Raw genomic sequence first — 55259 nt, forward strand, 5'->3', positions numbered from 1 at the left:
GAGCCGGTGCGCTCGGTGGTCTCGGACGATCTGTCCGCGGTCGTCGGCTCGGTGCCGCTGGAGGTGTTCGGCGAGCAGCCGTTACGGCGGAATCTGGAGGATCTCGACTGGCTGGAGGGGACGGCCAGGGCGCACGACGCCGTCGTGGCGGCCTTGGTGCGCCGCGGTCCGACCGTCCCGCTCCGGCTCGCCACCGTCTTCCGCGACGACGACCGGGTGCGCGACCTGCTCGATGAGCGGCGGACGGACTTCGCCGCGGCCCTGGCGCTGGTGAGCGGCCGTACCGAGTGGGGCGTGAAAGCCTACGGCGACCGCGCCGCACTCACCGCCGCCGTGGCCGAGGCTCGCGCCGCGAGCGACAACGCGACAGGCGCGGGCGCGGCCTACCTCGCCCGGCGGCGCGCGCAACTGTCCGCACAGGAAACCGTGGAACGCGACGCGGCCGAGCGCGCCGAGGAGATCCACACCCGCCTGGTGCACCACGCCGCGGCTGGACGGCGTCAGACGCTTACCGACCCGGCTCTGAGTGGGCGCCGGGACTGGATGGTGCTCAACGGCACCTACCTCGTGGACGACGACCGCACCGACGACTTCACCGCGACGGTCACCGCGCTCGGCGCCGAATTCCCCGGTATCCGGCTCGAACTCACCGGCCCGTGGCCGCCGTATTCGTTCGCGGGCGTGGAACGAGAGCCGGCATGAGCCGGGTCGCCCAGCACGTCGACGACGAGCGCCGCGTCGCGCTGGTCGACCTGCTGGACCGGGTGCTGGCCGGAGGCGTGGTGATCACCGGCGACATCAAACTCGCCATCGCGGACGTCGACCTGGTGCAGATCTCGTTGCGAGCGCTCATCTCCTCCATCAGCACCCTTTCCGCGCCACTCGGGCCCGCGGCGAACCGCGCACTGGAGACGCCCGGCGATGACTGAATTCGGCGGCATACCACCCCGCATCGACACCGACCCCGAATCCGTCGAGCGCGGGTTGGTCTCCCTCGTCCTCACCCTGGTCGAACTCCTCCGGCAACTGATGGAGCGCCAAGCACTCCGCCGCGTCGACGCGGGCGACCTCACCGACACCCAGATCGAACGCATCGGCACCACCCTGATGCTCCTCGAACAACGCATGGAAGAACTACGCGACCACTTCGGCCTGACCCCCGAAGACCTCAACATCGACCTCGGCCCCCTGGGCACCCTCCTCCCCCGCGACCCGTCTTGACGTTTCGAGATCAACGGCACGGGGCCGCGAAATTCGCCGAGCAAGCTCTCCACCACACCAGTACCAGGTTCCACCTCGGGTATCAGTGCTTTCAACCCGGCGGACGATGATCTTCCCGTGCGGCGGCGAGCAGAGTTGGTGGTGTGCAGATGGGGAAAGCCTTCAGAAGTAAGGGTGTCCCCCGCACACTCTGATTGGGGAAGCAATATGACTAGCAACAAAATTCGCGCAGCCATAGCAACGGCAGCGCTCGCACCGGTCATCGCCCTCGGCTCAGGCATAGCTACCGCGGCTCCGGCCGAATCTCCTGTGCCCGCCCAGGTGGCGGACACCTCCCAGCCAGCCCCCGTGCAGGTCGAACCTGTCGCACTAGCGGCGCCGTTCACATTGGGACTCAGCCTGCTCGCATTGCCGTTCTGCGCGTTCGCCATCTTCCCACCTGCTGTATTCGGCTGCGTAGTAGCCGTCTGATCGCGAATCTCGACAGCCCTCGGGCCGAACTTCAAGATCAACGGCACATGGTGGAGAGCTGTTCTCGGCGAATACCGCAGCCATGTGCCGTTGATCTTGTACCTGCGTGCCGAGGCGGTGGGCGCTCGGTGTGGGAGACGGCCCGGGCATCCACGGCATCCGGCCCGGCGGCAGCCTGGCGTATGCCTCGGGTCGAGGGGGTCGTCAGAGTGCGGCAGGATTGCGCTCATCATGACGGACAACGATGATTCCTTCCCGGCCGGCCGGCGGTGGCACATCGCGCGGCTCGCGCTGTTCGCCGCGTTCCTGTTCGGGATGTTCTATCTCGTCGCCGTCACCCGGGTGATCGATGTCGAGGCTGTGCGCGGCATGGTCGCGGCTACGGGGCCGGCTGCGCCTTTGGTCTATGTGGTGGTGTCGGCGGGCCTCGGAGCCGTTTTCGTTCCCGGTCCCCTGCTGGCCGCCGGGAGCGGTCTGCTGTTCGGGCCGCTGGTCGGGACGTTCGTGACGCTGGGCTCCGCCGTGGGTACGGCGATGATCAGCAGTTTTCTCGGGCGCCGGGCGGGCCGCGAGAGCGCACGCGGGTTGCTCGGCGCGCAGCGCGCCGAGCGTATCGACGCACAGATCGAGCGGCGCGGCTTGTGGGCCGTCGTCGGGCAGCGCTTCCTGCCCGGCGTCTCGGATGCGCTCGCGTCGTATGTGTTCGGAGCATTCGGTGTTCCTTTGTGGCAGATGGCCGTCGGCGCGTTCATCGGCTCGGCGCCGCGCGCGTTCGTCTACACCGCGCTCGGCGCCTCCATCGGCGATCTGTCCGGCCCCTTGGCCTACACCGCGATCGCGGTGTGGTGCGCCACCGCCGTCATCGGAGCCTTCGCCGCGCATCGCGGATATCGGAGCTGGCGCGGCCGCGGCGCACGTCTCGAGCGGGAAGCGGTGCCGGATCGCGCCGCGGAGCCGGGCAGCTGAAACCGATCGTCAGGTCGGCCGTGACCGTCCCCTCGGCGGTAGGCGGCCCCGTCGAGGAGCCTCGGGAACGCCTCGAGTGCCGCAACCCCGCCGTGAGGACGCTCGTCGGCACCGGCCTGGCGTGGGCTTTCCGAGAGGTATTTACTGAGAGGAACGGCCGACTTCCCAGCGGCCGGCCGACGGCCTCCGAGGTGTGTATGCCGGTATGGCGACTACGCGAGTTCCGTGACGATGATCTGGATCAGGCGATCCAGATCTGGGAGCAGAGCCGTGTGCCTACCGCGGACGAGCCGGTCTTCGCGCTGGCGGAGGTGACGGCGGCCGCGCGAGCGGGGCAGTCGGCGGTGGTGGCCGAGGTCGGTGACGAGATGGTCGGGATGGCGGTTGCCCAGATCCAGGGCGAGCGCGCCTGGGTCCTGCTGGTGGCGCTGGCGTCGCGGTGGCGGGGGCGCGGGATCGGCAGCGCACTGCTCGCCGAACTGGAGCGGCGGCTGCGCTCGAACGGCGTGCGGCGGATCTGCACGCTGGTCCCCGAGGGGGCCACCGGGTCCGTGGCGTTCGAGAATTCCGGGTACTCGCGCCGGGCGGGTCTCGTCTACTACGAGCTGCTGGAACCGCTGGCTCCCGCGCAGTCCACTCTGCTGAGCGAATTGGGCGGGCGACTGCTACCACGGGGACTGTGGCAGTCGATGGCCGGGATGGACCGAGAGAAGCAGATCATCGAACGCCGGGTCGTGTTACCGCTGTCGAATCCCGATGTGGCCGAGCGTTATCGGGTTCTTCCACCCAAGAGCGTCATCCTGTTCGGGCCACCGGGGACCGGCAAGACCAGCTTCGCGAAAGCGGTCGCTTCCCGGCTCTGCTGGCCGTTCGTCGAATTGTTCCCCTCCCGGTTGGCCGCGGCGACGAGCGGAGGGCTCGCGGCCTCGCTGCGCGAGGTATTCGCCGACCTGGCCGAACTCGACGAGCTGCTGCTGTTCATCGATGAGGTGGAGGAGATCGCGGGCACGCGTTCGGGTACGGCGACCAGCCCGGCGCACGGAGTCACCAACGAGCTGCTCAAGCTGATACCGACGTTCCGGGAAAACTACACTCGCCTGCTGATCTGCGCGACGAACTCGGTCCGCTCGTTGGACCCGGCATTCCTGCGACCCGGTCGATTCGACTACGTGATCCCGGTCGGCCCGCCGGACGAACCCGCACGCAACGCGATCTGGCAACGTTATCTCGGCCCCGCCACCGAAACCGTCGATCTCGACCGTTTGACCCGCGCCACAGCGCAATTCACCCCCGCCGACATCGAATACGCGGCCCGCGCGGGCGCGCAGTCCGCGTTCGAACGCGCAATGCGCGACGACTCGAGCGAACCCGCGACCACCGAGGACTACCTGACCGCGGTCGCCAACACCCGCCCGACCCTGACACCCGAAATCCTGACCGCGTTCGAGCGGGACCAGCAGGACTACACCCGGCTGTGAGAAAGCCTGCACCCCAAGTGGACAGCGCCTGAGCCGGTGGACAGGAGCGGCGCATTACCACGGGACACGAGGGTCGGAGATCCTACGCGCAGGGTGGGGCGGGCGCGTCGACGAACAGCGGCTGGCCGGTGGGTGGGGCGTAGACCACGTCGAGGACGAGCGGTTCGGTGCCGAGGTTCAGGCCCACGTGGACGTTCCATTCGCCTGCCGGCTCGTAGATGAACTCGCCGGTGCGGTAGACCGGAGCGTCACAGTCGGGGCCGGGGTGGGTGAGCGTGCCCGATCGGACGAAGCCGAAGACGGGGCCGACATGGTAATGCCAGCCGGTGGACCCGCCGGGGCCGATCGTGATCTCGCGTACGACCAGATCGGTGCCCGCGACGAACGGAAGGAGTCCGGCGGGAATCTGGGCCTGGCCGAGGGTGACGGCGGTGATGTCGCTACCGGGCGTCGCGTCGGCGTGCGCCGCACTCACCAGCGCGCCGGCGACGACGACCGGCACTACGGCGACGCGGAGAAAGAGCGTCATCCTCGCAGCTTAGCCACGGGAGTGTGGCACCGGAACCGGGTTCGCCGGCTCGGGCGCTCACCGCGTTGCGCTGCCCTCTCGTCGCGCTGTCGCGGATCGCGTCCTGTCCGACGCCGCAGTCGTGGTGAGTTTCCGTGAACAGAGCACTGGATTACCGTACGTACGTGGCCCGGACAGACGAAGAGGATGCGGCGGCGAAGATCATCGACGCCGTGGTGTCGATGCTCGAGTCGGACGGCTACGACGCGGTCCAACTGCGGGCGGTGGCCCGGAAGGCGCACGTGTCCCTCGCCACGGTCTACAAGCGGTATCCCACCCGCGACGACTTGATGGTCGCGGCGGTCGAGCGCTGGATGGCGACCAATACCTATGCCACCCCCGCCCCGCCGATCGAAGGCGAGACCCTGGGCAACGGCCTGATGCGGTTGCTGCGGTACGTGTTCGAACCGTGGGAACGCAATCCTCGGATGCTCGAGGCCTACTATCGCGCGCGATCCGGCCCTGGCGGCCGACGACTCGACGCCCAAGGCTTCGACGCCGTGCTGCCCGCCGCGGGGGCCTTGTTCACCGACGTCGATCCCGACTACATTGCGGACATCGCGCTCGTGCTGACCAACATGATCTACGCGCTGATCGGCCGCTTCGCGACCGCCGATCTCGACATCGCCGAAATCCTGCCCGCTCTCGAGCGAACCGTCCACAGGCTGACCGGGAACAACGAACCGCTGGCAGCCCCCGCCGGGCAAGCGCGGCCGGGTGGCACGAGCTTTCCATGGAGCGCTGCCCTCGTCTCCCCGTTCTCCCCCCGTTCCGTCACAGACCCCACACCATCGACCACAACGGATCACCCACCGCAGTAGATCAGCCCGGCCACGGAACCGCCCGGTGGTCATCCGACCCGCCGCCTCGATGAACGCCGGACAAACTCTGGTCGCAGGCGAGACGCGTTCGGACGACGCGCATTCCGGGCAAATACCCCATTCGCGGCGGTGAGTCCGGTGTATTCCCGCCTGCGGTGCGGTGTCGAGTTGCTCCGGCGCACCCGCCCGGTACAGCATCGGCGGTATGCCGTCCACACCGCTGAATCCAGCAGGCGACGTTCCCGACACCGGAATCCCCAGCCATCTCGCTGCCGACATGACCATCACCGAGCAGCACGAGTGGCATCGTGCCCACCTGCGCCGCCATCCGGTCTCGCGACGCAACATCCTGCGCGGAGCCGCGGCGGCCGCCGCCGTGGCCGCGATCGGCACGTCGCCGTTCGGCAGGCGCGCCTATGCCGAAGAGGCTCAGCTCGCGGTGGGTGGACGGCGCGTCGCCTTCGGTCCGGACGCGGCCAGTCAATTGCGTTTCGCGGCGCAGCTGTCGCGGCGTCCGGCGGGCGCCACGGTGTACCTCGACCACGGGCCGACGCCGGCGTTGGGTGCGACGGTCGAAGCCGAAGTGCGCAACCTGCTCACCCAATTGCCCACGGCCGACGGCGGCGTGCTCGCGGCCGAACAGTTCTACGTCCACGCCCCGGTGGACGGCCTGCCCGGCCGGGTGCCGCACTTCTATCGCTGGCGGACCTCCGACGGATTCGTCGGCGACATCCGTGCCGCCGCACCCGCGATGCCCACCGGCCGGCCCGCGGTCCTTCCGTTCCGCTTCACCATGATGGGCGACCAGGGCACCGACGCGACCCCGGCGCTGCCGGAAGGCGTCGCTCCCGGCGACTACGACGACAAGTACTACAAGGCCGACAATGATCCGGCCGCGCCGCACGCGAGCAACGTGCTGCGCCAGATCGCCGCCTCCCGGCCCGATTTCCACATCCTGGCAGGCGACATCGCCTACGCCGACCCGTCCGGCGCGGGCAAGCCGGGACAGTTCGTCGCGCACGGAGCACGGCCTACGGGCGGGTTCGACAAGTACAACCCGTACGTCTGGGACGTCTACTTCAACGCCATCGAGCCCAGCGCCGCGCAGACGCCGTGGATGTTCGCCACCGGCAACCACGATATGGAGGCGACCTACGGCGACCACGGCTACGGCGGGCATCTGGCGCGGCTGGACTTCCCCGGAAACGGTCCGGCCGGCTGTCCGGCGGCGTACTCGTTCACCTATGGCGACGTCGCGGTGCTCTCCCTGGACGCGAACGACGTCTCCTACGAGATCCGCGCCAACACCGGCTACTCGGGTGGAGCGCAGACGAGCTGGGTGGAACGCACCTTGGCCGCCTACCGCGCCGACCCCGACATCGACTTCATCGTCTGCTTCTTCCACCACTGCGCGTATTCGACCACCGAAGCGCATGCCAGCGACGGCGGTGTGCGGGACGCATGGGTGGGGCTGTTCGACCGCTACCAGGTGGATCTGGTGTTGCAAGGCCACAATCACGTCTACGAGCGCACCGACCCGATCCGTGGCGGACAGGCGACCAAGGTCGCGGGCGACAACTCGATCGTCTACCCGGAGACCGACGGAACCGTCTACTACACCGTGGGCGGTGGCGGACGCCCGCGCTACGAGTTCCAGCCTGGATCGCGGGAAAGCTTCCGCGGCAACGAGCTACCCGACACCGCGGTACCGAACAGCTATGTATGGACGCCGGGTGGAGGCCGACAGGACGAAGCCGCGCCGTGGTCACGGGTCCGCTTCCGGAACTACTCGTTCCTGCGCGTCGACGTCCGGCCGGGCGTCTTCGCCAGCGAGATGGACGTGGTCGCGGTCGACGAGTACGGCCGCGAATTCGACCGCGTGCTCTTCCGGCGGCAAGTGCGGCCCTGAGCCGGGCTACTTCTTCTTCTTGGGTGGGAGGGTCCGGGCGTAGGCGACGCCGCGCTCGACCCATTCCCGCAGGACCTCGTCGTCGTCGACCGCGGTGACCCGCAGCCAGCCGACCATCTCGCGCCCGCCCATGACCATGGGCTGCGCGGCGTCACCGAGCAGCCGCTCCCCCTCGTCGGGACCGACCCGCACCAGCAGACCGCCCTGGCCGCTCGCGGCCACCGCCATATTGCCGCCGATCAGGAAGGCCAGGCCGCCGAACATCTTCTGCTCGGTGAGCTCCGGGCCGGGCGCGATCAGTTCCCGGATCCGCTCGGCCAGCTCCTCGTCGTATGCCATGGCGGCATTGTCCACCTCGGGTACGACAGATCGGCGATTCCGTCGTCCCGACCGGCGACGTGTCCTTCTCCCGCTCGTCCGCGAGCACAAGGCGGCCGAGAACTGCGCACGCCCGGCCGCGCGATCGACCGGGCCGTACCGAAAAATCCTGCAACACAGCCGGATTGACTCCGCTCGTAGGTAGGCCTCTAGGTACGTACGTACACTCCCGAGCCTCCTGGATGTCATTGGACGTTCAGGCGGATGTTTCCGTACCTGACTGTAATACAGGGCATGAGACGGGGGACCGCATCGTCGATGCCTCTCGTGCGCAACCAGTTTCAGAGCTCGCAGTCGACTGCGCCCCCGAGACGGGAATAAGGACTCCTCCGTGCACATCTGCCCCCCGGTGGTGCGATCACGCACTGTCCGTCATCGTTCGTCCAGGCGGAATTCGATCCGAGTCCCCGGCACGTTCCCGATCCTCGGCGGTGTGCCGAACTGGTGGTCGCGCTTCGGGGCGAGCGCTTGGCGGAGGCGGGTGATCTGGCTCGCGCTGACCCTCTTCGCGCTCGTCGTATTTCCCGGCTGCGTCGGCGCGCTGGCTGTCGCACAGGACGCGGCGGGATCCACGCAGGGGAGTTCGGCGATCGACGGGCTCAGCTGGATGAATATTCGCGACTCATCGGGAGTTCCGCTGTCCGACTACCGGTTCGCGACGGGCGACGAAAGCCTGTTCAAGCCCCGCGCCACCATCCTGTGGGCCGTGCTGGGCTTCGAATTCATCGGCTACATAGCCATTGTGACGACGGCAATCTGGTTGATCGGTTACGCGTTGAGCTTCCGCTGGCTGGACATGTTCAGTGCGGCGTTGCGCGGCGTGGCCGATGCTCTGACGGCGCAGATCGCGACCCCGATCATGCTGATCACCGCGGCGAGCCTGGGCGCGTTCTTCGTCGCGTATTTCATCGCACGCGGGTACCACGCGAAAGCCACCATGCAAGTGGTGACGATGGTGGGGGTGGCGTTGCTGGGACCGCTGTTCCTGGCCGAGCCGCTGGCGGATGTGCTGTCCTCGCACGGGTTGCTTGCCCAGGGCCGCGATCTGGGCATCTCGGTGGCGGCGGGCTTGAACGGGGACGCCAACCCGAATCCGAACCAGTTGGTGTCGACGATGCAGAGCGACCTGGCCGACAACTTCGCCCGGCAGCCGCTACAGGTGTGGAATTTCGGGCACACGGTCGACCAGCGGCCCTCCTGCCGCTCTGCATGGTCGGCGGGGGTGGCGGCCGGCGACGACGCCCGGGTGATCAGCGGCTTGAAGGCATGCGGGGACACCGCCGCGCACGCCAAGGCCGAGAATCCGTCCATGGGGCAGGTCGCCACCGGGCTCATGCTGCTGATCTGCGGCGGCATTCTGCTGGCCTTCGCGATGTACCTCGGACTCAAGGTCATCAAGGCCGCGCTGGACGCGATCTATCACGGAATCATGTCGATATTCGGTTTCGCCGCAGGCGGATTCGTGTACGGCCCGACGCAGACGTTCCTGGTCCGCAATGTCGTGGACAGCTTCGTCGCGGCGGCGCGAATGACGGCGTACACCATCTTTCTCGGGGTCTACATACTGTTCATGGGCAACCTGTTCGCGCAGGCTCGCGGCCAGGTGATGGCGGTGATCGTCATCGCGGGCACCGTCGAAATCGTCGCGATATTCCAGCTCAAACGCCTCAGCGGTGGCCTGAGCCGCGGCAACGACTGGATCGCCAACCGGTTCGGTCTGGCGATCCAGGGCGCTGAGAGCAAGTCGTCGAGCAGCGGCGGCACCGCCCTCGGCATGGGTGGCGGCAGCAGCGGCGCGAAGGCCGCACCCGGGATGGGGCTCGTGAACACACTCACCACGCTCAATGCCATCAACGCCTCGCCGGTGACGGCATGGCTCGCCGGGGGAAGGGTGAATCCGTTGAACCCGCTGGCGAACACACGACGCAGCATCGAACGCTCCACCAGGAGGATCCTGACCAGCCGCGAAGAGGGATACATCGAGCATCAGCTGGCCCGGACGAACTGGCGAGGTGTCGCGGTCGCCGCGGCCACGGAGGTCGGGGGCATGCACACCCAACTGGGCGTCTCTCGTGCCCTGAAAGTGCTGCGCGACAACAAGGTTCCCGATTCGCGTATTCATGCCGTGCTGCTCTCCTCCGGCGCCACCAACGAGCGGGTCACCCATGCGCTGACGGCATACTCCGTCCAGGAGTCGACGGCGTCCCAGAATCCGTACAGCTTCGCCCCGTTGCAGAAGGCGATCGCGGCGGCATGGGCGGTCGACAACCACGTCGGCCACGAGGCGCACGACGCCTTCGCCGCTCAGGCGGTCATCTCGGCGGACAGCTTCGTCCGGCACAGCAACGCACCGGCCCCCGGCGCCACCATCGATCATGCGTTCGTGCGGCGGGTCGAGCAGAACTGGCATTCGGACCGGGCACTGCGCGCGGCGATCACCCCGGACGAGTGGGACGGCGCCGGCCGCGACACCCGGTGGGCGATCGGCCACCGGGTCGCGACCATGCACCAGGACGCGGCCCGGACGTACTACCAGAATCCGACCGATATCAACCGCGAAGCCCTGATGCGATCGGCCAGGCGCGTCGCCAACCTCGATCACCTCGATCCCGATGGTGGACTCGACCCCTGGAACCCGTAGCGGAGGTCGGCCGCCCACGCCGGTCACCCGTGGTCAGGCCGCGCGCAATACCTCCGCGAACACCTCGTCCGGATCGGACGCTTTCAGGCCGAACGCGTCGCGGATGGCGGAGTCGTCGACCGTGAAGGGCGCGTGCGACATGTGGTAGGTCTCGAACAACTCCGACCAGAACGGATCGGTGACCGCCAGCAGCGTCAGCTCGCGATCGCTCATGACCGCCAATCGCGGCTCGGGCGCCCCGGCCGCGGCGGCGAACCGTCCGGCCAGCTCGCGCACGGTCGCGGTGATGGTGGGCGCGTGCCAGGCCCGGCCCCAGGCGCGTTCGTCGCGCGCGACCGTAACCGCCGCCGCGGCCGCGTCACCGATCGCGGTGTAGGCATGCGGCAGGTCGAGCGCCTGCGGCAGCAGCGCCAACCGCCCGTTCCGGATACTCGGCTGGGCGAGCAACGAGAACAGCGAGACCGCGCCGGGGCCCAGGAATTGCCCGGCCCGCACCTCGACGGCACGCACCCGGCCTGCGCTGTGGGCCTGTTCGGCCTCCTGCCACATCCGGGCGCGTACGAGTCCTTTCGGTCCCGTGGCCGCCAGCGGCGACTGCTCGGTGAGCGGACCGTCAGCGGGGCCGTAGCCGTACAGGTTGCCCAGCATCACGTACGTCGCGCCGACCTGCTCCGCCGCGGCACGGATGGACCCGAACAGCGGCGGAATGGTCTCCGGCCAGGTGTGATACGCGGGCATGGCCATGTTGAACACGGTGTCGGCGCGTTCGGCGAGCCGCGCCAGCGCGGCGGAATCGACCGCGTCCAGCGCGACGCGCTCGATATTCGGGTGCTCGGGGCCCGCACCGCTGCGGCTGACCATGCGCACCCGGTCGCCCGAGTCGGCCAGTAGCGCCGCGGTGGCCGAAGCGGTGGCGCCCCGGCCGACGATGACATGCGAAGGCATGCGACTTCCCTTCTGCGACAGGATTGTTCACGCGACCTGCGCGCACCTTGCGTGCCGTTGCCGATCGCGTGCTACTCAGCCTGCCGCCGCGCGAGCGGGTAGGCTACTGGCCGGATTGCCAACTATCCCAAGGATCGAGCCATGCTGACTGTCGCCGTCGTCGCGGTTCCTCCGGTGAAGGCTTTCGACCTGGCCATGCCGGAAACAGTGCTGGGCGCGGCGATGGTGGACGGCGAGCCCGGCTACCGCATCGTGGTGTGCACCGCCGCGCCGGGCGTGCTGCCCGCCGGGCTGGGCGGATTCGACGTGGTGGTCTCCCGGGGGCTGGAGGCGATCGAGGAAGCGGATATCGTCGTCGTGCCGAGCACCGGCAGTCGCTCCGACGCCGACGCCGCCACGCTGACCGCCCTGCGTCACGCGGTGGACGCGGGCAAACGCGTCACGTCGATCTGCAGCGGCGCCTTCGTCCTGGCACAGGCGGGCCTGCTGTCCGGCCGCACCGCCACTACGCACTGGGCCCTGGCCGACGAATTGGCCGGGAACCACCCGGACGTATCGGTCCGCAGCGACGCGCTGTTCATCGAGGACGGCCCGATCACCACTGCCGCGGGCGCGGCGGCCGGAATCGACCTGTGCCTGCACCTGATCCGAGCCGATTACGGCGCGACGGTGGCGAACGCCGCCGCCCGCGTCGCCGTCGTCACCCCGGTGCGCCCCGGCGGGCAAGCTCAGTTCGTGGACGCCCCCCTGCCCGCGGAGCACGGCGTGACCCTCGCGGATACACGCGCTTGGGCACTGCGCAGGCTCGACTCGCCGCTGTCCCTGGACGACCTGGCCGCGCACGCGCGCACCAGCGTTCGCACGCTGACTCGCCGCTTCCACGAGGAAACCGGCCTCACCCCCCAGAAATGGCTGCTGCACCAGCGCCTGCACCGCGCCAGGGAGCTGCTGGAATCCACCACGCTGCCGATGGATCAGGTGGCCAGGTACAGCGGCATCGGCTCGGCGGAGTCATTGCGCCAGCACATGATCCGCCACGTCGGGGTGTCACCGAGCAGCTATCGCGCGTCCTTCACGCGCTCGCCCGACCGAATCGCCTCGACCGTCGTTCCGGATCGTTGAGCCGTCCGGGAGTCCCGCGGCACGGTGCGCGATCAGTAGGCGGACCGGACAGGCGATGCCTCGGATCGACCATGCGCCGGCTCCTTCGCGACGCACCCGAACTCACTGTGCGACTCGCCACCATGACGACGAGCATGCGTATGTCTACCGGGCTTCAGCGGTAATAGTTGTACATGGCGGCAATTCTCGTCACCGGCGGAACCGGTGCCCTGGGCAAGCTAGTGGTCGGCCGGTTGCGCGAAGCGGGCCACGAGGTGCGCGTTCTTTCCCGTCGCGCGGGCGCGGGCACGCACGTCGGAGATCTGCGCAGCGGTGCGGGCGTGGCGGAGGCGGTGGCGGCGACCGATGCGATCGTGCACGCGGCCTCGGATTTCCGGCGCGGAGGCGGACCGGACGTCGCGCAGACCGAGAACCTGCTTCGGGCCGCAGGCGGCGTCCGGCACCTGCTCTACGTGTCGATCGTCGGCATCGACCACATCCCGTTCCGGTACTACCGCAACAAGCTGGCCTGCGAGCGAGCCGTCATCGACAGCGGTGTGCCGCACACGATTCTGCGGGCGACGCAGTTCCACGAGTTGATCGCGGCGGGGTTGCAGACCGTCGAGGGGTGGCCGGTGGCGCCGCTGCCGTCCGATTTTCGTTTCCAACCCGTCGCCGCCGCGGATGTGGCGCGGAGGATCGCCGAGTTGGTCGAGGGTGAGCCGCTCGGTCGCGCTCCCGATTTCGGCGGCCCGGAGGTGCTGACAATGGCGCAGTTGGCCGAGGTGTGGCGGGCCGCCCGGCAGCGTCCGCGCCGCATCGTCCGGCTGCCGGTGCCCGGACGGGTCGGGCGCGCTTTCCGGGCCGGGTTGAACACGTGCCCCGACCACCCCGATGGCGAGCAGACCTGGGCGGAGTTCGTCGCTTCGGGCCCGACGAACGCCTACGCCACCGGGAAGCGGCATCGCTGATCGCACCTGATTTGGCCGCGTACCGCTCAGCGCGCCCGCGCCCGGACCATTTCCTCCGCGGCGACCCGGTAGCGCTGGGCGATCAACCGGACCACCGCCGGATGCACACCGATGGGCTCGGCGACGCCGTCGGCGCCCGCCTCGTGCAGCCGCTGTTGGAACAAGCCGTGCGCCAGCAGGTACGAGGCGACGAAAACGCGGCCCGCGCCCGCCGCGCGCTGTTCGGCGACCACGTCCGGCACGCGCGGCGCACCGGTCGCGACGTAGCCGATGCGGACCGCAGCGCCGAGGTGTTCGGCCAGCAGTGCGGCCGCGCGGCGGACATCTTGACGGGCACGGGCGTCCGAGGAGCCCGCGGCGGCGAAGACCACCGCGTCGCCCGGGGTCCAGCCCGCCGCGCGCAGACGCATCGCCATGATGCGCGCCAGCGCGGGATCCGGCCCCATGGCGGGGGTGACCGCCACCGCCGGATGCGCGCTCTCGGCCACCTCACGCGGCACGTCCTGGTACACGTGGTAACCCGAGGCCAGGAAGGCCGGAACCACCACGGCCGGTACGGATTCGCCGGTCGGCGTCACCAGATCGCGCAGTACTTCGGACGGCGAAGGGCCGAGCACGTCGACGAAAGCGGTCCGCACCCAAGGGTTTTCCCCGGTCTCGGTGCCGGGCCCCGAAATCCCGGCACCGAGTTCCTTCGTCACGGCCTCGGCGAGCGCGGCGATCATCTGCACGCCCTTGGTGCTGCGGGTGCCGTGGGCCACCAGCACCAGGGCGGGGGCGGTCACCAGCTCCCCGCAGTCTGGATGTGCCGAGGTGCCCGGGTCGGAATTCCGACGCCGGGCACCTGAGGTCCTCCTGTCGCGGTGGGCCGTGGGTTGTTGTCGGTACATTCCGCCGGGTCCAGCGCGAGCCGGTACCCGCGTTTGACCACGGTCTGGATCGCCTTCGGCGTGCCGAGCCCGGCGCGCAGCCGGGCGATGGCGGTTTCCACCGCATGCGTGTCGTCCCCACCGCCGGGCAGCGCGGCGAGCAGGTCCTCACGGGAGACGACCCGGCCGGGCTGACGGGCCAGCGAGCGCATCAGGGCCATCGGCGCGGGCGCCAGCTGACGCACCTGATCGTCGACCACCACGCACGCGCCGCGCACGCTGATGATGTGGCCAGCGGCGTGGATGCGGTTGGCACGCCGCGGCAGTTCCTCGGCGACGTGGCGGGCCAGCGCGCCGAGCCGGGCCCGGCCCGGCATCGAGGTGGGCACCCCGAGCTCCTCCAGCGGCGCCGCCGTGATCGGGCCGACGCAGGCGGGCAGCACCCGGCCGCGCAGCGCGTACAGCAGCCCTTCCAGCAGCCCGGTTTCCTTGGCGCGCATCAACATCGACGCCACGGCCGGGGCGCTGGTGAACGTGACGCAATCCATGCCGGAGGTGACGATCGCCTCGATGAGGTGATCCATCGGCCCCTGGTCGTCCGGCGGCACCCAGCGGTACACCGGCACCGGCACGACATCCGCGCCCGCACAACGCAGGACCTCGCAGAAGTCGGGTACCGGCTCCCACTCCGTGGTGGCGCCGTGCAGCTGCACGGCGATCCGGACGCCTTCGACGCCCTCGGCGAGCAGGTGATCGAGCACTTCGGCGGAGGACTCGGAGGCGGGTGACCATTCCTCGCGCAGTTCCGCGGCGCGGATGGCGCCCTTGGCCTTCGGGCCGCGCGCGAGCATCCGGGTGGTGCCCAGCGTCTCGCGCAGGTCCTCGGCGAGGCCCCAGCCTTCGGCCGCCTCCATCCACCCGCGGAAGCCGATGCCCGTGGTGGCGACGGTGATCTGCGGCGGATCGGCGACCAGCTGACGGGTCACTCGCTCCAGCTCGTTGTCGTCGGCCAGCGGGATGATCCGGATGGCCGGTGCCGAGACGATGGTCGCGCCCCGTCGTTCCAGCAGCGTGGCGAACTCCACCGCCCGCCGGGCCGCCGTGATGCCCACCGTGAATCCGGCCAGGCTTGCGCCCGCGTCAACTGTTGTCATTGGCGTTCATCCATCCGAGGACGCGAGCGCGGCGGACACCGGCTCGTTGGAAATCGAAACGATGCCGTCGTCCACGCGCACCGCGTACACCGGCAGCATCGCCGATTCGTCGTCCAGGCAACGCCCGTCGACCAGAGAGAAGGCCTGCTTCAGCAGCGGCGAGGCCACGACGGGCACCCCGCCGCGATCGCCGACGATCCCGCGCGACATGACTGCCGCCCGGCCGATCGGGTCGATATTGCCGACGGCATACAGCATGCCGTTCTCCAGCAGGAACAGGGCGGCCTGCCGGCCACCTTTCAGCAACACCGCAACGCCGCGGCCGGGAATCAGGTAGTCGAGACGGCAGGCCTGTGTCCACCCGGTGGTGGTAGCTGTGGCAATGCCGGGGGTATCGATCACGGTCATCGGTGTCATCCTCCAAACGCCTTACTCATTGGTACCGACGTTCTGTTTCCAAGCGGTTAAGGGGTCATTTCCCCTGCGTGGCGACCGGAACTTCCGGCAGTCCGAGCAGCACGGGAACCTTCCGCTCCCCGGATTCGTCGAAGGAAATCGTCGGATCGGCTTCCTCCGGGGCGTTGACGAACGACACGAAGCGAGACAGCTTCTCTTCGTCGTCCAGCACCGCGGCCCATTCGTCGCGGTAGCCGGCGACATGCTGAGCCATCGCCGCCTCCAGATCCTCGGCGATACCGAGGCTGTCCTCGCAGATCACCTGCTTGAGGTAATCCATGCCGCCTTCCAGCGCCTCCTGCCACGGCGCGGTGCGCTGCAAACGGTCAGCGGTGCGGATGTAGAACATCAGGTACCGGTCGATGTACTTGATCAGCGTCTCGTCGTCGAGTTCACCGGCCAGCAGCACCGCGTGCTTCGGGGTGAGACCGCCGTTGCCGCCGACGTAGAGGTTCCAGCCGTTCTCGGTGGCGATCACGCCGACGTCCTTGCCGCGCGCCTCGGCGCATTCGCGGGCGCAGCCGGAGACCGCCAGCTTCAGCTTGTGCGGCGAACGCAGGCCGCGGTAGCGCTTCTCCAGCAGCACGGCCATGCCGACCGAGTCCTGCTGACCGTAGCGGCACCAGGTCGAGCCGACGCAGCTCTTCACGGTGCGCAGCGACTTGCCGTAGGCGTGGCCGGATTCCATGCCCGCGTCGACCAGCCGCTTCCAGATCAGCGGCAACTGCTCGACGCGCGCGCCGAACAGGTCGATGCGCTGGCCGCCGGTGACCTTGACGTACAGGCCGAATTCCTTGGCCACCTCACCGATGGTGATCAACTGCTCGGCGGTGACCTCGCCGCCGGGCATCCGCGGCACCACCGAGTAGGTGCCGTTCTTCTGCAGGTTGGCCAGGAAGTGGTCGTTGGTGTCCTGCAGCGCGGCCTGCTCGCCGTCGAGGATGTGCTCGCTCGAGGTGGAGGCCAGGATGGACGCCACGGTCGGCTTGCAGATGTCGCAACCCGCGCCCTTGCCGTACTTGGCGAGCAGGCCGGAGAAGGTGCGGATGCCGGTGACCTGCACGATCTGGAACAGTTCGGCGCGCGACTGCTCGAAGTGCTCGCACAGCGCCTTGGACATCTCCACGCCGGACTGCTCGAGCAGCTTCTTCAGCATGGGAACGCAGCCGCCGCAGGAGGTGCCCGCGCTGGTGCAGCTCTTGATCGCCGGGACGTCGCAGGCGCCGTCGGCGATCGCCCCGCAGATCGCGCCCTTCGACACGTTGTTGCACGAGCAGATCTGGGCGTCGTCGGGCAGCGAGTCGGCGCCCAGCTCGGCGCCCGCGGGCGAGATCAGCGCGGCCGGTTCGGCGGGCAGCGGACGGCCGACCAGCGGGCGCAGCGCCGAGTAGGCGGTGGCGTCGCCGACCAGGATGCCGCCGAGCAGGGTCTTCGCGTCGTCGGAGACCACGAGCTTGGCGTAGGTGCCCTTGGCCGCGTCGTGCAGCACGACCGAGAGCGCGCCCTCGGTGACGCCGTGCGCGTCGCCGAAGCTGGCCACGTCGACACCCAGCAGCTTGAGCTTGGTCGACATGTCCGCGCCCGGGAACTCGCCCGCGCCGCCCAGGAGGCGGTCGGCGACGATCTCGGCGGTGCTGTAGCCCGGCGCCACCAGGCCGTAGCACACGCCCTCGACGGCGGCGCATTCGCCGATGGCCCAGATGTTCGGGTCGGAGGTCTGCAGGCCGAGATCGGTGATGATGCCGCCGCGGGGGCCGACCTCGATTCCCGCGTCGCGGGCGATCTGGTCGCGGGGGCGGACACCGGCGGAGAACACCACAAGCCCGGCTTCGATCACCGTCTCGTCGGACAGGGTGACCTTCAGTCCGTTGTCGGCCGCCTCGATCGAGGAGGTGCCCACACCGGTGTGCACCTCCAGGCCGAGGTCGGTGACCAGCCGCTCCAGGATGGCGCCGCCGCCCTCGTCGACCTGGGCGGGCATCAGCCGGGTGTTGTACTCCACCACGTGCGGAGTGAGTCCGAGCAAGCGCAGCGCGTTCGCGGCCTCCAAGCCGAGCAGGCCGCCGCCGACCACCACGCCCACCGCGCCGGGTCCGGCGGCTTCGGCGGCCGCGCGGATGCCGTCGAGGTCCTCGAGGGTGCGATAGACGAAGCACTCGGGCATGTCGTGGCCGGGCACCGGCGGCACGAACGGGTAGGAGCCGGTGGCCAGCACGAGCGCGTCGTAGGCGAGGATGTCGCCCGACGACGTGGTCACCTTGCGCGCGGCCTTGTCGATCGACTCGGCGCGCTGGCCCAGCCGCAGCTCGACCAGTTCGTCACCGGCGTACTCGTTGCCGGGCAGCGCGAGCGCGCTCGGGTCCCAGCTGCCGACGTAGGACGAGAGGCCGACGCGGTCGTAGGCGGGCAGTTGCTCCTCGCTGAGCACGATCACCTGCCAGCGGCCTTCGGTGTCGCGCGAGCGCAGCGCCTCGACGAACCGGTGCCCGACCATGCCATGGCCGACGACCACCGCGGTCTTGCGAGCGACTGTGGGGTTCATCTGTTGGTCCTCCTGGACTGGATCGAGGGTCAGGCGCGGGCCGACGAGCCGGCGGACTTGGACGGAGCGCTCCCGTTCACGGAGCGGCCTGATTCGGCTTCGAGCACGAACGTCTCGGCTTCGGCCACGACATCGGATTCGGTGACCGACCGGGCGCTGGGACGGCGCAGGAAGACCGTCCAGACCACCAGGGCGCAGACCACGTAGAAGGCCATGAACACCCAGAACGCGGTGGTCGCCGAGTTGGTCGAGGCGTAGGAGGAGCGCAGCACCAGGTTGATGCCCACGCCGCCGAGCGCGCCGATGGCGCCGACGAAACCGATCAGCGCGCCGGAGGTGTTCTGCGACCACGCGGACGGCTGGGCCGCGGTGGCGTCCATGCTCCTGGACTTCGCCTCGAACACCGACGGGATGATCTTGGTGACCGATCCGTTGCCGATGCCGGAGAGCACGAACAAGGCGATGAAGCCCGCGACGAGGGCGGTCATCACCGCACCGCTCGCCACGCCGTTGTTGCTGTCGGCCATCGTGCTGGCCACGGTGACCAGCAGGGCCGCGGCCATCATCGCGCCGAAGACGTAGAGGGTGACCCGGCTACCGCCGATGCGGTCGGCCCACTTGCCGCCGTAGGGGCGGGCCAGCGAGCCCAGCAGCGGGCCGAGGAACGCGATCTGCGCGGCGTGCAGCGTGGCCTGCGCGGCGGTGTCGCCGCCCGCCCGGAAGCTGATCTGCAGGATCTGGCCGAAGGCGAAGCTGTAGCCGATGAACGAGCCGAACGTGCCGATGTAGAGGAACGCGATCGCCCAGGACTGCGGCACCTTCAGCGCCGTGATCATGTAGGACAGATCGGCCTTCTGATTGGGCAGGTTGTCCATGAACAACGCCGCGCCCACGCCGGCGACCGCGATCAGCACCAGGTAGACCGCGCAGATCAGCGAGGCGTAACCGTTGCCGAGGGTCGCGATGACCAGCAGGCCGAGCAGCTGGATCACCGGAACGCCGATGTTGCCGCCGCCCGCGTTCAGGCCCAGCGCCCAGCCCTTGAGCCGCTGCGGGTAGAAGGCGTTGATGTTGGTCATCGAGGAGGCGAAGTTGCCACCGCCGAATCCGGCGAACGCCGCGACCACGAGGAACGTGGTGTACGAGGTGCCGGGCTGGTTGATGAAGTACAGCGTGAGCAGCGTCGGGAGCAGCAGCATCACCGCGCTGAAGACCGTCCAGTTACGCCCGCCGAACCGCGCGGTCGCGACGGTGTACGGGATGCGCAGGAACGCGCCGATCAGCGTCGGCATCGCGACCAGGAAGAACTTGCCCGCCGGGTCGATGCCGAACTTGTCGGTCGGCATGAACAGCACCATCACCGACCAGATCGACCAGACGGAGAAGCCGACGTGCTCGGCGAAGACCGACCAGATCAGGTTGCGGCGGGCGATGTCCTTGCCGCCCGCTTCCCAAGCGGCGACATCCTCGGCATCCCAGTGCTCGATGTGCGGCCTGCGGATCTTCGTCTGTCCCAGCGCTCCCAAGCGGTTACGCGTCAGCGTGCTCAACGGGGCCTCCCAAAGTCGGTTGGCCCCACGGTAGGAAATGGGTATTGCCGAAATGCTGCGCGAAATGACCGTCAAATCAACGGTTGCTCACGATTACCGGTTCGCCGGGGTGAGTTCCGAGCGATTGTTTCAGGCATGTGACGCAATGGTTTCCGTGCGTCACGAAAAGGCCGATTCGGAATTCGGCGGCCGGTGAGATGTGATGCGCGCTACGTTTTCACAAATCGGATGCGCACATCCTGACTCGGTTCGCACAGCGGCGCAACCGGAACTGTGAGATTGCAGGCCGACAGCCGCGCGACTCAGTTCCAGGTGTCTTCGAGCACGCGCGGCTTGCACGCCTGCCAAGCGCCCGCCAGCAGCACCAGCACTGCCGCGCCGAGCATCGCGAACGGAACGAACCAGCCACCCGTCGCCGTGCGCAGCACACCGAACAGCAGCGGACCCACACAGGCCACCGCGTACCCGACGCCCTGGGTGAAGCCGGACAGCGCGGCCGACCCGGCAGGCGTGCGGGTGCGCAAGTTGATCAGCGTCAGCGCCATCGGGAAGGTGCTCGGACCGAGACCGAGCACGACGACCCACAGGATCGGCGCGGCCATCGGCGCGATGAGCAGACCGGCGAACGCGACGAAGAACAGCACCGCGCAGGCCACCACCACCGGGAACGGGTTGCGGAACCGGGCGACCACGGTCGGCGCGGTGAGCGCGGCGACGAGGCCGACGACGGCGAACAGCCCGACCATCGCGCCGCCATAGCCCGCACTCGCGCCCGCCTCGCGCAAGATCTTCGGCAACCAGGTGAACATCGCGTAGGTGGTGAGCGAGGTCATGCCGAACATGCCCGCCATGCCCCAGGCGATCGGCGAGCGCCACACGCGGCCGGTGCCGGGCGCCTGCTCGGCCACCGCCGTCCGGTCCGCACCGCCGTGCCCGCGCCGGCCGCGCAGCACCGCCAGCCACGGCACCGCCGCGGCGAAGCCCAGCAGCCCCCACACCCCGAGCGAGACGCGCCAGCCGTGCGCCTCCGCCACCGGGACCGCGGCGAGCGCGGGCACGACCGTGCCGAGTTGCACCATCACGATGTACAGCGAACTGATCACCGCGAGGCGATCCGGGAAGTACCGCTTCACCAGCGGCGGGATCACCACATTGCCGATGCCCATGCCCGCGAGTGCGAGCGCGGAGAAGACCAGCAGTTCGGCGGTGCCCGACATCAGCACCCGGATGAGCATGCCGCTGCCCGCCATCAGCATGGCGATCAGTGCGGTGCGCTCCAGCCCGACCCGGACCGCCAAGACCGGCGTGAGCAGTCCGGACAGCGCGAACATGGCCGTGGGGATCATGCCGAAGACGCCGACAACCGCGGCGCCGTAACCGATTTCGGCGCCGATCTGCTCGGCCAGTGGGCTGTACGCGGTGACCGCGACGCGCAGGGTGAGCGCCGACATCACGATGGCGGTGAGAACCAGCAGGCGGCCCTCGGTCAGCGCACGTCGACGGCGCTCGACCAGGACGGATTCCTGACGAGCCGCGATTTCCGGGAGGGTGGCAGTCACCGAGAAATCATAGGATGATCGGATGATGAGCAGCAACGATTTGTGATGGGCGGTACTCTGTCGGGGTGCAACCCGTCCGGCGCACCAGCCTCATCGCCCAGGTAACCGAGCAGCTGCGTGCCGAAATCCGTTCCGGCCGTTGGTCTATCGGCTCCCGCATCCCGACCGAGCCGGAACTCACCGAACTCACCGGCACCGGCCGCAATACGGTGCGCGAGGCCGTCCAGGCGCTCGTGCACGCCGGCATGCTGGAACGACGCCAAGGTTCCGGGACCTATGTCATCGCGGCATCCGACCTCGGCGGAACCCTGGGCAAATACTTCGCCGACGCCGAGGAACGCGACGTCCTGGAGCTGCGTCTCGCGCTGGACGGCACGGCCGCCGCACTGGCGGCGCGCCGCCGCGACGACACCGACATCGCGAATCTGCTGCGCCTGCTGGCCGAACGCGACGAGAAATGGGATGAGGACCCGGTCGCCGCGATCGAGGCGGACGTCCAGTTGCACCGCGCGATCGTCGTCGCGAGCCACAACGCGGTGTACCTCGAGTTCTACGACTCGCTGCTGCCCATCATCGAACAGGTCATCCGCGCGCGGACATCGAAGTCCGACGACTCCTACACCGAGGAGCACGCGGCCTTGGTGCACGCGGTGATCGACGGCGATCCCGAACGGGCCGCCTCGGCCACCCGCTGCTTCCTCAACTCTCTCATCGCGGAGTACCCGGACGCGCGATGAACGACGCCAGGTAACCAAGCGGTCACCATGCGAAGCCGCGCGGTGTGAGTCGGATTTGCCGGGAACGTCACCGAAGAGCACGGGGACGCAACAAGCGGCTCATACCTTTGTCTCGACCGTAGCTAGGCACTCGACAGCCGCCGGCGGCACTACGCCGCGATGAGGGCCGGTCGAGCCGAATCGAGAGGAAGCCGATGACCGCCGTAGCAGCCACCGGCCAGCAGTCGCCGACAGCGACTTTCGAACACCAGAAACGGGGACGCTGGCTCGACCATTGGGATCCGGACAACCCGAAGTTCTGGGCATCCGGGGGCGCGAAAACCGCGCGCAAGAATTTGATCTTCTCCGTGTTCGCCGAGAATCTCGGCTTCAGCGTCTGGGTCATCTGGGGCACCGTGGTGACCAGCATGGGCGCCGCGGGCTTCGACTTCCTCGCCGGCCTCGGCAAGGGCAACCCCACCGCGGTGAGCAACGCGCTGCTGCTCACCTCGACCCCCACCCTGGTCGGCGCCGCCCTGCGCATTCCGTACACCTTCGCCATCCCCCGGTTCGGCGGCCGGGCGTTCACCGTGTTCAGCGCGGCGATGCTGCTGATTCCGACGCTGGGCCTGGCCTATTTCGTCAACCAGCCGGGCACGCCGATGTGGGTGTTCCTGGTGCTGGCCGCGCTCGCCGGCGTCGGCGGCGGCAACTTCTCCTCCTCGATGGCCAACATCAACTTCTTCTTCCCCGAGGGCAAGAAGGGCGCGGCGCTGGGCATCAACGCGGCGGGCGGCAACCTGGGCGTCGCCCAGACCCAGCTGGTGCTGCCGTTGCTGATCACCCTCGGCACACACATCATGGCCAAGGACGCGGCCGGCTACCGCTTCGGCATCACGCTGTCGGTGCTGGTCTGGGTGCCCTTCATCCTGATCGCCGCGTTCGGCGCACTGCGCTACATGGACAGCATCAGCACCGCCAAGTCGGACGGAAAGTCCTACCGGCGCGCGCTGACCAACCGGCACACCTGGGTGATGGCAGTCCTCTACATCGGCACCTTCGGCTCGTTCATCGGTTTCTCCTTCGCCTTCCCGACGCTGATCAAGGCCAACTTCCCGGACCTGGCCAAGATCGGCTGGATCACCACGCTCGGTAACCTCGCGTTCCTCGGCGCGCTGGTCGGGTCGTTCAGCAGGCCGTTCGGCGGGTGGGTGTCGGACAAGGTCGGCGGCGCGAAGATCACCCTGTACGTCTTCGGCGGCATGGCGATCGCGGTCGGGCTGATCATGGCCGGGCTGGAGCTGAAGAGCTTCCCGCTGTACCTGGCCGCGTTCCTGCTGCTGTTCGTGCTGACCGGCATCGGCAACGGCTCGACCTACCGGATGATCCCGACCATCTTCAGCGCGGAGTCCAAGAAGTACGCCGCCGAGCACGGCCTCGATCCGGCCGAATCGGCCGCCTCGGCCAAACGCCAAGCGGGCGCGGCGATCGGCGTCATCGGCGCGGTCGGCGCCTCCGGCGGCTGGCTGTTGCAGCAGGCGCTGCGTCTGTCCAACACGCACCTGCACAGCATGGCTCCCGCGTTCTGGGCCTACGCCGCGACCTTCCTGGTGATGGCCGCCGTCACCTGGTGGTTCTATCTGCGGTCCTCGTTCGCCATCCAGCGCGTTCCCTCGCTGGCGTACGCGAACGTCTGACCGCCACAGCGTGTCCCGCGGTCCGGACCCCGCGGGACACGGGCGCCGTCACCGCCGTTCCCCTCCGGCGGTGCCGCCCACCGCACAACCGAACGTCCGCCCTCACCCGGGTGAAAATCCGGATCCGGCAACGGGTCCCGGCCTGCACCGGGACGACGGGCGGGCGTTCGGTTGCGTCCAGCGGGACACCGAGCGGGGTCAGTACGGCAGGTGGACGCCGTCGCGCACTTCCGTGACGGTCCGGGCCATCATCTGTTGCAAGGTCGCGGCGATGCGGTCGGCGGTGGTGGGTTTGATCGTCACCACGTCGGTGCCGAAGGTGACGTAACGGCCGTCGTCCTCCACGTCGTTGAGCTGAAAATCCTTGCGGCCATGGGTATGCCGATTGTCGACGCTGCCCATCGCGTAGACCCCGACGTGACCGATCAATGTCATCGCACGAGTGAAGAACCGCTCGAATTCCTCCCGCGGCGTCGGTCGCCAGGCGTCCCGAACCGGCGGCCGCGGCCGCTCCAACTCCTCCGCCGAAGCCTGCAATTGCTTACCTCGCCCCGGGGCGCAGGCCGGGAACACATCGACAACAGCCCGCGCCACCTCACCGGCGGGCAGCAACGTCAACACCACATCACCGCCGTGCTCGGGCTCCGGTCCCGGCTCCTGCACCGCGACCGCGCCGTGCTGGTAGTGCACCCCCGCATGCGCCCGCAGCTTGCGGTCCCGGCGGGCGCCGGCGAACCCGGCTACTTCGACCCGCGCCTCCGGCGCCAGCAGCACTTCGACCGCGCGCAGCAGATCGTCATCGATGCGCGGGCCCACCGCCTGAGCGGCCGCCTGCCGCAACCGCAAACTCTCCGAACGGAACTCGGTGGTGTACTGGTGCTGCAAGGGATAGGGCAGCACGTCCCGGCCGGTGGACTCCCACAGGGTCCGGAATTCGAGAGCGGTGAACCGCCAGCTCTGCACTTCGGGCATGCGCGAGATCCTTATCGCGAGGTGTCACCGATGACCGGCGGCACCGTCCTGGGCGGGTCGTCGAGCCCGATGAGCTCATCGCCGTGTTCCTGAGTGATCAGGTAGTCCGGAATGCCCTTGTTCGTCTCGTCATCGGATTTGCCGCCGCGCGCACCGGGGGCCATGCCGCCCGGCATGCCGCTCATACCGGCGCGACCAGTCGAGGTACCCGTCCGCGCGGCAGCGGCCGCGGACGCATTGGGAGTGTTCGATGCGGCTCGCGGAGGCACCGAGACGCCCGGCGCACCAGGATTGTTGGGACTTCCGGGACTGCCTGGCGTGCCGAGATGCGGAGTTCCGGGAGTGCCCGGAGTGTTCGGCACTGTGCTCGGCGTGGGCGTTGTCGAGGAGGGCGTGGTCGAAGCCGGTGTGGTCGAAGCCGGCGTGGTCGAGTCCTGCGTAGTGGACGACGGGTCGGTACTGGTCGACTCCGGTGTTTCCGAGGAGGTATCCGAGGGCTGAGTGCTCGACGGGCTGGTCGGATCGTCAGTGCTGTTCGTATCAGCAGGATTCGAACTGGGCGACGAAGATGTACCCGACGGGTTCCCACTGCTCGTCCCCTGCGGAATTGTTCCGTTGTCGACGCCGCTCGGATTCGAGGCAGGATTCGGACGGGGAATCACGGGAACGTTCGTATCGGACTCCATGACCACCGGGGCATAGACGGTGCGCAGCACCCGCAACGCCTCCGTCTTCGCGTTGTACTCGGCGACGTCGTCGTTGCGCCATCCGCGCCCGGCCACCCAGGCGAGGGCGTTGTCTACTCCGCTGCGATGTTCCGGCGCATGCGGCACCAATTGCTTGGTGGGTTCCAACCCCGTCGACAATTCGGCCAACTTGCTACTGGTCAGCCGGGCGGCGTTGGAGACCTGAGCACCCTGGGCGGCGTAGTCGCCGACCGCAGTCGCCGCCGCGTTGCGCGCCTCGCCCCGCCACACACCGTCGTCGGTGGCTCGCGCCATCGCCTGCGTAAAGGTAGTCAACGAGGTCTGGTGCCGCTCGGCGATGGTGTTCCACGCCGTCACAAGGTCGCTGACCGCCTTCAGATCGATTTGATCGACCTTTTGACGCAGTGTGGCGACATCGTGCCTCTCGAACTCATCCGCGTCGAGCACTTCCCTCGGCCGGAACTCGCCCTGGAAACCGACCTCGGCAGCCCGGCTGCGCACGCCGTCACGCTGCTGGTTGTACCTGTCCTGCACCGCCGCCGGATCGACGTCGGGCTGCAACTCCTCACCCGAAATCCAGTTGGTGACATTGCGCAGCACAGTCGAACCCAGCTGCCCATAGTCGGGAAATCCCAAGCCGACAAAAGGATTACCCATCAGCGCACCTGCTCAGTGGTACCCGCGATCTGCGTCGCGTTCTCGACGTCCTGCCCGGTGATGCGCTTGAAGGAGATCGCCATGACCTCACGCATGTTCTTCACGGTCTCGATGTGTTCGAGGATGACTTTGTCAATCGAATTGCCTTCACCGGTAGCCTGTTTCAGGAACTTTTTAACCAGATCGCCGGCCATTTCGAAGTCGCCGAAGCCACCGACATTTTGGGCATCTTGCGTAACGATCGCAAGGTCTTGGAGATCTTTCATACGCTGGTCACACGCTTTTGCGCACGCGTATGCGACTTCGTGATTATCGAGGTAGAGTTCCCCCGATCGGGCTTGTCCAGCAAGGCTACTCCATAGTCCTGCGTTTTCCTCGCTCATCCATCCCCTCCCAGATCACTTCGGCAGAACGGGTACGATCGACTCGCCGACTCGATATAGGGTCGTGCAGGGGTCCTCGAGATTGTCCAAACCAGCCAAATTGGATACCCGCAATTGAACGACACCTTGAGACGCCGAGAACAGGACGTCGCACAGCAGACCCTTCGAAGCCCCTTCAACTTTGAACTGCCGCCCTTCCCGGCCAGCAACCGTGACATCCCGAAAATCGACGTTTCCGGGCTTCTTTTCGAACTCGGCCACGGTCCGTCCCGTCGAGAACACGGTCATCGAGTAGCGGCTGCCCTTCCAGCGGCAGATTTCCCAGCCAGATTGGTCGACTCCCGCCACGCCCGCCTCCTCGGTCGCCGGATCGACCCCCGCTGCCCGCAATGCCTCATCGGGAATGCCTGTGCACGGGTCGAACAGAGCCTGTGCCGCAGTAGTGCTGGAACCCGTCGTGGGCGATCCGCTCGTGGTGTCCCCACACCCCACGATTCCGGTCGCCAACGCACCGACGAGCAGCGCCAACATGATTCGACGACTCATCCCCACCCTCTCGAACCCCGACGATTCAGGTTCGCCAACAGTAGCAGACGACCAACTGGTGAGCCCTGCCCGCGCTGGTCCACAGGTGGCCTGAGCGTGCCGGGCAGGACGCGGCCGACAGCCAGCCGAACGGTGCGCGCGAGGCCTCACTGCGTTGAGGTTCAGAGGGTTGGGGGCCGCATCCAACTAGCACCGGTTCAGGCATGACGCGTGGCGATTTCATCGGGCGTATCGATGCCGGCAATATGGTCGCGCCGGAACGGGGCGTGTCATAGCGCGCTGCACCTGACCGAGCAGCCCGAAATCTCGGCGGTCACCGGAATCACGACCTACATAGACTGAGCAGGTTCAACGTGATTCGCTCGCGCCTTCCTCGTCGTCTCGTGGCCCGCCGAATGGCCGTGGCGGTTTAACGCATTGTTCGAACAGAGCGGCGAGGCAGAAGATGAACATCAAATAGAACGGGGTTACCCATATCTCCCAGTTCTCGACCTTGCCCATCAATCCCGTCACCACTGCAACCGCTCCCGTTACCGCCACCGCCGCGTACGCGATGACAAAGGCACCGCGGACCGCCGCCCGCAGTCGGCCCTCAGGCGGCTGCCGTCGACTGACCGCAATCGCGAACAGCTGCACCGTCAGCGCGAACACTATCGCGCCGCGCTGCGCCGGCCCGACGCCCACCATATCGCCCACGACGGTGCACATGAGCGCCCATCCGATCACGGTGGGCGGAGTGGCCGCAACGATGAGGCCGAACAACCGGACCCCTTGTTCCCACATCGCCACCCGCCTACGTCTGGCCTCGTTCAGCTCAGCCGCCACTTGGATTCGCCATCCCCCTCTACTGATGCGTCAGCGAATGTCGACGCCTGCGAGTCCGGCCATCCCCCAGGGAAGGTGCTGTTGTCGGAGAGCGCAGAGTTCAGTTCGCTGAATGCTTTTGCCTGCAGTCCGATAAAGCTGGTAACCGCCGCGACCGCAGCCCATAGCTGTGCCGCGGACAAACCCGATGTTGCAGCGATATCAGCAATGCTGATCGGCGCGCCGACGCCGCTCGCCAATTCCCCGATCGCCCTGGCCAGGCCGAGCAGGAAACTTCCACAGATAACCAGAATCCCACTATAGAAGGCAAGGCCTCCGACGGCACATTCCATCATCGCACTTCTGGCCTTGTCGGAGACGTCTCCCATCTTTCCGGCAGCAGCGCTCTGTGACGTATTCGTCTTGAGGTACGAAAGCTGTGCCGCACCTTTCCAACTCCGGTTGGCTTGGAGGTTGTTGGGGTCGATCTCGCCCTGGATACTCGTCACAGCATTGCGTACGGTCGCCCACTCGTTGCTGCGCAAGTACATTTCATACGGCGCTCGAATTCCTTGTATAATCTCGTAAATCTTTTCCCAGATCCATCTGCACACCTCGACGATCTTGTCTGCGCATACTTTGACCGCCCGTTGGACTGGCGGAATCAGACGGGCATAAGGAAGATCGAGTGCCGCGCTTTCGGCATGCGGAACATCGACCTTGATCGAACTATCGATCGTTTTCAAAAATCTTTCAAGCTCGCGTACCACCGAGTCGTACGATGCGACATCAAAAGTCATTGTTAACCCTGTCCATCACCAGAGGTTGTCGATTCTATGCTTGCCTGCGGCATCCTCGGCCTCGTACGTGTCAGCGCAGAAGCGGAGGGTGTCGGCTATCTCGGTGAAACGCTGAGATGCCTCGGCTGATCGGTCGGACATTTTGGTCACGAGTTCGTCGTTGGCATTGACGACGAGCTGAAACAATCCGGCCTGAAGACGATTGAAAGTCAGCGCGTCTATCTTTCCCCTCAGATCCGACATCGTGGCCGAGCCCCGATTCCAGACGCCCGCGTCAGCGCGCAGTGAGTCGACGGCCACCCGGAATTGTTCTGCACTCACCTTTTCCCCCTCGGCGATTGGTTCTGCATCGAGGTAAGGGCCTGGATGGCATCGTTCATCAGCATGCTGAATGTGTCTGTCGAACTGTCCGTTCCGGTGGCGAGCAGGGAGTGCGCTTCATCGTAGGCTTGTTTGACAGCCCAGGCGATCGTGCCGCCTCCGGCGTCCATCCCCCACGGGATACGGACGACGCAGTCGACGATACCGCTCCGGCTCAGGGTGACCGATGTATAGAGGTCATCTTCCGTTTCGGCCGTTCCAACGAATTCCTCGGGAGCTGTGTCGATTTGGCTGCTTACGGCTTGGAGAGTCTCCTCTACCAACTGCGGAGTGTCGACTGTGGGGTATCGTGATGGTTCCGGTGGATCGAATCTCGTCGGCACGACCTCGTTCATGTCGAGTGCTTCGAGTCGATCGATCGTTCCGTTGTCGACCGCGATGGTCATCGCTGACTCGAAACGTTGCTGCTCGGCATCTTTGACCGCGTTGAGCACAGCTCGGCCGATCTCACCTCGGTCGACGTGCCGCGACCAATTGTCGGAAATGACAAGGTCGACCAGTTCGCCTGTCTCGGTGAGGGTGGCCTCGGCCGCTCCCGTGCTGTCACGACCGGTGGTTTGGCCCGGTGCAGCGGCGAGAACCTCCTGCATCAAACCGGCAATTGCCTTGGTGTAGGCGTGGAACCGAGCTATTTCATCAAGTAGTTCGTCGTTCATAATAATCCCGGTGACTCGAGTTAGATTTCGGATTCAAGGGATACTCCACCGCTGACCGCGGCTGCTCATCAGCCCACCTGATCGGTGGTACTCGCGATCTGGGTCGCGTTCTCGATGTCCTGCCCGGTGATGCGCTTGAAGGAGATCGCCATGACCTCGCGCATGTTCTTCACGGTCTCGATGTGTTCGAGGATGATCTGATCGATCGAATTCGGATCGCCAGTGGCCTGCCTGAGGAACTTGCCAACGAGCCGGTCCGCCATGGCAAAATCACCGAAGCCGGAGACATTTTGGGCGTCAAAGGTTGAGCGAGCGATCTGCTGCAGATCCAAAAGGCGCTGATCACAGGCCTTCGCACAGTCGTATGCAGCTTTCTCGTCATCTAGGTATAGTTCGCCCGCGCGCGCCTGGCCTGCAAGGCGGCTCCACAAATCCGCGTCGTTCTCACCCATGTAATCCCTCCCTGGTCAAGACGTAACCTCCCCCTGGTCACCGCGGAAATGCAGGGACAATTGACGTGCCAACCCGGTATAGAACCGTGCACGGGTCTTCGAGACCGTCCACGCCAGCCCGGTTCAGGATCCTAAGTTGCACGACTCCCTGCGAGGCAGGAAACAGTACGTCGCAACCAAGGTTCTTCGATGCGCCCGCGACTCGGAACTGTCGACCTTGACGGCCCGCAACCGTGACATCTTGGAACTCGATATTTCCGGGTTTGCGCTCGAACTCCGCCACACTACGACCCGTCGAAAACACTGTGATGAAGTACTGGGGCCCATCCCAACCGCAGATTTCCCAGCCGGACTGAGGTACACCGGCGATACCGGCTTCCTCGGTTTTCGGTTCAACACCTGCCGCCCGCAACACTTCATCGGGAATCCCCGTGCACGGGTTGAACAGAGTCTGTGCCGCGGTGGTGCTGGAACCCGTTGTGGGCGATCCGTTCGTGGTGTCCCCACATCCGACGGCTCCGGTCGCCAATGCACCGACGAGCAGCGTCAACATGATTCGGTGACTCATCCCCACCCTCTCGACCCTGTGACGACGACTCAGGTGCGCCAACACTAGCAGAAGAGGTGGGGGTATCCGTCTGGAGACGGCCGGGTCGCTGTTCGGTGGTAGGTGGGGCTTATGCGTTGTGCTGTGGAAGGTTTGGGGGCGCGGCTAGGGTGGCAGTGCGGTAACGAACTGAACGAGGGCTAGGACATACGACTGAGTTCGTCGGATGATCGAAGGAGCTGTAATCATGAAGTTCGGCAAGATCGCGGCCGGTGCGGCGCTCGTCGCCGCCGCAGTCTCTGTTGCTCCCGCCGTTGCCTCGGCTGGTGATCCCGAGTTTCCGCGCAACGGCGTTATCCCGGCTGGGACCTATCACATCGGACGTGGCCCCTCCAATATCGTTGGGTCGCCTATCGAGAACTGCGACCTGCAAGTCTTTCCGGATGGCCGGTCGGTGGTGCTGGTCTGTGGGACCTCGAGCCGGGGCGGGCATCAGACACCGGTCGGCCCGGACGAGACCTACGTGATGTTCGACTACGTGCCCTTCGGGCTCGACCTGCGTGACATCGACCCCCGCCAGGGGCTCTGGACCGGAACGGTGAACATCGCCGGAACCCCGATCATCGCCCCGTACCCGCTGGCATCAGTCTGGCTCAGCCGTCGGTGAGCTAGACGTCCCGTGAGGCGCGGTCCGCGTGAATTCCGTGGTGCCGAGGCGGCTCAACCCGGCCTCGGCCGTGAAGTCCGGAGTCCGGGCCGTCTGTCGGCTACCGCGATTTCACAGATCAGAATGTAGGTCGAAGCCGCCATCCATGACGCACGCGGTGAAGGCGTCCCATTGGCCCGGCGTGAAGATCAACGCCGGGCCGGTCGGGTTCTTCGAATCGCGGACGCCGACCCGATCTGCATCGAGCCACGCAACTTCCACACAAGATTCGCCGTCGCCACTGTGCCGCGACTTGAACCAGTGGACGCCGAACTTCTCTGCGGTCACTGCTGGTACCTCCACGCTAGGTTCCTCAGCAGATCTCGTGATGCTTGTTCTCCGAGTGCGCCCCGCCGCAGGTCTTCGTGGAAGCCTCGATACCGCTGTACATCAGCGGGTTCCTCGAAAATCATTGTTCCTATCGCTCCTTCGGTATAAACAACAGATGGCTCGTCACGCGGGAAGTCGAGGATGATGTAGGGCGGTATCGCCAAACCGGCTGGGAACCCCGCACTGAACGGAACGACGCGAATCGACACGTTGTCGCGCGTCCCTATGTCGGCCAGATGGCGAAGCTGGCAGGACATGTCGCGGTCAGATCCGACAACAGTGCGCAACACCGTCTCGTGCAGCAAAAATTCGGCGGGCAACGGCTTGTGTCGGCGCGTCAGGATCGTCTGCCTTCTCATCCGGAGTGCGACACGCTGCTCCACTTCCTCAGGCGTGTTGGGCGGGGGAGCCGCAGTGACTACTCCCGCGTAGTCCGCAGTTTGCAGCAGCCCTGGTACTACCAGTGACTGGTAGACGTGGAACCCGGTAGCCACGCCCTCCAATTGCAGATATGTGTTGAACCCGGGTCGTACCAGATCCCGGAAGTCCTCCCACCAGGGCTTCATACGCGTCTGCTCGGCGAGCGATTTCAGATATTCGGTCCGTTCTTCCGGTAGCCCGTAGTACTGACAGATGAACTCGATATCCCGAACCTTCACCTTCTCGTTCTGCCCCAGCTCCAGCCGCCCCAACGAGGATCGACTGATCTCCAGGACTTCGGCTACCTGCTCGAGGGTGTAGCCGTTGGCCTGGCGCGCGTCGCGCAGTGCGCGGCCCAGCTGGCGACGCGGCAGCGTCGTCCGGCTGATGTCCGACTTGGTACCCACCATTCCGCTGTGTCCTCCCCTGCTTTCCCACGGTGTGACCTGCTTTTTCCCACGGCGAGAATCGACATGCGCCCAACTCGGGAGACGTTCAGAGCAGACGCACCGGTTGCTCGGCTCCGGCCGTTTCGAGCCTCCCCTCGTGGGCACGCTCCGCAGCATATGCACATGGCCGAGGAACACGGAACAGAACTCGAGTTAGTAACGAAATGTGCAGCAGCGAAACGCAATACGCGCGGGAGCGTCCCGGCGAGTAGCGACACCCGGTCGAGCAGTCACGGGTGTTGCGGAACGACGGATGCTCTGCTCGTCCTGCCCTGCCGTCACGCCGACGTGCGACTTGCCCACGAGCAGATGCAAGTTCACCTGACCTGCCGAATCGAGCGGTGCGCGTGGAAGGCGGCGGCATACCGCACGCTGGTGTCCACGGGACGGCTGACGCCGCAGGCGGTGACCCACCGTGAACGCGCCGCCGCGCGTGGCATGCGGTTCCCGTCATATGACGAGCCCGATATCGCCCACCACGATCTCGATGTGCCCACGCTTCAGAAAGTACTGGAGGGACTTTCGGCGCTGACGGGGTCAACGGAACCGCTGCGGGGGTGAAGCGCTTGCATCGAACCACGATCGGAGCCGTACAGGCCGGCTGGCGGGTAGTGGGCAGTCGCATCGAAATCGTCTTCTTACGCGACGCCGCCGATCCCACACCCGCCTACCGGCTGCGCAACAACGGCGATATTGTGCCGATTCCTCTGGGACAGAACGGTTTCGTGGCGTTCGACGAGCGCGCCCTTCCGGATCTGGCGCAGGTTCGCGAATGGTTCCCACGCCACTTCCGGCTATGGGACGCGGTGCGCGCCCAGTTCTGGGAGGTGCTGCTGCCCGCGGGCGGGGCACGTACCACGGATCTCTCCGCCCCGCCTCGATCGCCGCACGAGTGAATTCACCTGACCGCATCCACGGCGTGTCCAGGGCGACAACCGAAGAGAGAAATGTCCAAGCGACCCAATCGACCGCGGCACGAGTCGCGGAAGCCGACCGACTCCACCATCCGATACCCACCGCGTGCGACGATCGACGCGATACTCACGGCGATGATGGCCGAACGCCGCGCAGACGCCGCCGATTCCGGCACCATTCACTTCTGGGGATTCGCCCGCACCGAAAACTCCGCCGCGCAGGACGCGGCCCACACCCCGATAGTTCTCGATCCTCACGCCGAACGCTCCCCCGTCCTGGATTCGGCCGAATGGCTGATCCGGAGATTCGCTGGACGTATGTGGGGGTTCGGGCTCGCCTACCTGACGGTGGGCGAGATGTTCACCGGAGCCGAGGGCGTCCCCCGGGACGCGATACAGGCCGCGGCAGCGGGCCGCATGAGCGAACGCGCGACAGCCGACCCAATGTGCGCGGCAACGATCTTCGACGCCCGAGGACGCGCCTACACGTCCCTGACCTACATCCACCTGCCCGAACTCGGAGCGACGCCCACTTGGGTGAAGGACACCCGCCGATCGATCGACACCTGGATCACGCTCTTCGACCAGCGCGCCGTCGCAGCGCACGTGTGGGCGGCGGCGATAACGCTCGATCCGCACGCGAACCGCGCCGCCATAGCTCGGCTACGGTCGCACTGAAGCCTCCGGTCCCGGATGATCCGATGCCGCGGGGAACCGTCAGACCCTCGCGGTGTCGTTGGACGGCGGCCTGACCACACCGACAAGCGATCCCGCGTTTCTGTCATAGGTGTTGGATTGCAACCGATCACTGGAATTGCCTTCGATGGTGGTGATCCGGCCGGTGCTGGGATCCACGGACTTCACGATTCCCACATGGTCGGGAGTTCCGTCACCTTCCCAATCGAAGATGATCATGTCCCCTTCCCTGGCACTCGCGATATTCCCCGCCAACCCCATGTGCTTGGCGTCGTTCCAGATGGAGGGCACGTAGTTCGGGTTCGTCCAGTCCACGTTGTAACCGGCCTGCTCCCACGTCCAGGTGGAGAAAGCCGCGCACCACGCGTCATTGATGTTGTAGGGGGCCTTGTACCACTTGCCATCCGGGCCGCGGAACATCGGGACATTGTTGCCGCCCCTTTCGGTGACACCGAGCGCCAGTTGTTCCTGCGCCTTCGCGAGGATGTCGTCCCGGGTCCCGGTACCGCGGGTCCAAGTGGCATTGCTCGCGGTCGGCGCCCACGGAGCCAGAGACCCGGCATCGGGCGCATTGCCATAGGGGTTGCGCGGCAGATCCGGCATCATCTCGTAGATATTGCCCGCGTCTCTTCGCATGCCGCTGTCCGCGTCCTCGATCGTGCTGTGCACACGGTCCACGGCCTCCAAGATCAGTTGCAACAACCGGTTCTCTTCGGCGGGGGTGAGGTGCAGGTTGCCATCGGGCAGACGGGTCAGCTGGTGCTCCCCAGGTTCGCGACTCAGCTCGGCTTCGAGCCCGGCCACGATCCCTTTGACATCCTGGAACGCCTTGTTCGAGGTGTCGAAGCTCGCGATGGCGCGTTCGTTCACACCGCTGTTCTGTGCTCGCAGTTGCGACGCCTTGTCCAGGATCGCACCGCGCTTGTCGTCGTATTTGTCGGTCAGCACCGACGATCCCGGATCGAGTGTCTGGGCGCCGTCCTTGGTGAGCTCCCGGCCGTCCGCGCTCAGCAGTTTCTGTTCTGCCAGCCAAGCGATCATGTCCGGCTGTCCGCCGTCCCAACCGGAGGCGAACAGCACCACCGCATTCTGCATGTACGCGTTCGCGGCGTCCACGACAGCATTGAGACCTCCGCTGGCATACTTCGGATGCGGAAGATCTTCTAGATCTATATCCGCGAGGGTCGTCATGCCTGCCCTCCACCCGGCGCGGTCCACACGGCCGACATCCGCGGGACAACAAACAACATTCCGTAACCTCTCTCGGCGAGAGTCTGCTGGCGCATGCGGCACACATGCACTACCGCGAGTATCGGGCATTCCCGACATTGGCAACTCGGGTCACTCCTCCGCGGTCGAGCGAGCGGACTCACTCCGACGCGTTGCCCGCGCAGCGCGCAAGGCCGCCGGTGGCAGCGCCTGCCGCGTCGGGCTCCGCGAAAACCTGTACCGCGCAGACTCAGAGGGTCAGGCGCACCATGTCCGCCGTGCGGGCCAGGCCGGGGAACGCCTGAGGGGTGGACCGCGGGTGCAGCGCGTGCACAGCGAGCCGGAACATGACCGCGCGCAACAACATCTGCGGCCACTCCGGGAGGTCGGCCCAGCGTTCGATCAACCCGTCGTCCGCGCCGCCCCAGGCCAGCGCGTCCACCACGATCACGCCCGCCGCCCAGGGCGCAGGCCGCCAGTACGGGGTGATGTCGGTGAGACCGGGGATCTGCCCACCCGCGAACAAGACGGTGCCGAACAGGTCGCCGTGCACCAGCTGCGGCGGCGTCTGCACGGGTTTGCGGAGGGTGGCCAGTTGACCGATCAGTTCCAGGCTGCGCCGCCCGTCCGGGGAGGTCGACAGGGCCGCGCCACCCGCGCGCAGGCTGCGCAACGGCACCGGCTCCCACGCGGCGCGATCGGCGGCGACGAACACATCGATGTCCACCCACGGCACCACCGGTGGCTGCGCGAGGAAACGCGGCCGCTCCAGATTCGCCGTCGCCTGGTGCAGGCGCAGCGAAACGGAGACCACCTCGTCGTGCCGCGGTTCGGGAGCGCCGTCCAAGTAAGTGTCCGCACGCCAGCCGGACACCACGTAGCGGCCGTCGGTCGCCCGCACCGGACGGGCCAGGCGCAGGCCGTCCACCTTCAACGTCTCCCGGGTCTTCGCCGACCACGCGGCGCGCGCGTGGTCGGCGACCGGACTGAGCACCACGTCACCGAAGCGCCAGCCGCCTTCCCAGTCGCCGAGCGAAACCGGGGTCACTTCGCGCAGACCGAACGTGGCACGCACGTGCTCGGGAGGTTCCACAGAAGTCACGGCCGTACGGTACGTCGTGTCTGATTCGGCGCGCCTCCGGCGCGCCGTGTTCGCGGCGGTGTCGGTTCGGCCGCGCCCGCGTCTCTCAGTACACCGGCAGCGACTTGTCCACCTGGTTGGCCCAGGCGATCACGCCGCCTTGCAGGTGGGTGGCGTCGGAGAAGCCCGCGCGTTTGAGCGCGGCCAGGGCCTCGGCCGAACGCACGCCGGTCTTGCAGTGCAGCACGATCGGGCGGTTCTGCGGCAGCTCGGCCAGTGCCTCGCCGGACAGGATGCGATCCTTCGGGATCAACCTGGCGCCCTCGATGTGCACGATGTCCCACTCGACCGGCTCGCGCACGTCGATCAGCTCGATCTGCTTGCCCGACGCCAGCAGCTCCTCGAGCTCGCGCGCGGTGATGGTGGACCCGGCCGCGGCCGCCTGGCCCTCGTCGGACACCACGCCGCAGAACGCCTCGTAGTCGATCAGCTCGGTGATCGGCTGACGCTCCGGATCGCGGCGCAGCTTGATGGTGCGGTAGTTCATGTCCAGTGCGTCGTACACCATCAGCCGGCCCAGCAGCGGCTCGCCGATGCCGGTGATCAGCTTGATCGCCTCGGTGACCATCACCGAACCGATGGACGCGCACAGTACGCCGAGCACGCCGCCCTCGGCGCAGGACGGGACCATGCCGGGCGGCGGGGCCTCCGGGTACAGGTCGCGGTAGTTGATGCCGCGCCCGTCCGGGGCGTCCTCCCAGAACACCGAGACCTGGCCCTCGAAGCGGTAGATCGAGCCCCAGACGTACGGCTTGCCCGCGAGCACCGCGGCGTCGTTGACCAGGTAGCGGGTGGCGAAGTTGTCGGTGCCGTCGACGATCAGGTCGTACTCGCGAAACAGCTCGACCGCGTTCTCCGGTTCCAACCGGATCTTGTGCAGCCGGACATCGATGCCGGAGTTGATATCCAGGATCGAGTCGCGCGCGCTGTCGGCCTTCGGGCGGCCGATGTCGGATTCCCCGTGGATGATCTGACGCTGCAGGTTGGAGGCGTCGACCTCGTCGAACTCGACGATGCCGAGCGTGCCGACGCCCGCGGCGGCCAGGTACAGCAGGGCGGGCGAGCCGAGGCCACCGGCCCCGATCACCAGCACCTTGGCGTTCTTCAGACGTTTCTGTCCGTCCACGCCGAGATCGGGGATGATCAGGTGTCGGCTGTAGCGGGCTACCTCATCCCTGGTCAGCTCCGCGGCCGGCTCGACAAGTGGCGGCAGGGACTTGGGTGATGACACGTCCAGGACTCCTCGAATCGCTTGGCCGATCGCTGCGGCGGTGTGGCGCGCCCTTCTCGGGCTGCTCACTTCTGCAACACCGACGACCGGGCCGTTCTTCCCTGCCATCGTTCCGTATCACGGACGCACCGGGACAACCGCCCTGTCGACACCCCTACCCGCGCGGGTAGGGCCAGGGGTTGAACCGGCAGTGCTTGCCGTCCATCGGGACCACGCCGTGCGGATCGAGGGCGGCGATGTCGTTGTTCTCGGTGCCGAAGGTCTGCTGCATCATCACCGGCGCCAGCCCGCCCTCGGTCTCGCACGCCTGATGCTGGTGGTAGCCGATTGCGTGGCCGACCTCGTGATTGATCAGATACTGCCGGTAGGACCCGATGTCGCCTTCGAAGGCGAGCGCGCCGCGCACCCAGCGGACCTCGGAGAGCACCACGCGGCGGCTGGCGGCGTTGTAGCAGGACGTGTCGATCGGGATGTCGAAGCCGCATTCCTTGCGGCTGGAGCCGCGTGAGGTGAGCGAGATGCGGAAGTCCGCGTCGCCCTGGTCGACCCTGCGGAACGCGAACCTGGGGTCGTGCACCCAGCTCTTCGGATTGGCGAGGGTGGAGTCGATCATCTTGGCGACGGCCTCGTCACCGCCGAGGCCGGAGGTGTCCAAGCCGTTCTCGATCTCCACGGTGTAGCGGAAGACCGTGCCGGTCCCAGTGCCGACCTGGGCGGTGGTGCCGGGCACTACGTGCCAGGCGCCACCGCCGGTCTCGGCGAAAGCGCCGCCTTCGGGCAGTGCCCCGGCGGGGAGATCGGTGGGAAAGTGCCCGTCACCGGGCGGAGCGCCGATGACGCCCGCGGTGGCGGTGGCGGAACTGAGTCGCCCGAGCCCCGGGTCCGGGCCCACGACGCTGCTGGGGTCGGTCGCGCGGATCGCGTCGACGACGACCAAGACGGTGATGACGACCAGTACGGGCAGGGCGTATGCCCGCCAGCCGTAGGTCGAGACGAATCTGCCGAGCGCGCTCTGCTTCTTGGCGTCCCGCTCGGGGCGCCCCCTGGCTCTGCCCTCGGCCGGCGCGGTGGGATCCCAGCGAGCGCGTAGCGGTTGATGCGACCGGTCGGCCTTGTGCGAATAGAGACCGAGCGGGTCGTAGACCTCCACACCGTCCCGCTCGGGCTTCTGATCCGAAACGGCCGGTGGCGCAGTATCTTCGGACGCTTCGACCCGCTCGCGCTTACTCGTCCCGCGACCGGGTGACCCGCCGCCTGCCCCGGACCGCTTGGCTGCGCCGGTCCGAGCCGCACCATCGGATCGCGCCTCTGGCCAGGTTCTCGCCATGTGGTCCGACCCTACGGAACCGGGCGCGCCGGAGCCAGCCGGGCTGCGCGCACCACGCCGCCCGCCGGGTGGTCTGTCCGGGCGGTCGGTCACGTGCATCAGAGTCTCACAGCGGCGGATCCCCACTCACGGGCACACCGGACGGCGCCGTCGGTGCGACAATGCTCTGCGGGTGGCATCAGTTGCCCGGCCCCGATCCGCGGGCGGGCAACAACCGGGTATCGTTCATGGGATAACCCGGTGCACACCCCTTTTGCCGGGGAATCGACTGGGAGAGCCGAAATGACTGACCTCGTGGACCGGATGACGTCCCGTAGATCGTCGTCCGAGGCCATGGCACCCGCCAAACGCGGTACCCGGCTTCCGCGCGACGAGCGACGTCAACAGCTACTCGCGGCGGCAAGCGAAGTCTTCGTGCAGCGGGGCTACCACGCCGCGGGCATGGACGAGATCTCGCAATGCGCGGGTGTGAGCAAACCTGTGCTGTATCAGCACTTCAGCAGCAAGCTGGAGCTGTATCTCGCGGTGCTGCAGAACTACGTCGACATTCTCGTGTCCAGCGTCCGTCAGGCGCTGCGCTCCACCACCAGCAACAAGCAGCGCGTGCGCGCGGCGGTGCAGGCGTACTTCGATTTCGTCGACCACGAGATGCAGGGTTTCCGCCTCGTCTTCGAGTCCGACCTGACCAGCGAGCCGCAGGTGCAGCGCCGGGTCGAGCAGGCCACCGAGGCGTGCGTGGACGCGGTGTTCGACCTGGTGGCGCACGACTCGGGCTTGGACCCCTACCGAGCCCGCATCCTGGCAGTCGGCCTGGTCGGCGCGAGCCAGTTCACCGCGCGGTACTGGCTGGAGGCCGATCGGCCGATCCCGAAGGAGGAGGCGGTCGACACCACCGTCTCGCTCGCCTGGGGCGGCCTGAAGCACGTCCCGCTGCACCCGATCGACTGAACGGGTACGACGACGAACGAGCCCCTGTCCCCGAGCGATCGGGGGCAGGGGCTCGCCGCGTATGTGGCCGGGGCCGGGATCAGACGGCGGCGAAACCGACGCGACCGCCGGTGGTCGAGCCGATCTCGACGTAGGCGACCTTCGCCGCCTGGATCAGGAACTTGCGGCCCTTCTCGTCGGAGAGCGACAAGACCCCACCGTCACCGCCGAACGCACCGGACACCAGCGCCTCGACCTCTTCCTGGGTCTGCGCGCTGTTGATCACCAGCTCGCGCGGGCTATCCGAAATACCGATCTTGACCTCCACGGCCAACCTCCGAACCTGAGAGTCCTGTGCTGTCGAGTCCAGGCTAGTGGGGGCCGCCGGTGGCGGTCACTTGGGCTCGATGAGCTGGATCTCCAGTTCGATCTTCACGGTGTCGCTGAGCATGCCGGGGAGGGAGCCGCCGACGCCGAAGTCGGTGCGCTTGATGGTGCCGGTGGCGGAGAAGCCCGCGTGCCGGTCGCCGGTCGGGCCGAAGTCCTGCACGCCGCCCCACTCGACCGCCAGGGTGACCGGCTTGGTGATCGTGCCGAGGGTGGCTTCGCCTTCGACCTCGAAGGTCTCCGCGACGAGCACCGGGCTGGTGGCGCGGAAGGTGAGCGTCGGGCGATTGGCGACGTCGAGGAAGTCGGCGGTGCGGATGTGCGCGTCGCGGTCCGCGTTGCCGGTGTCGAACGAGTCGAGGTAGATCGTGGCGCCGATGGTGGCCGCGCCCGCTTCGTCGACGACGAATTCGGTCTCGAAACGGTTGAACCCGCCACGCACCTTGGAGATGCCGAGATGGCGAATGGAGAAGGCGACCGAGGAGTGCGCGGCGTCCAGCGCCCACGATCCGGATTTCAGCGTGGTGGATTCCGAAGTAGAAGTCATGCCTCCGACAATGACCGGACCACGGTCCGTTAGCCAGACCGCCGTTATCCTGGACCTGACAGGGCGCGGATAACCGTCCCCGGACCGGGCACGATGGGACGTATGGCTCGTAACGGATTCGCCGAATTCCTCATCGCGCGGCGCGCCGAGCTGCGGCCGTCGGATGTCGGCATGCCCGAGGGCGGACGCCGCAGGACGCCCGGTCTGCGCCGGGAAGAAGTCGCCGTCCGCGCGGGAGTGAGCGCCGACTACCTGGCCCGGCTGGAGCAGGGGCGCGACACCAACCCGTCGGTCGCGGTGATCGACGCCTTGGCCGACGCGCTGCTGCTGCGCGGCGACGACCGCCGCTACTTCAGCATGCTCGCACTCGCCTCCGGCAACGAATCCCGCTGCCCAGGTAAGGAATCCGCCGAGGAGCGCCTCGCCCCGACGATCGAGACGATCCTGCACGCCCTGCACCCGACGCCGGCGTTCGTGGTCGGTCGCAGGCTCAACGTGCTGGGCTGGAACAAGGCGTGGGCCGATTTCGTCGCTCCGCTGGGGCTGCTGGACGGGCCCGATCAGCCGAATCTCGCCTGGTACACGTTCATGCATCCCGCCGCGCGGCGCGTCCTGCTCAACTGGGAGCAGGCCGCCGACGCCTTCACCGCCGCGCTCGGCTGCGCCAAAATGCACTGGCCGGGCGACGACACGCTGCTGGAGACGATCGAGGCGCTGCGCGAACTCCCGGATTTCGCGCAGCGCTGGAAACCGCATCGAATGGACGCCGCGGGCTCCGGGACGCTGCGCCTGGACCATCCCGTGCACGGCATGGTCGAAGTACCGTTCGAGACCCTGGAGGCCGACCGCGATCAGAGCGTGGTCGTCTGGCTGGTCGACCGGGCGAGCACCCATGCGCCCGGATTGCGGCTGGTGGCCAACCGCGCGGCGAACGAGTAGCCGCGCTCGGACTCAGATGCCGAGTACCGCCATCCGCTCGGCGTGACTGTCCTGCATCCGCTCGAACAGCGCCGCGATGCCGTTGAGGTCGCCGGTGGCGGTGAGCACCAGATCGGTGAGTTCGTCGCGCTGCGCCATGACGTACTGGGCCTGCGTGAGCGCCTCCCCGAGCAACCGCCTGCCCCACAGGGTGAGCCGGTCACGTTCCGAGCGGCTCTCGGTGACCGCCCGGCGCACCTCCTCGACGACGAACTCCGAGTGGCGGGTCTCGGCGAGCACGTCGCGGACCACCGCGGCGACGTCGGGGGTCAGCGCACCCGCGATCTCGGTGTAGAAGTCGGCGGCGATGCCGTCACCGACGTAGAACTTCACCATCGACTCCAGCCACGTGGAAGGGTCGGTGGAGGTGTGGTAGTCGTCCAACGCGCGCACGAACGGCGCCATGGCGTCGAACACATCGGAGCCGCGGGCGGCGAGCGCGGACTCGAGCGTCTTGAAATGCTCCATCTCCGCCGCGGCCATCTTCGCGACCGCCACCTTGCCCCGCAAGTTCGGTGACAGCTTGGCCTCCTCGGCCAGCCGATAGAACGCGGAGATCTCGCCGTAGGCGAGTACCGCGAACAGATCGGTCACGCCGGGATGGCTCGCGGGGATGGAGAGGCTCGCTGGGTCGGTCGACGAAACACCTAACGCGGCAGGTGACTGTGCTCCCATGCGGCCCAGCGTAATACTCACCGCGGTTCACGCGGTTTCGGCCAGGAACTTCTCGAGATAACTCCATGTCGTGTCACGCGCGGTCGGGGCGGCCAGGATGCCCAGGTGGCTGCCCGGCGCGGATTCATAGCGGACCGTCGCCGCTCCGGTGAGCACGCGGGCACCCGCCTCGACGGCGGGAGCCGGGGTGATCACGTCCGACGGCCCGCCGATCAGTAGGACCGGCGCGGTCACCTTCGCCAACTCGATCCGGCGCCCGCCCAGCGCAACGACACCGCGACCGATGTCGTTGTGCAGAATGAACCGCCCCCACAGCTGACCGTAGAAACGCCCCGGATAGCCGGGCATCTCGGCCATGAACCGATCGATCGTCTCCATCTTCGCCAGCGCCTCGGTGCGCGCGATATTGCTCGCGACGAACCGCGGCCGGGTCAGTTCGCGATCCCAGGCGGTGACCTTGTAGCCGATTCGAGTCAGTGTCGCAGGAACGCCACCGGCTGCCCGGATGACGGTGGACGTGGCCCGGCCGCCGGTGAGTTTCGCGACGGCGCGCAGCTGCGGAACGCCGGTCATCCGGTCGTAGTCCAGCGGCGAGCCGACGGCCGTGATCGACCGGATGGGCAGCTCGGGGTGCGCTGCCGCGGTCAGCAGGGAAAGCGTGCCGCCGAGGGACCAGCCGACCAGATCGACCGGCTGTCCGTCACGATCGGCACTGGTGCGCAGCACCGCCTCGGGCAGGATGTCGTCGATCCAGTCCTCGAAGCCCATGCGGCGGTCGGCGAAGGTGATCTCGCCGTAGTCGATGACGTACGGGCTGCGGCCGATCTCCAGCAGGAAACGCGCCAGGCTCTGGTCGGGCCGCAGGTCGAAACAGGTGGCGGGCGCGGCGAGCGGCGGGACCAGCAGGACGGCCGAATCCGCCTCCACCAGATCGCCGTCCGCTCGTTCGAATCGCCGCAGTTGCCGGTGCGGCTGGTCCCACAGAACCGTCGCGGGAGTCGGGTCCGGCGCCTCGATGCCGGAGCCGAAGGTCAGTGCCCACGCGTTGCGTGCGGCGATGGTGACAGTGTCGGCAAGGCTCACAGCAAAAAGAGTCTCATATGCCGGTACCGTCGGTAACAGGCAACTCCCCGACCTCGCTACCTGGGCCCCATGCCGACCGGATTGAGCGGCGGCACCACCGCCTCCTGCACGCCGCGCACCAGCGGCGCGAGCGACGTGGTCAACTCGGTGATCGCGTCGGCCGACAGCACCGCGAGCGCTCCGGTCCACGCGGCTTCATCGGTCTGCGCCTCCACCGCGGCCAGCAGGTGCGCGCCGCTACTGGTGAGCGTCGGCGTGACCGGCTCTCCCTTGACCACACCCCGGGCGCGCAACTCGTCGAAGGCGTCCGCCCACTCCACTTCCGACACCCCGCGCGCGGGCCGCATCACCGATTCCGGCGCCTTGCCCGCGGCCACCTGCGCGACGAGCGCCTGACGTCCGCTCAGGCCGTGGGTGATCAAGGCCGCGACATGACCGTCGCCCCGATGCTCGCGCAGCGACGTGGTCAACTGCCAGAGCGCGGCCACCGGATCGGCGGGCAGCGGCAGGGCCGCGTTGGCCGCGAACAGCGCCCGCCCGGTCCGATCGGCCGCACGCTGGACCGGCGCGAGCAACTCGACCGCGCGGGCGCACACCGCGTCACCCGCGCCGACGCCGCGCAGCAGTCCGGTGGCCAGGTCGAGCCGGGCGGCCAGGCAGCGTTGCGGCGTCGCCCGCTCCCACGCCTCCGGCAGCGCCCGGTGCACCATGTCGGGGTGAAATCCGGCGAAGGTCGCCAGCACCGTCGCGGGCGTCACCGCACCCAGCGGCGCGGCGCGAAAAGCGAAGTAGGTCTGCCAGTAGCCGCGCAAGCCGATCCCGACGCCCGCCTCCTTGACGCCGGTTCCGAAATAGACGACATCGTGTAGCGGTTCGAGCGTCGCCCAGATTTGCCGCGCCGGATGAATTCCCATGTGGCGCAGCGTACGTCGACGGTCGGCGTGGCGAAAGATCACCGCGATCCGGCGGATTTTCCATAGCGCGCCGCAGTGGCAATTCGAGCGACGCACAATATCACGCTACAATCTCCTCGGACAACGAAAAGTTTCGCTCGACAGAGTTGCCGGACGTCGCGCTCACGCACACCGCGGGGACGCCGCCACGACCGCCGACCGGTCCGAGTGCGAAGTTTTCGTTGGACAAGAAAATGTGCGCGCACCAGATCCGCGTCACCAGTGCGCCGCGCCGATGTTTTGCGAGGTAGCCGCCGCTTTTCGCGGCAGGCGCCCGGCATCCGGAGCGTGGCCGGGTGGAGTATCGCCTGCGGAGTCGTGGTTGTCGTGGACCGCCCGGTCCGCCCCACCTCGTGCGCGCGGGACGTGATTACGAGGAAGGCACGAACCCTGAGCAAGATCACAGTCGATCAGGAACCAGGTCTGGCGGAGACCCTGTTGACGGCCGAACTGGACGCGACACACACCGCCCCGACTTTCGCCGAATTGGGCGTGCGCGCGGAAATCGTCCGCGCACTCGGTGAGATCGGAATCGAACGTACTTTCGCCATTCAAGAACTGACCCTCCCGCTGGCGCTCGCCGGTGAGGATCTCATCGGTCAGGCCCGCACCGGTATGGGTAAAACCTTCGGATTCGGGGTGCCGCTGCTGCACCGGATCGCGACCGCGGATACCGGCACCACACCGCTGGACGGCACGCCGCGAGCGCTGATCATCGTGCCGACGCGCGAGCTGTGCATCCAGGTCACCAAGGATCTGGAGAACGCGAGCAAGTACCTGACCAACCACCAGGGCCCGCTGCGCGTGGCGTCCATCTACGGCGGCCGCCCCTACGAGGCGCAGATCGCAGCGCTGCGGTCGGGTGTCGACGTGGTGGTCGGCACACCCGGCCGACTACTGGACCTCGCCGACCAGCAGCACTTGATCCTCGGCAAGATCGGCGTGCTCGTGCTGGACGAGGCCGACGAGATGCTGGATCTGGGCTTCCTGCCGGACATCGAGCGTATCCTCGGCATGGTCCCGGACAAGCGCCAGACCATGCTGTTCTCCGCGACCATGCCCGGGCCGATCATCACCTTGGCGCGCACCTTCCTGACCCGCCCCACCCATATCCGGGCCGAGGAACCGCACGATTCCGCGGTGCACGACCGCACCGCGCAGTTCGTCTACCGCGCTCACGCGCTGGACAAGAGCGAGCTGATCGCGCGCATCCTGCAGGCCGAGAGCCGGGGCGCCACGATGATCTTCACGCGTACCAAGCGCACGGCGCAGAAGGTGGCCGACGATCTGGCCGAGCGCGGGTTCTCGGTCGGCGCGGTGCACGGCGACCTGGGGCAGATCGCCCGGGAGAAGGCGCTGACCAAGTTCCGCAAGGGCGCCATCGACGTGCTGGTCGCGACCGACGTCGCGGCGCGTGGCATCGACATCGACGACGTCACGCACGTCATCAACTACCAGTGCCCGGAGGACGAGAAGACCTACGTGCACCGGATCGGGCGTACCGGCCGGGCCGGACGCACCGGCGTCGCGGTGACGCTGATCGACTGGGACGAGCTCAACCGCTGGTCGTCGATCGACAAAGCACTCGGACTCGGCATCCCCGAGCCGGTCGAGACGTACTCGCGCTCGCCGCACCTGTACGCGGAACTCGGCATTCCCGAGGGCGTGACCGGTGTGATCCGCAAGACCAAGCCGGAACGGGACCCCGAGGCGGTCGTGGTCGAACGCCCCGCCCGCGCCCCGCGCAAGCGCAACCGCAGGCGTACCCGCGGCGGTCAGCCGATCGACGACACACCGAACGTCGCCGACGCGGCCGACACCGACGCGCCCGCGGGTGCGGAGGCCTCGTCTCCGGAGCAGGCCGCAGACGAGGCCGACGGGACCGACAAGCCCGCCCGCCGCAGGCGCAGGCGGCGCAAGCCGACCGGCGACGCGACCGACAACACCGCCGGCGACGAGTCGAGCACCGAGGCCTCGGACGACGACGTCGTCGCGGAGGAAACCGGCGCCTCGGACGAAACCGGCAGCACCGAGCGGCCCGCGCGCCGCAGGCGCAGGCGCAGGCGTTCCGACGAGGGCGACACCGCGACCGAGGACACCGGGAGCGAGGCGGAGCCCGCGGCCGCCGCGTCGGCCTGATCGGCCGGATCGGCTAGTCTCGCACTCGTGCTCGCACCCGAGCGGCGGACGCGCGCCGACATCATCTCCGCGGTCGCGATCGCGGTTCTCGTCGTGATCGCCGGGGCCGTGGTGTGGGTGCGCGGGGACGCGCACGGCACCGAATCGGTGACCGCGTCGTCCACCGTGCCGACCCCGGCCGCGGCCGACCAGCTGCCTGCTTCGCTGCGGGAACTGTGGCGCGCCCCGGACGGCGCGAGCGCGCGAGCGCTGGTATCCGGCGGCGCCGCGGTGACCGCTGACGGCGACACGGTCACCGGGCGCGATCCGCGCACCGGCGACCAGCTGTGGAAGTACCGGCGTGACATGCCGCTGTGCGGGACCGAGGTCCAGTACGGCATGGTGATCGCGGTCTACCGCGACGAGCGCGGCTGCAGCCAGGCCACGATGCTGGCCGGTGACAGCGGCGCTCGCCGCACGGCGCGCAGCAGCTATATGGATGAGGACCTGCGGCTTTCGGTCGACGGCACCTACCTGCTGGCGCAGGGGCCGCGGCGGCTGGAGATGTGGCGCTCGGACCTGGTGCGCACCGTGGAGTACGGCTTCGTCGACGCACCGGTGAACGTCAAGACCCAGCCGCGCAAGGGCTGCACCCTGCTGTCGTCCGGTTCCAGCCCGTCTCGGCTCGCCGTGCTGGAGCGCTGCCAGGCCGACCCGGCCGACCGGCTCACCGTGCTCAACCCCGCTCCCAAGGACAACACCGTGCCCGAGGAGTACGGGTCGCACGTATTGACCGGTCCCGGAGCGGATTCCGGCGCCGCCCGGGTGGTCGCGGTGTCCGACAGCCGGATCGTGCTCTACTTCCCCGGTATCGCGCAGGGCGCCGAGCCGTTGCCGCCGCGCCTGGCCGTCTACGACGGAAACGGCAACCCCATTGTGGTGCACCAGCTTTCGGCGCCGCTGAGCGAAACCACCACGACCACCCGCATCGGTTCGGCCTATCTGGTCTTCACCGGCAACAGCGTGATCGCCTTGAACGGCAGCACATTCGACCCGCTGTGGACCGCGGGCGGAGCCCTCGGATCCCCCGCGCTCATGGCGGGCAAGCTACTGCTGCCCGTCACGGGCGCGCTCGCTGTCCTCGACCCCGCCTCGGGAGCCGAAGTTGGGCGCATCCCCATGGAACGGCCCGGCCATTCCGGTAGCCCCATCTCCCTCACCGTGATCGGGACGACCGTACTCGAGCTGCGCGACGGCGAGTTGCACGCTTTCGGCTGACCGAGCATCGGTGGACCGTCATCGGTGGACCATCATGGAGGCATGTCCGCACTCGACGATGCCCGTGTTGTGCTGCTCCGCCACGGCGAGACCAGCTGGTCGACGCAGCGGCGGCATACCGGCCGCACCGATCTCCCGCTCACCCAGCGCGGCGAAGAACAGGCCGGCGCCGCAGGCGCCTTACTCGCCACGCTCGAACTGCGAAACCCTTTGGTGCGCACCAGCCCACGACTGCGCGCGATGCGCACCGCGGAGCTGGCCGGGCTCACCGGCGCCGTGGTCGACGACGACCTCGCCGAGTGGGACTACGGCGCCTACGAGGGCCTGACCACTCCACAGATCCGCGAGTCCGTGCCCGGATGGACCATCTGGACCGGCACGGCGCCGGACGGTGAGACCGCGCAGCAGGTGCGCGAGCGCGCCGACCGGGTGCTGGACGCCGTGACACCGATGCTGCCGCAGCGGGATATCGTGCTGGTCGGGCACGGCCACTTCTCCCGCGCGCTGATCGCCCGCTGGGCCGAATTCGACGTCCGGGAGGGCCGCCGATTCGCGATGTCGACCGGCGCGCTGACCGTGCTCGGCTACGAACACGACGCGCGCGCGATCCGCGCGCACAACCTGGTACCCCACGGAGCGTCACTGTGACCCGACCCGCCCCCACCGCCGACACCACCGCCGTCGACCTCGGCGCCGCCGTCCTGCGCCGCGCCGTCGCTTCCGACGTTCCCGCCCTGGTCGGCCTCATCTACGACCTGGCCGAGTACGAGAAGGCCAGGCACGAGTGCACGGTCACCGCCGAGCAACTGCGCGCCGCGCTGTTCGGCCCGGAGCCCAAGGTCTTCGCGCACGTGGTGGCCGACGGGCCGGAACTGCTCGGCTGCGCCATCTGGTTCCTCAACTTCTCCACCTGGGACGGCGTGCACGGCATCTACCTGGAGGACCTCTACGTCAAGCCGGAGACCAGGGGCAAGGGCTACGGCAAGGCGCTGCTCGCTGCCCTGGCGAAGGAGGCGGTCGACCACGGCTACAGCCGCGTGGCCTGGTCGGTGCTGACCTGGAACAAGCCCTCGATCGACTTCTACGAGTCGATCGGCGCCGTGGCCCAGGACGAATGGGCCGGCTACCGGCTGGCGGGCGACGCGCTCGGCGAGCTGGCCGCCGAGGCGCGGTAGCGCGTGTCCTGGTTCCCGCCGCCGGATCCCGAATCCTGGCCCACCACAGCCGAAGCGGCGATGGCGCTGCAGGACGAATTACGGCCGCTGGTCTCGCCGATCACCCCACCGGGCGCACGGTTTCGCACGGTCGCCGGGCTCGACTCCGCCTACGACGACACCGGCGCCGTAGCCGCGGCCGTCGTCGTCTTGGCCGCGGACACCCTCCAGCCGGTCACGTCCGTCGTCGCGCATGGCGTCGCCGACTTTCCCTACGTGCCCGGTCTGCTCGCCTTCCGTGAGCTCCCGGCCACCCTCGCCGCACTCGAAAAGCTCGGCAGCGCACCGGATCTGCTGGTCTGCGACGGCCAAGGACTCGCGCATCCGCGGCGCTTCGGCCTCGCCTGCCACCTCGGACTGCTCACCGGGGTGCCGACCGTCGGCGTCGCGAAGACCGTGTGGGGCGACTACGCCGAGCCGGGCCCCGAACGCGGCGCATCGACCGACATCACCATCGGCGGGGCGGTGGTCGGACGGGCACTGCGCACCAGAACCGGCGTCAAACCGGTGTTCGTCTCCGTGGGGCATCGCATCGACCTCGCCACCGCTTGCGCACAGGTGCTCGCGCTGACCCCGCGTTACCGGATACCGGAGACGACCCGGCACGCCGACCACCTCTGCCGGGCCGCGCTGCGCACCGCGAGCGGGGACTATTCCGGCTCGACCCCGTAGTCCTCGGCCATCCAGCGAGTCGACGGCGGGGCGAACAGCAGCACCAGCGCGCCGATCGCGGCCACCCCGAGCAGAGTGCCGTAGACCGGCTGATGCGAGTCGGTGAGCAGCGACCAGGTGACCGGGAGCAGCAGCAGCTGCGCGATGACGGCGATGGCGCGGCCCCAGCGTTGACCCAGCAGCAGCCCGACACCCGCGGCCAACACCGCGCCGCCGAGGATGCCGAACCAGGCGGCTGTGCCGTACCCGCTCGTGGCGGACTGGTCGTGACCGAGGAGCCCGCGCACCACCAGGACGATCGCGACGACCACGGCGACGACCCCTTCGAGGGTCACCAGAGTGCCCGCCGCCCGCACCGTGGCCGGAACGGCCCCCGCCGCCGAGCCCTTGTCGCTCACGACCGCGCCTCGCGGGCACTCGGCTCCGTCGTGCCCGATAGCGCACGGTATCCACGCTTGCATCGCTGACGCTCGTTCACGCGGCAAGCCTACGACCCGCTCGACGCGGGTCGTCGTCCCGGCGTCTGCCCCGGCAACAACGGCACGCCGGGCGCCGCTCGCCGCTTTTCCGGCGCACGTCGGCGGCCAACTAGGCTGCCATCGTGCGGACGCTGCTGATCGTGAACCCGAATGCCACCTCGACCACACCGGCGACCCGGGACCTACTCGCGCACGCGCTGGAGAGCCGCACCCAGCTGACCGTTGCGCACACCCAGCACCGCGGCCACGCCGCGGAACTGGCCCAGTGGGCAGCGACCAACGAGATGGACCTGATCGTCGTGCACGGCGGCGACGGGACGGTCAACGAGACCATCAACGGCTTCCTGCCGCTCCCCGTTCTGGACGACGGCCAGGCCTGGCTGCCGCGCCTCGGCGTGATCCCCGGCGGCTCGGCGAACGTCTTCGCCAGGGCGCTCGGCATCTCTCCCGATCCGGTGACCGCGACCAATCAGCTCATCGATCTGCTCACGCTGGACACCGATCGCCGGATCGGCCTCGGACTGGCCGACGACCGGTGGTTCTCCTTCAGCGCGGGGGTCGGCCTGGACGCCGACGTCTGCGAGGCGATCGACGCCAGCCGCGCCCGCGGCCGCACCGCCACTCCAGCGCGTTATGTTCGAACAACTGTGCGACAATTCTTCCTGGCCAAACGCAAGGAACCGAGCGTTCGGGTGGAAATTCCGGGCCGCACGTCCGTAGACGGTGTGCATTACGCCTTCGTTACCAACACCACACCCTGGACCTACCTGAATGCCACGCCGGTGCACACCAACCCCGGCACCCGGTTCGAAACGGGCCTCGGCGTGTTCGCGGTGCGCTCCATGGCCGTGGTCCCCACCCTGCTGCTCGCGCGGCAACTTCTGACGCCGCACGGGAATCCCAAGTCCCGCAATTTATTTCGTGAAGACGACGTTCCGACCGTACGAATCGAGTGCAAAGAACCCATCGGCCTGCAAATCGATGGCGACTTCATCGGGAAGCGCAACGTGGTGGATTTCACGGCGGTGCCCGACATCCTCGCCGTGATCGCACCACGCCCGCTCTGAGGGCGAAACGCCGCGGAAAACATCGCAGTTGTGCTGCGAAAACCAGGTGGAGCGAGTACAAAGGACCGGGCAGGCTCCCCGTACGGGGGCCTTTGAGCGTGACCTTCCCCACGGTGCACCGCGTGCCTATTGACATCTACGGTGTTCGTGAAAGCATTCACAAGCAACCGTGCGGAAACATTCGAGTCGCACAAGTGAACGATCCACAAACCATAGGCGCCCTGCGCGGCGCCCAGCAAAGGAGCAGAGGAATGGACTGGCGCCACAAGGCCATCTGTCGCGATGAGGACCCCGAGCTGTTCTTCCCGGTGGGTAACAGTGGTCCGGCGCTCGCGCAGATTGCCGATGCCAAGCTGGTCTGCGCTCGCTGCCCCGTAACCGCTGACTGCCTGTCCTGGGCCCTGAAGTCCGGACAAGACGCCGGCGTGTGGGGTGGTATGAGCGAGGACGAGCGCCGGGCGCTGAAGCGTCGCAACGCGCGTACCCGCACCCGCACCGTCGTCTGATCAGACGACCGGCATTACCGGGCCATTCAGCCCGGCCCGGTAACGCATTTCAGCCCGGCACCCAAAGGTGCCGGGCTGTGTTGTTTATATGCGCAGCACCGCGAACTGGAAATACCCGGTCTCGCTTCGCGCGGAAACGGACGCCGAGCCAATGCCGTTGCGAGCTAGGGCAATAGCCGCGGCGCGGATTACGGTGCGACAGGGCCGCGGTTCGACTCGCCTATGAGCGCGACTTATGGGAAAGTGATGGGTTTCCAAGCCGGTCGGACTGTCACCGATCCGTTCGACACCCTCGCATTCCACTCGATACGGACATTCGGGAAACCACTGCCACACGAGCCGCGAACAGCACCCCAGCAGCGGCCGCTCGCGACATCCGAGCAACAACTCGCAGGACATCGGCCGCGACCGGTGCCGAAACGTCGGATCCGGCCTCGCCCAGTCAGCGGCCCGAGCGACGGCCCAGCGGAACGCGCAGGACGGCATCGGTGCCGATATCGGCGCCGGGATGCAAGCCGATGGAGCCGCCGAGTTCGGCCGTGACCAAGGTCCGGACGATCTGCAGGCCGAGCCGGTCGGAGGACTCCAGGCTGAACCCGGGCGGCAGACCGCGGCCGTCGTCGCTGATGATCACGTCGAGCCAGCGGGCCGAACGCTCGGAACGGATTGTCACCGTGCCGTTTTCGCCCGAATCGAAGGCGTGCTCGATGGCGTTCTGCACCAGTTCGGTGAGCACCATCACCAGCGGGGTGGCGCGCTCGGCGGAGAAGACGCCGAGCGAACCCGCGCGGCGCACCTTGATGCGCGCGGTGTGCACGGTGGCCACGTCGGCCATGATCGGCAGCAGCCGGTCCACGACCTCGTCGAGATCGACCTCTTCGTCCACCGACATGGACAGCATCTCGTGCACCGACGCGATGGAGGTGACCCTGCGCACCGACTCGGTGAGCGCGACCTGCGCCTCCTCGTTCTCGGTGCGGCGGGCTTGCAGGCGCAGCAGCGCGGCGACGGTCTGCAGGTTGTTCTTGACCCGGTGGTGGATCTCCCGGATGGTTGCGTCCTTGCTCAGCAGCGCGCGATCGCGCCGCTTGACCTCGGTGACATCGCGGACGAGCACGGCCGCGCCGGCCAGTTCACCGTGCGGGCGCAGCACGAGGGTGCGCAGCAGCACGGTGGCTCCCCGCGCCTCGACCTCCATCCGCCGCCCGGTCCGCCCGGCCAGGGCGGCCTGGATGTCGCCGACCACTTCCTGCGCGTCGAACGGGTCGGTGATCAGGGAACGCGTGGTAACCGCGAGGTCCTGGCCGGCCAAGTCGGCCTGCAAGCCCATCCGGTGGTAGGCCGACAGTGCGTTGGGACTGGCGTAGACCACGATGCCGTCGGTGTCGAGCCGGATGAAGCCGTCGCCCGCGCGTGGGCTGGAATGGGTGGCGGCGCGATCCTCTGTGGTCGGGAACGTGCCGTCGGCGATCATCTGGCACAGGTCGTCCGCGCAGGCCACGTACGCGCTCTCCAGCTGACTGCGGACCCGGGAGCGTTGCAGATCGGTGTCCCGGCTCAGCACCGCGATCACGTCGTCACCGCAGCGCACGGGGATCGCCTCGCGGATCGCGTGCACCGGATGCGGGTGGTAGACGCCGGAGGCCTCGACCTCGCTGTCGGCTCGTACGGTCACGCCGGTCACCAGCGCCTCGAACACCTGCGGATGGTCGGAGTGCAGGGCAGCCGTGCCGACCAGGTCCTCCTGGTGCACGGTGGGCGCTGTGGTGGGACGGCACTGCGCGACGCAGACGATGTCCGCGCCCTCCGCTATCGGGCCCGCACCGACCCACAGCAGCAGATCGGCGAAGGACAGATCGGCCAGCAGCTGCCAATCGCCCACTACGCGCTGGAGATGGTCTACGGCGACGCCGGGTAGGTCGGTGTGCTCGGCCAGCAGTTCGCTCAGGGTCGCCATGCAGATCTACCGCTCGATCAGGAGATGACGGCGATCAGGTGGCCCGCCTTGATCGCGTCGCCTTCCTTGACACCGACCGACGTCACAGTGCCGCTGGACTCCGCGAGCACCGGGATCTCCATCTTCATGGACTCGAGGATCACCAAAGTGTCGCCCTCCTGGACTTCGTCGCCCTCCTGGACGACCACCTGGTACACGACCGACACCAGCTCGGCGAGCACTTCCTCAGCCATGGCACCCCATTCACTCGTTGGCCTGCATCCGCTGACGGTACAGCCAACCACACGTGAAAGAATGGCCTTCAACCAGAAGGGAGACTACTCATGGGTAAGCGCGGACGTAAGAAGCGTAGCCGCAAGGGGAACGCAGCCAACCACGGCAAGCGGCCCAACGCCTGAGCGCGACGCTCGGCGCCGAAAGCACGAAGCGGCACGCACTTCCGGCTGGAAGGCGTGCCGCTCGCGTTGCACGGACCGGCTAGTCCGAGGTCTCGACCGACGTCTCGCTGGTGACGACTGTCCGGCGGATCTCGATCGTCAAACGCTCCCGCAGCGAATCGGGCGCGCGGTCGCCCCCGCACTTGCGGCTGAGCAAGCCCTTGATCTTCTCCTCGATGCCGTAAGCCTCGATACAGGGGCTGCAGTGCTCCATGTGGTGCTGCAACCGGGCACGAGTCGCCTCGTCGCACTCCCCGTCGAGCATCAACCACACGTCGGCGAGTACCGCCGTGCAGTCGAGCTCCATGTCGGGGTCCCGCTCGGTACTCACTGCTTGACCTCCTGGCGTTCCCCCGAACGGTTGAATCCACGCTCGCGCGCCACATCGGCGAGCAAACCCTTCAATTGTTTCCGGCCCCGATGCAGCCGGGACATCACCGTACCGATGGGGGTGCCCATGATGTCGGCGATCTCCTTGTACGGAAAGCCCTCGACGTCCGCGTAATACACCGCCATCCGGAACTCCTCCGGCAACTCCTGCAGCGCGGCCTTGATGTCATCGTCCGGCAGCGCGTCCAGCGCCTCGACCTCGGCCGAGCGCAGCCCCTGTGAGGTGTGCTCCGCGGTCGCGGCCAGTTGC

The 55259-nt window shown here is 67.7% G+C and carries 62 protein-coding genes (2 of these 62 cut by a window edge); 27 read left to right on the top strand and 35 right to left on the bottom strand.

Translation table 11 applies throughout. From position 1 onward, the window contains the following. From ON19_RS22980 to ON19_RS23000, 5 genes are all read left to right on the top strand, one after another. Window positions 1–702, top strand: partial view of a GvpL/GvpF family gas vesicle protein gene (locus tag ON19_RS22980; protein ID WP_043696611.1) — the 3' portion only. 90 nt of this gene lie to the left of the window's left edge; the window shows 702 of its 792 coding nt (coding positions 91–792); its start codon lies beyond the left edge, outside the window; its stop codon occupies window positions 700–702. Beyond that, on the top strand, window positions 699–929 hold the full coding sequence (locus ON19_RS22985; protein WP_043696614.1) for a gas vesicle protein: 231 nt from the start codon (window positions 699–701) through the stop codon (window positions 927–929). Before ON19_RS22980 ends, ON19_RS22985 begins: the two co-directional genes overlap by 4 nt. Beyond that, window positions 922–1221 (top strand): gas vesicle protein K, encoded by a 300-nt coding sequence (locus ON19_RS22990; RefSeq protein ID WP_043696616.1) that lies wholly within the window; start codon window positions 922–924, stop codon window positions 1219–1221. The genes ON19_RS22985 and ON19_RS22990 overlap by 8 nt, the downstream gene beginning before the upstream one ends. A gap of 702 nt (window positions 1222–1923) precedes the next feature. Next, on the top strand, window positions 1924–2658 hold the full coding sequence (locus ON19_RS22995; RefSeq protein WP_051169200.1) for a TVP38/TMEM64 family protein: 735 nt from the start codon (window positions 1924–1926) through the stop codon (window positions 2656–2658). Between the two features lie 197 nt (window positions 2659–2855). Further along, window positions 2856–4136, top strand: a complete 1281-nt coding sequence (locus ON19_RS23000; RefSeq protein WP_043696619.1) for an ATP-binding protein — start codon at window positions 2856–2858, stop codon at window positions 4134–4136. Between the two features lie 82 nt (window positions 4137–4218). On the opposite strand, the gene ON19_RS23005 is transcribed toward ON19_RS23000, so the two are convergent. Continuing rightward, a complete protein-coding gene (locus ON19_RS23005) occupies window positions 4219–4665 on the bottom strand; it encodes a cupin domain-containing protein (RefSeq protein ID WP_043696622.1) in 447 nt (148 codons plus the stop codon). Window positions 4666–4829: 164 nt separating this feature from the next. On the opposite strand from ON19_RS23005, the gene ON19_RS23010 reads away from it, so the two are divergent. Continuing rightward, window positions 4830–5525, top strand: coding sequence for a TetR/AcrR family transcriptional regulator (locus ON19_RS23010; protein ID WP_043696790.1), 696 nt, complete (start codon window positions 4830–4832; stop codon window positions 5523–5525). Between the two features lie 205 nt (window positions 5526–5730). Further along, window positions 5731–7434 (top strand): metallophosphoesterase, encoded by a 1704-nt coding sequence (locus ON19_RS23015; protein WP_043696625.1) that lies wholly within the window; start codon window positions 5731–5733, stop codon window positions 7432–7434. Window positions 7435–7440: 6 nt separating this feature from the next. Here ON19_RS23015 and ON19_RS23020 read toward each other — a convergent pair whose 3' ends face one another. After that, the gene (locus ON19_RS23020) at window positions 7441–7773 is read right to left on the bottom strand and encodes a TfoX/Sxy family protein (RefSeq protein WP_043696792.1); all 333 of its coding nucleotides are present in this window, start codon (window positions 7771–7773) and stop codon (window positions 7441–7443) included. A 472-nt stretch (window positions 7774–8245) separates the two neighbouring features. Here ON19_RS23020 and ON19_RS23025 point away from each other — a divergent pair, with 472 nt between their 5' ends. Beyond that, entirely contained in the window at window positions 8246–10453 is a 2208-nt protein-coding gene (locus tag ON19_RS23025) for a hypothetical protein (protein WP_157229802.1), read from the top strand. 33 nt (window positions 10454–10486) lie between these two features. Here ON19_RS23025 and ON19_RS23030 read toward each other — a convergent pair whose 3' ends face one another. Further along, window positions 10487–11398, bottom strand: a complete 912-nt coding sequence (locus ON19_RS23030; protein ID WP_043696630.1) for an NAD-dependent epimerase/dehydratase family protein — start codon at window positions 11396–11398, stop codon at window positions 10487–10489. Between the two features lie 141 nt (window positions 11399–11539). On the opposite strand from ON19_RS23030, the gene ON19_RS23035 reads away from it, so the two are divergent. After that, complete coding sequence (locus tag ON19_RS23035) at window positions 11540–12520, top strand: GlxA family transcriptional regulator (protein ID WP_043696633.1); 981 nt, start codon at window positions 11540–11542, stop codon at window positions 12518–12520. Between the two features lie 173 nt (window positions 12521–12693). Beyond that, entirely contained in the window at window positions 12694–13470 is a 777-nt protein-coding gene (locus tag ON19_RS23040) for an SDR family oxidoreductase (protein WP_043696636.1), read from the top strand. Window positions 13471–13496: 26 nt separating this feature from the next. On the opposite strand, the gene ON19_RS23045 is transcribed toward ON19_RS23040, so the two are convergent. The 5 genes from ON19_RS23045 to ON19_RS23065 form a co-directional block, all read right to left on the bottom strand. Further along, complete coding sequence (locus ON19_RS23045) at window positions 13497–14255, bottom strand: sirohydrochlorin chelatase (protein WP_043696639.1); 759 nt, start codon at window positions 14253–14255, stop codon at window positions 13497–13499. Beyond that, window positions 14252–15493 carry a uroporphyrinogen-III synthase gene (locus tag ON19_RS23050; RefSeq protein ID WP_043696642.1) on the bottom strand — a complete coding sequence of 414 codons (1242 nt, stop codon included), beginning with the start codon at window positions 15491–15493 and terminating at the stop codon, window positions 14252–14254. The genes ON19_RS23045 and ON19_RS23050 overlap by 4 nt, the downstream gene beginning before the upstream one ends. Window positions 15494–15499: 6 nt before the next feature. Next, on the bottom strand, window positions 15500–15901 hold the full coding sequence (nirD, locus tag ON19_RS23055; protein WP_043696793.1) for a nitrite reductase small subunit NirD: 402 nt from the start codon (window positions 15899–15901) through the stop codon (window positions 15500–15502). Between the two features lie 64 nt (window positions 15902–15965). Continuing rightward, entirely contained in the window at window positions 15966–18491 is a 2526-nt protein-coding gene (gene nirB, locus ON19_RS23060; protein WP_043696645.1) for a nitrite reductase large subunit NirB, read from the bottom strand. A 29-nt stretch (window positions 18492–18520) separates the two neighbouring features. Then, complete coding sequence (locus ON19_RS23065) at window positions 18521–20041, bottom strand: nitrate/nitrite transporter (RefSeq protein WP_051169201.1); 1521 nt, start codon at window positions 20039–20041, stop codon at window positions 18521–18523. A gap of 37 nt (window positions 20042–20078) precedes the next feature. Between ON19_RS23065 and ON19_RS42155 the strand changes: the two genes are divergently transcribed. Then, on the top strand, window positions 20079–20237 hold the full coding sequence (locus ON19_RS42155; protein ID WP_157229803.1) for a hypothetical protein: 159 nt from the start codon (window positions 20079–20081) through the stop codon (window positions 20235–20237). A 106-nt stretch (window positions 20238–20343) separates the two neighbouring features. Here the strand turns inward: ON19_RS42155 and ON19_RS23070 are convergent, their stop codons facing one another. Beyond that, window positions 20344–21600 (bottom strand): MFS transporter, encoded by a 1257-nt coding sequence (locus ON19_RS23070; protein WP_043696795.1) that lies wholly within the window; start codon window positions 21598–21600, stop codon window positions 20344–20346. Between the two features lie 65 nt (window positions 21601–21665). Between ON19_RS23070 and ON19_RS23075 the strand changes: the two genes are divergently transcribed. Together ON19_RS23075 and ON19_RS23080 are read left to right on the top strand one after the other, a co-directional pair. Beyond that, window positions 21666–22337, top strand: a complete 672-nt coding sequence (locus ON19_RS23075) for a FadR/GntR family transcriptional regulator (protein WP_043696647.1) — start codon at window positions 21666–21668, stop codon at window positions 22335–22337. Between the two features lie 194 nt (window positions 22338–22531). After that, complete coding sequence (locus tag ON19_RS23080; protein ID WP_043696649.1) at window positions 22532–24013, top strand: MFS transporter; 1482 nt, start codon at window positions 22532–22534, stop codon at window positions 24011–24013. Window positions 24014–24211: 198 nt separating this feature from the next. On the opposite strand, the gene ON19_RS23085 is transcribed toward ON19_RS23080, so the two are convergent. The 10 genes from ON19_RS23085 to ON19_RS40610 form a co-directional block, all read right to left on the bottom strand. Beyond that, a complete protein-coding gene (locus ON19_RS23085) occupies window positions 24212–24985 on the bottom strand; it encodes an ESX secretion-associated protein EspG (RefSeq protein ID WP_043696652.1) in 774 nt (257 codons plus the stop codon). Between the two features lie 11 nt (window positions 24986–24996). After that, the gene (locus ON19_RS41400) at window positions 24997–26349 is read right to left on the bottom strand and encodes a hypothetical protein (protein ID WP_157229804.1); all 1353 of its coding nucleotides are present in this window, start codon (window positions 26347–26349) and stop codon (window positions 24997–24999) included. Continuing rightward, the gene (locus ON19_RS42160) at window positions 26349–26732 is read right to left on the bottom strand and encodes a hypothetical protein (protein ID WP_157229805.1); all 384 of its coding nucleotides are present in this window, start codon (window positions 26730–26732) and stop codon (window positions 26349–26351) included. The genes ON19_RS41400 and ON19_RS42160 overlap by 1 nt, the downstream gene beginning before the upstream one ends. Window positions 26733–26747: 15 nt before the next feature. Then, window positions 26748–27263 (bottom strand): DUF3558 domain-containing protein, encoded by a 516-nt coding sequence (locus ON19_RS39110; protein WP_051169203.1) that lies wholly within the window; start codon window positions 27261–27263, stop codon window positions 26748–26750. 363 nt (window positions 27264–27626) lie between these two features. After that, window positions 27627–28067, bottom strand: a complete 441-nt coding sequence (locus tag ON19_RS23105; RefSeq protein WP_157229806.1) for a hypothetical protein — start codon at window positions 28065–28067, stop codon at window positions 27627–27629. Window positions 28068–28087: 20 nt separating this feature from the next. Beyond that, a complete protein-coding gene (locus ON19_RS23110; RefSeq protein WP_157229807.1) occupies window positions 28088–28882 on the bottom strand; it encodes a hypothetical protein in 795 nt (264 codons plus the stop codon). A gap of 15 nt (window positions 28883–28897) precedes the next feature. Further along, entirely contained in the window at window positions 28898–29203 is a 306-nt protein-coding gene (locus ON19_RS39115) for a hypothetical protein (RefSeq protein WP_051169204.1), read from the bottom strand. Further along, on the bottom strand, window positions 29200–29919 hold the full coding sequence (locus tag ON19_RS23120) for a hypothetical protein (protein WP_043696664.1): 720 nt from the start codon (window positions 29917–29919) through the stop codon (window positions 29200–29202). The genes ON19_RS39115 and ON19_RS23120 overlap by 4 nt, the downstream gene beginning before the upstream one ends. A gap of 68 nt (window positions 29920–29987) precedes the next feature. Beyond that, window positions 29988–30371 (bottom strand): hypothetical protein, encoded by a 384-nt coding sequence (locus ON19_RS42165; RefSeq protein ID WP_157229808.1) that lies wholly within the window; start codon window positions 30369–30371, stop codon window positions 29988–29990. 37 nt (window positions 30372–30408) lie between these two features. Beyond that, window positions 30409–30924 carry a DUF3558 domain-containing protein gene (locus ON19_RS40610; protein ID WP_086006696.1) on the bottom strand — a complete coding sequence of 172 codons (516 nt, stop codon included), beginning with the start codon at window positions 30922–30924 and terminating at the stop codon, window positions 30409–30411. A gap of 241 nt (window positions 30925–31165) precedes the next feature. Here ON19_RS40610 and ON19_RS23130 point away from each other — a divergent pair, with 241 nt between their 5' ends. Continuing rightward, window positions 31166–31585 carry a hypothetical protein gene (locus ON19_RS23130; RefSeq protein WP_043696670.1) on the top strand — a complete coding sequence of 140 codons (420 nt, stop codon included), beginning with the start codon at window positions 31166–31168 and terminating at the stop codon, window positions 31583–31585. Between the two features lie 111 nt (window positions 31586–31696). Here ON19_RS23130 and ON19_RS23135 read toward each other — a convergent pair whose 3' ends face one another. Next, on the bottom strand, window positions 31697–31912 hold the full coding sequence (locus ON19_RS23135; RefSeq protein ID WP_043696673.1) for a DUF397 domain-containing protein: 216 nt from the start codon (window positions 31910–31912) through the stop codon (window positions 31697–31699). Continuing rightward, window positions 31909–32784, bottom strand: a complete 876-nt coding sequence (locus ON19_RS23140) for a helix-turn-helix domain-containing protein (protein WP_043696676.1) — start codon at window positions 32782–32784, stop codon at window positions 31909–31911. The genes ON19_RS23135 and ON19_RS23140 overlap by 4 nt, the downstream gene beginning before the upstream one ends. A gap of 162 nt (window positions 32785–32946) precedes the next feature. Here ON19_RS23140 and ON19_RS42170 point away from each other — a divergent pair, with 162 nt between their 5' ends. From ON19_RS42170 to ON19_RS23155, 3 genes are all read left to right on the top strand, one after another. Next, window positions 32947–33384: a hypothetical protein gene (locus ON19_RS42170; RefSeq protein WP_157229809.1), complete on the top strand. Its 438-nt coding sequence runs from the start codon at window positions 32947–32949 to the stop codon at window positions 33382–33384. A 5-nt stretch (window positions 33385–33389) separates the two neighbouring features. Further along, window positions 33390–33719, top strand: a complete 330-nt coding sequence (locus tag ON19_RS23150; RefSeq protein ID WP_157229810.1) for a hypothetical protein — start codon at window positions 33390–33392, stop codon at window positions 33717–33719. A gap of 153 nt (window positions 33720–33872) precedes the next feature. Beyond that, window positions 33873–34415 carry a hypothetical protein gene (locus ON19_RS23155; RefSeq protein ID WP_157229811.1) on the top strand — a complete coding sequence of 181 codons (543 nt, stop codon included), beginning with the start codon at window positions 33873–33875 and terminating at the stop codon, window positions 34413–34415. Between the two features lie 39 nt (window positions 34416–34454). Here the strand turns inward: ON19_RS23155 and ON19_RS23160 are convergent, their stop codons facing one another. From ON19_RS23160 to ON19_RS23175, 4 genes are all read right to left on the bottom strand, one after another. Continuing rightward, window positions 34455–35624 (bottom strand): C40 family peptidase, encoded by a 1170-nt coding sequence (locus ON19_RS23160; RefSeq protein ID WP_169334208.1) that lies wholly within the window; start codon window positions 35622–35624, stop codon window positions 34455–34457. Between the two features lie 268 nt (window positions 35625–35892). Further along, a complete protein-coding gene (locus tag ON19_RS23165) occupies window positions 35893–36744 on the bottom strand; it encodes a TIGR02569 family protein (RefSeq protein WP_043696695.1) in 852 nt (283 codons plus the stop codon). A gap of 85 nt (window positions 36745–36829) precedes the next feature. Then, the gene (gene moeZ / locus ON19_RS23170) at window positions 36830–38014 is read right to left on the bottom strand and encodes an adenylyltransferase/sulfurtransferase MoeZ (protein WP_043696697.1); all 1185 of its coding nucleotides are present in this window, start codon (window positions 38012–38014) and stop codon (window positions 36830–36832) included. A 154-nt stretch (window positions 38015–38168) separates the two neighbouring features. Continuing rightward, window positions 38169–39341 carry a DUF3152 domain-containing protein gene (locus tag ON19_RS23175; protein WP_086006691.1) on the bottom strand — a complete coding sequence of 391 codons (1173 nt, stop codon included), beginning with the start codon at window positions 39339–39341 and terminating at the stop codon, window positions 38169–38171. A 282-nt stretch (window positions 39342–39623) separates the two neighbouring features. On the opposite strand from ON19_RS23175, the gene fasR reads away from it, so the two are divergent. Next, complete coding sequence (fasR, locus tag ON19_RS23180) at window positions 39624–40289, top strand: HTH-type transcriptional activator FasR (protein WP_043696701.1); 666 nt, start codon at window positions 39624–39626, stop codon at window positions 40287–40289. Between the two features lie 79 nt (window positions 40290–40368). Here the strand turns inward: fasR and ON19_RS23185 are convergent, their stop codons facing one another. Then, entirely contained in the window at window positions 40369–40596 is a 228-nt protein-coding gene (locus ON19_RS23185; RefSeq protein ID WP_043696705.1) for a DUF3107 domain-containing protein, read from the bottom strand. Window positions 40597–40662: 66 nt separating this feature from the next. After that, on the bottom strand, window positions 40663–41202 hold the full coding sequence (locus ON19_RS23190; protein ID WP_043696707.1) for a YceI family protein: 540 nt from the start codon (window positions 41200–41202) through the stop codon (window positions 40663–40665). A gap of 102 nt (window positions 41203–41304) precedes the next feature. Between ON19_RS23190 and ON19_RS23195 the strand changes: the two genes are divergently transcribed. After that, window positions 41305–42141: a helix-turn-helix domain-containing protein gene (locus ON19_RS23195; RefSeq protein WP_043696711.1), complete on the top strand. Its 837-nt coding sequence runs from the start codon at window positions 41305–41307 to the stop codon at window positions 42139–42141. Between the two features lie 12 nt (window positions 42142–42153). On the opposite strand, the gene ON19_RS23200 is transcribed toward ON19_RS23195, so the two are convergent. The 3 genes from ON19_RS23200 to ON19_RS23210 are packed head-to-tail and all read right to left on the bottom strand — an operon-like array spanning window position 42154 to window position 44852. Then, on the bottom strand, window positions 42154–42855 hold the full coding sequence (locus tag ON19_RS23200) for a ferritin-like fold-containing protein (protein WP_043696715.1): 702 nt from the start codon (window positions 42853–42855) through the stop codon (window positions 42154–42156). A gap of 27 nt (window positions 42856–42882) precedes the next feature. Next, window positions 42883–43938, bottom strand: coding sequence for an alpha/beta hydrolase (locus tag ON19_RS23205; RefSeq protein WP_043696718.1), 1056 nt, complete (start codon window positions 43936–43938; stop codon window positions 42883–42885). Between the two features lie 56 nt (window positions 43939–43994). Further along, window positions 43995–44852 carry an SCO6745 family protein gene (locus ON19_RS23210; protein ID WP_043696721.1) on the bottom strand — a complete coding sequence of 286 codons (858 nt, stop codon included), beginning with the start codon at window positions 44850–44852 and terminating at the stop codon, window positions 43995–43997. A 408-nt stretch (window positions 44853–45260) separates the two neighbouring features. On the opposite strand from ON19_RS23210, the gene ON19_RS23215 reads away from it, so the two are divergent. From ON19_RS23215 to ON19_RS23235, 5 genes are read left to right on the top strand one after another with little or no spacing between them, the layout of a single operon-like run. After that, window positions 45261–47030, top strand: a complete 1770-nt coding sequence (locus tag ON19_RS23215) for a DEAD/DEAH box helicase (RefSeq protein WP_043696807.1) — start codon at window positions 45261–45263, stop codon at window positions 47028–47030. Between the two features lie 27 nt (window positions 47031–47057). Then, a complete protein-coding gene (locus ON19_RS23220) occupies window positions 47058–48287 on the top strand; it encodes an Rv3212 family protein (protein WP_043696723.1) in 1230 nt (409 codons plus the stop codon). A 42-nt stretch (window positions 48288–48329) separates the two neighbouring features. Next, window positions 48330–48935 (top strand): acid phosphatase, encoded by a 606-nt coding sequence (locus ON19_RS23225; RefSeq protein ID WP_043696725.1) that lies wholly within the window; start codon window positions 48330–48332, stop codon window positions 48933–48935. Further along, a complete protein-coding gene (locus tag ON19_RS23230) occupies window positions 48932–49462 on the top strand; it encodes a GNAT family N-acetyltransferase (RefSeq protein ID WP_051169205.1) in 531 nt (176 codons plus the stop codon). The genes ON19_RS23225 and ON19_RS23230 overlap by 4 nt, the downstream gene beginning before the upstream one ends. Before the next feature lie 3 nt (window positions 49463–49465). Continuing rightward, window positions 49466–50173, top strand: a complete 708-nt coding sequence (locus ON19_RS23235; RefSeq protein WP_043696726.1) for an endonuclease V — start codon at window positions 49466–49468, stop codon at window positions 50171–50173. Here the strand turns inward: ON19_RS23235 and ON19_RS23240 are convergent. Continuing rightward, window positions 50152–50571, bottom strand: coding sequence for a hypothetical protein (locus ON19_RS23240; RefSeq protein ID WP_043696730.1), 420 nt, complete (start codon window positions 50569–50571; stop codon window positions 50152–50154). The genes ON19_RS23235 and ON19_RS23240 overlap by 22 nt on opposite strands. A 203-nt stretch (window positions 50572–50774) precedes the next feature. Here ON19_RS23240 and ON19_RS23245 point away from each other — a divergent pair, with 203 nt between their 5' ends. Beyond that, entirely contained in the window at window positions 50775–51719 is a 945-nt protein-coding gene (locus ON19_RS23245; protein WP_043696733.1) for a diacylglycerol/lipid kinase family protein, read from the top strand. Window positions 51720–51970: 251 nt separating this feature from the next. Next, on the top strand, window positions 51971–52225 hold the full coding sequence (locus ON19_RS23250) for a WhiB family transcriptional regulator (protein WP_011211115.1): 255 nt from the start codon (window positions 51971–51973) through the stop codon (window positions 52223–52225). Window positions 52226–52667: 442 nt separating this feature from the next. Here ON19_RS23250 and ON19_RS23255 read toward each other — a convergent pair whose 3' ends face one another. Both ON19_RS23255 and ON19_RS23260 read right to left on the bottom strand, forming a co-directional pair. Beyond that, complete coding sequence (locus tag ON19_RS23255) at window positions 52668–54182, bottom strand: sensor histidine kinase (protein ID WP_043696736.1); 1515 nt, start codon at window positions 54180–54182, stop codon at window positions 52668–52670. 17 nt (window positions 54183–54199) lie between these two features. Beyond that, entirely contained in the window at window positions 54200–54415 is a 216-nt protein-coding gene (locus tag ON19_RS23260) for a biotin/lipoyl-binding carrier protein (protein ID WP_043696739.1), read from the bottom strand. A gap of 90 nt (window positions 54416–54505) precedes the next feature. Between ON19_RS23260 and ON19_RS45005 the strand changes: the two genes are divergently transcribed. Next, window positions 54506–54580 (top strand): 50S ribosomal protein bL37, encoded by a 75-nt coding sequence (locus ON19_RS45005; protein WP_022597109.1) that lies wholly within the window; start codon window positions 54506–54508, stop codon window positions 54578–54580. Between the two features lie 79 nt (window positions 54581–54659). Here the strand turns inward: ON19_RS45005 and rsrA are convergent, their stop codons facing one another. Next, window positions 54660–54926 carry a mycothiol system anti-sigma-R factor gene (rsrA, locus tag ON19_RS23265; RefSeq protein ID WP_051169213.1) on the bottom strand — a complete coding sequence of 89 codons (267 nt, stop codon included), beginning with the start codon at window positions 54924–54926 and terminating at the stop codon, window positions 54660–54662. 20 nt (window positions 54927–54946) lie between these two features. Continuing rightward, window positions 54947–55259 carry the final stretch of a sigma-70 family RNA polymerase sigma factor gene (locus ON19_RS23270; RefSeq protein ID WP_443678155.1) on the bottom strand. The gene runs 446 nt beyond the window's last position, so only the last 313 of its 759 coding nucleotides appear in the window; its start codon lies beyond the right edge, outside the window — the gene reads right to left on this strand; its stop codon occupies window positions 54947–54949.

The sequence above is a fragment of the Nocardia abscessus NBRC 100374 genome, from assembly GCF_000308455.1.
In the GTDB taxonomy this organism is placed as follows: Bacteria; Actinomycetota; Actinomycetes; order Mycobacteriales; family Mycobacteriaceae; genus Nocardia; species Nocardia abscessus.

Excerpts from the sequence above, each read along its gene's own strand:
- ON19_RS23020 (WP_043696792.1), bottom strand. The coding sequence starts at position 7,773 with ATGGCATACGACGAGGAGCTGGCCGAGCGGATCCGGGAACTGATCGCG.
- ON19_RS23110 (WP_157229807.1), bottom strand. The coding sequence starts at position 28,882 with ATGACTTTTGATGTCGCATCGTACGACTCGGTGGTACGCGAGCTTGAA.
- fasR (WP_043696701.1), top strand. The coding sequence starts at position 39,624 with ATGACTGACCTCGTGGACCGGATGACGTCCCGTAGATCGTCGTCCGAG.
- ON19_RS41400 (WP_157229804.1), bottom strand. The coding sequence starts at position 26,349 with ATGGGTAATCCTTTTGTCGGCTTGGGATTTCCCGACTATGGGCAGCTG.
- ON19_RS39110 (WP_051169203.1), bottom strand. The coding sequence starts at position 27,263 with ATGTTGGCGCTGCTCGTCGGTGCGTTGGCGACCGGAATCGTGGGGTGT.
- ON19_RS42170 (WP_157229809.1), top strand. The coding sequence starts at position 32,947 with ATGGCCGAGGAACACGGAACAGAACTCGAGTTAGTAACGAAATGTGCA.
- ON19_RS23000 (WP_043696619.1), top strand. The coding sequence starts at position 2,856 with ATGCCGGTATGGCGACTACGCGAGTTCCGTGACGATGATCTGGATCAG.
- ON19_RS23250 (WP_011211115.1), top strand. The coding sequence starts at position 51,971 with ATGGACTGGCGCCACAAGGCCATCTGTCGCGATGAGGACCCCGAGCTG.
- ON19_RS40610 (WP_086006696.1), bottom strand. The coding sequence starts at position 30,924 with ATGTTGACGCTGCTCGTCGGTGCATTGGCGACCGGAGCCGTCGGATGT.
- nirB (WP_043696645.1), bottom strand. The coding sequence starts at position 18,491 with ATGAACCCCACAGTCGCTCGCAAGACCGCGGTGGTCGTCGGCCATGGC.
- ON19_RS23015 (WP_043696625.1), top strand. The coding sequence starts at position 5,731 with ATGCCGTCCACACCGCTGAATCCAGCAGGCGACGTTCCCGACACCGGA.
- ON19_RS23225 (WP_043696725.1), top strand. The coding sequence starts at position 48,330 with ATGTCCGCACTCGACGATGCCCGTGTTGTGCTGCTCCGCCACGGCGAG.
- ON19_RS23085 (WP_043696652.1), bottom strand. The coding sequence starts at position 24,985 with ATGCCCGAAGTGCAGAGCTGGCGGTTCACCGCTCTCGAATTCCGGACC.
- rsrA (WP_051169213.1), bottom strand. The coding sequence starts at position 54,926 with ATGGAGCTCGACTGCACGGCGGTACTCGCCGACGTGTGGTTGATGCTC.
- ON19_RS23080 (WP_043696649.1), top strand. The coding sequence starts at position 22,532 with ATGACCGCCGTAGCAGCCACCGGCCAGCAGTCGCCGACAGCGACTTTC.
- ON19_RS23130 (WP_043696670.1), top strand. The coding sequence starts at position 31,166 with ATGAAGTTCGGCAAGATCGCGGCCGGTGCGGCGCTCGTCGCCGCCGCA.
- ON19_RS23120 (WP_043696664.1), bottom strand. The coding sequence starts at position 29,919 with ATGAACGACGAACTACTTGATGAAATAGCTCGGTTCCACGCCTACACC.
- ON19_RS42155 (WP_157229803.1), top strand. The coding sequence starts at position 20,079 with ATGGGTATTGCCGAAATGCTGCGCGAAATGACCGTCAAATCAACGGTT.
- ON19_RS23195 (WP_043696711.1), top strand. The coding sequence starts at position 41,305 with ATGGCTCGTAACGGATTCGCCGAATTCCTCATCGCGCGGCGCGCCGAG.
- nirD (WP_043696793.1), bottom strand. The coding sequence starts at position 15,901 with ATGACCGTGATCGATACCCCCGGCATTGCCACAGCTACCACCACCGGG.
- ON19_RS23050 (WP_043696642.1), bottom strand. The coding sequence starts at position 15,493 with ATGACAACAGTTGACGCGGGCGCAAGCCTGGCCGGATTCACGGTGGGC.
- ON19_RS23160 (WP_169334208.1), bottom strand. The coding sequence starts at position 35,624 with ATGACGACCCTCGCGGATATAGATCTAGAAGATCTTCCGCATCCGAAG.
- ON19_RS23200 (WP_043696715.1), bottom strand. The coding sequence starts at position 42,855 with ATGGGAGCACAGTCACCTGCCGCGTTAGGTGTTTCGTCGACCGACCCA.
- ON19_RS23210 (WP_043696721.1), bottom strand. The coding sequence starts at position 44,852 with ATGGGAATTCATCCGGCGCGGCAAATCTGGGCGACGCTCGAACCGCTA.
- ON19_RS22990 (WP_043696616.1), top strand. The coding sequence starts at position 922 with ATGACTGAATTCGGCGGCATACCACCCCGCATCGACACCGACCCCGAA.
- ON19_RS23035 (WP_043696633.1), top strand. The coding sequence starts at position 11,540 with ATGCTGACTGTCGCCGTCGTCGCGGTTCCTCCGGTGAAGGCTTTCGAC.
- ON19_RS23030 (WP_043696630.1), bottom strand. The coding sequence starts at position 11,398 with ATGCCTTCGCATGTCATCGTCGGCCGGGGCGCCACCGCTTCGGCCACC.
- ON19_RS42160 (WP_157229805.1), bottom strand. The coding sequence starts at position 26,732 with ATGAGCGAGGAAAACGCAGGACTATGGAGTAGCCTTGCTGGACAAGCC.
- ON19_RS23175 (WP_086006691.1), bottom strand. The coding sequence starts at position 39,341 with ATGGCGAGAACCTGGCCAGAGGCGCGATCCGATGGTGCGGCTCGGACC.
- ON19_RS22995 (WP_051169200.1), top strand. The coding sequence starts at position 1,924 with ATGACGGACAACGATGATTCCTTCCCGGCCGGCCGGCGGTGGCACATC.
- ON19_RS23040 (WP_043696636.1), top strand. The coding sequence starts at position 12,694 with ATGGCGGCAATTCTCGTCACCGGCGGAACCGGTGCCCTGGGCAAGCTA.
- ON19_RS23260 (WP_043696739.1), bottom strand. The coding sequence starts at position 54,415 with ATGGCTGAGGAAGTGCTCGCCGAGCTGGTGTCGGTCGTGTACCAGGTG.
- ON19_RS23155 (WP_157229811.1), top strand. The coding sequence starts at position 33,873 with ATGATGGCCGAACGCCGCGCAGACGCCGCCGATTCCGGCACCATTCAC.
- ON19_RS23190 (WP_043696707.1), bottom strand. The coding sequence starts at position 41,202 with ATGACTTCTACTTCGGAATCCACCACGCTGAAATCCGGATCGTGGGCG.
- ON19_RS22985 (WP_043696614.1), top strand. The coding sequence starts at position 699 with ATGAGCCGGGTCGCCCAGCACGTCGACGACGAGCGCCGCGTCGCGCTG.
- ON19_RS42165 (WP_157229808.1), bottom strand. The coding sequence starts at position 30,371 with ATGGGTGAGAACGACGCGGATTTGTGGAGCCGCCTTGCAGGCCAGGCG.
- ON19_RS23005 (WP_043696622.1), bottom strand. The coding sequence starts at position 4,665 with ATGACGCTCTTTCTCCGCGTCGCCGTAGTGCCGGTCGTCGTCGCCGGC.
- ON19_RS23255 (WP_043696736.1), bottom strand. The coding sequence starts at position 54,182 with ATGGCGACCCTGAGCGAACTGCTGGCCGAGCACACCGACCTACCCGGC.
- ON19_RS23140 (WP_043696676.1), bottom strand. The coding sequence starts at position 32,784 with ATGGTGGGTACCAAGTCGGACATCAGCCGGACGACGCTGCCGCGTCGC.